The following is a 57,671-nucleotide window of genomic DNA, read 5'->3' as shown; positions in this document are numbered from 1 at the left end:
AGATGCGATTGATTATAATGATGATGACCCAGAAGATGAAGGGTTTACACCAAATACTGATAATCTTGAGTATGACAATGATACTGAAGACGATGAGCAGTCTGAGGTAGAGTCTTACGATTCAGAACTGAATGAAATTATTCCAGATGAAGACGATATTGAGGATGATGTTGAAATCAGTGATGATGAAGACGATGATGAAGATGACTACTCAGAAGATGATTTAAAAGAATAATTTTCATTGACAAATAGTCACAGATAGTTTAGACTATTTATCGGGCACCTCTTTTAGAGAGGTCAGATATAAGGCTCCCAGAGACAAATCTCGGGAGTCATTTTTTATTTTATAAATTGATGTAAGATAGCTCAGCTATTGTTCCCCAAAAAATCATCAATAATGCAAATCAGAAGGAGTGTTTCATGACAAAGTATATTTTCGTCACTGGTGGCGTGGTTTCTTCAATAGGGAAAGGAATTGTGGCAGCAAGTTTAGGGCGTCTGCTAAAGAATCGCGGCCTAAAGGTCACAATTCAAAAATTTGACCCTTATATTAATATTGACCCAGGGACAATGAGCCCTTACCAGCACGGCGAAGTTTATGTCACGGATGATGGAGCTGAAACAGATCTTGACCTTGGGCATTATGAGCGTTTTATTGATATCAATCTCAATAAATATTCAAATGTAACAACGGGTAAAATTTATAATGAAGTGCTCCGTAAGGAACGTAAAGGAGAATACCTCGGCGCAACAGTTCAGGTTATTCCTCATATTACGGATGCTTTGAAAGAGAAAATTAAGCGTGCAGCTACTACGACGGATTCAGATATTATCATTACCGAAGTTGGCGGGACAGTTGGGGATATTGAAAGCCTGCCATTTTTAGAAGCTCTTCGTCAGATGAAAGCTGATGTCGGTGCAGATAATGTGATGTATATCCATACAACTCTCTTACCATACTTGAAAGCTGCTGGAGAGATGAAAACTAAACCAACTCAGCATTCTGTTAAAGAATTGCGAGGTCTTGGTATTCAGCCTAATATGCTGGTTATTCGTACCGAGCAGCCTGCTGGACAAAATATCAAGAACAAATTGGCACAGTTTTGTGACGTTGCTCCAGAAGCGGTAATTGAGTCTTTGGACGTTGATCATATCTATCAGGTGCCTCTTAACATGCAGGCACAAAATATGGATCAAATCGTCTGTGACCACCTTAAAATTGATGCACCGCAAGCAGATATGACAGACTGGTCTGCTATGGTTGACAAGGTGCTTTCTCTTAAGAAAACGACCACAATTGCTCTTGTTGGGAAATATGTTGAATTACCTGACGCCTATCTTTCAGTTGTTGAGGCTCTTAAGCATTCAGGCTATGTCAACGACTCTGCTATTGACCTTCAATGGATTAATGCCAATGATGTTACCAGAGAAAATGCAGCAGAACTCCTTGGAAATGCTGATGGTATTATTGTGCCTGGCGGCTTTGGCCAGCGTGGAACAGAAGGTAAAATTGAAGCTATCCGCTATGCGCGTGAAAATGATGTGCCTATGTTAGGTATCTGTCTTGGCATGCAGCTGACCTGTGTTGAATTTGCCCGTCATGTTTTAAATATGGAGGGTGCTAACTCAACAGAACTTGATTCAAAGACTAACTATCCAATTATTGATATTATGCGGGACCAGATAGACATTGAAGACATGGGAGGAACGCTTCGTCTGGGGCTTTATCCTTGTAAATTAAAGCCTGGGTCTAAGGCTGCTGCTGCCTATAATAATCAAGAAGTTGTTCAGCGCCGCCACCGTCACCGTTATGAGTTTAATACCGCATTCCGTGAACAATTTGAAGCGGCAGGTTTTGTTTTCTCAGGTGTGTCGCCAGACAACCGTTTGATGGAAGTTGTTGAATTGTCAGATAAAAAATTCTTTGTGGCAGCTCAATATCACCCAGAATTGCAAAGTCGTCCTAATCGTGCAGAAGAACTTTACACCGCATTTGTGACAGCTGCGGTAGAAAATGCCCATTAAAACTACTGACAGAGCAGATTTTCTGCTTTGTTTTTTAAATAGCGTCAGCTTATTCTAAAAGAAAATATGCTAAAATGAAGAGAATACCTTACTGAAAAGGAGTGATTATGGCTAAATATGGCTTTTTATCGGTGCTAGAAGAAGAAATGGACAAGCACTTTTCATTTGACTATGCAATCGATTGGAACAAGAAAAATCACACGGTTGAGCTGACCTTTGTGCTGGAAGCACAAAACACAAATAGTATTGAAACGGTAGATGACAGCGGTGAGGTTTCCAGCGAAGATATTGTTTTTGAGGACTATGTGCTTTTCTACAATCCTACCAAGTCCAAGTTTGATGCGGACGACTACCTAGTGACCATCCCCTACGAGCCTAAAAAGGGCCTCTCACGTGAGTTTCTGGCTTACTTTGCTGAATGTTTGAATGATGCAGCCACAGAAGGACTCAGTGATTTGATGGACTTTCTGGAAAACCCAGAAGCTGAAGATTTTGTGATTGTTTGGGATGAAGAAGCCTTTGACAAGGGAAAAGCAGAGTTGGAAGAGACGGAGTTTTACCCGTATCCGAGGTATTAGGGAGAAATAAAATGAGAAATAGATTATTACTAATTGGCAATGGTTTTGATCTTGCTCATGGCCTACCGACTAGATTTGATCCAGATTTCAAAGAAATTGCTGAAAGGAATGAAGCTAATCCGTATTTTTGGGATCTCTATCAATCAGAGGATGACGATATCTGGTCTGATTTTGAAAATTTATTAGCGAAACCTGATTTTAATGCTTTATCGAATATATTCGATGGATATTATCCTGATTATTTGTCTGATAGAGAAAGTGACCGTGATGAAATTATTCTTCAAGCAGATATGAGTGGAAATTTGCAGGAGTCATTAAATGAATTTGCTAGTCAAGCAGAAGACGCTCTTTGTAATATCAATCCTCAGAGAAAATTTAAGAGGATGTTTTATAAAGAAGATTTATTTATTAATTTCAATTATACTCACACTCTTGAACAAATTTATGGTATTAAAGCAGAAAGAGTTTTACATATTCATGGGGAAGTTGGAGAAAATAATTTATTGTTAGGCTATCCAGAAGGTAATTTTTTACCTGATAATATTCAAGATGATGTACGTAAAAAAGGAAGGGGACCGTATAGAGAAGTTGCTTTGAGAGAATATATTAATAGTCTTGAGGACTACTATGTTAGAACTGCTTATGAAAATTTGGCTAATAAAGTTGAATCATTTAAAAAAGAGTTTCAAATTGGACTTGTAGAAAAATTTCTTAGTAACTATGAAATAAACGAAATTATTGTGTATGGTCACTCTTGCGCAATTGATTTTCCTTATTTTGAATACCTCAATCATCAATTTCCATATGCACAATGGACATTTTATGCCTTTGATGATTTGACACAAAGGAACATTGAAGATATGATATTAGACATTGGAATAAGTAGTTATACCATTAATAGCTAATAGGTGAGGTATTTAAGCTACTATCAGGATGATGATACAGATTCTAGAAAGAAAAACAACATGAACGCATGGCAAGAACTAACCATCACAGTCAATCGTGAGGCGGAAGAAGCGGCTTCCAATATTTTAATTGAATGCGGCAGCCAAGGGGTGGCTATTGATGACAGTGCGGATTATCTTGGTCAAGTTGGCAAGTATGGCGAGCTTTTCCCAGAAGTAGAGCAGGTGGAAATGGTCACTATCACAGCCTACTACCCCGAAACAGCGGATATGGCAGCCATTACGAGACAGGTCAATGAACGCTTGGCTGAGCTGTCTGATTTTGGTCTGCAGACTGGTCAGGTAGAACTGTCCACTCAAGAATTGGTCGAGGAAGACTGGGCTGAAAACTGGAAGAAATACTATGAACCTGCTCGTATCACGCATGATTTAACCATCGTGCCGTCTTGGACCGATTATGAAGCACAAGCAGGCGAAAAAATTATCAAACTGGATCCCGGCATGGCTTTTGGCACGGGTACCCATCCGACCACCAAGATGAGCCTTTTCGCCTTGGAGCAAGTTTTGCGCGGCGGTGAGACAGTCATTGATGTGGGAACCGGCTCAGGAGTACTCTCCATAGCCAGCTCTCTTCTAGGGGCCAAGGACATTTACGCTTACGACCTTGATGATGTGGCCGTGCGCGTGGCTCAGGAAAACATTGATTTGAATGCTGGTACAGATAACATTCATGTAGCAACTGGTGATTTGCTCAAGGGTGTTGAGCTTGAAGCGGATATCATTGTGGCTAATATTTTAGCAGACATTTTGGTCAATCTGACTGAGGATGCCTACCGTCTGGTCAAGGACGAGGGCTACCTTATCATGTCTGGCATTATTTCGGAAAAATTAGATAGCGTTCTCGAAGCGGCTTATAGCGCAGGCTTTTTCCTCGAAACCCACATGATTCAGGGCGAGTGGAATGCTCTTGTCTTCAAGAAAACAGACGATATTTCAGGCGTGATTGGAGGATAGATGCAGCAGTATTTTGTAAATGGCAAAGCTGACAAGCTGGTCACCATTACCGATAAGGATACCATTAAGCACATGTTTCAGGTCATGCGCTTGTCTAAAGACGATAAAGTAGTGCTGGTTTTTGATGATGGGGTCAAGCATTTGGCGAAAGTCACAGACAGCGCAGCTCACACTTTTGAACTGACAGAAACCTTGCCAGATGATGTGGAATTGCCCGTCCAAGTCACCATTGCCTCAGGCTTTCCCAAAGGGGATAAATTAGAATTTCTAGCGCAAAAAACAACCGAACTGGGAGCGTCAGCTCTCTGGGCCTTTCCAGCTGACTGGTCAGTGGCTAAATGGGACAGCAAAAAACTAGCTAAGAAAACCGAGAAATTAACGAAAATCGTCCAAGGCGCAGCCGAACAATCCAAACGCAATGTCATTCCGCAGATCAACCTCTTTGAGAAAAAGGCTGATTTTTTGGCCCAGCTGGCGCATTTTGACAAAATCTTGGTCGCCTACGAAGAATCGGCCAAAGAAGGTGAAAGCGCAGCTTTGGCGCGTGAACTGGCGACAGCCGAAAAAGGACAAAAGCTGCTCTTCATCTTCGGTCCGGAGGGCGGCCTTTCACCAGCGGAAATTCAAGCCTTTGAGAAGGCTGGGGCTGTCACCGTTGGCCTTGGTCCCCGCATCATGCGAACAGAAACTGCTCCGCTTTATGCTCTTAGCGCAGTGTCTTGCTTAACAGAACTATTGAAATAGCTATTGTCTCTTCATTTTTTTAAAAATAAAATTGACTTTCTATCTAAAAATGATAGAATAGTCTTTGTGAAGCCGATTTAGCTCAGTTGGTAGAGCAACGCACTCGTAACGCGTAGGTCGCAGGTTCGATCCCTACAATCGGCATGATAAGTTAAAAAGAAACCCTTGTATAGGGTTTCTTTTCATTTTGATTTTATTTGAATAATGTCATGGGACAGGATTTTAAAATGTAGCGGACAGAACAATTTTCTGTGTAAAGCTTTAAATGAATAACTAAGTAACATTGTTACTTTCGCATAACTGTGGGTCGTATCTATCTCGGTAGCGTTCTTTTATTTGAAGAAAAATAGCCTCAGGGTCTACTCCGCTGGTATTGAGTGTAATATTTACCAGAGGGAAGCCCATTTTCATGTTGGTTTTGGTTGCCTGTTTTTGCAGGAAGTTCATTTTAGAGAGGTACTGCTTTTCGTCTTTTACAGCAACAGAGATAAAAGTTTGATTGAAATAATGAGTTAATTGTACATCAGAAATATCTCTCCAAGGAATATGACCGATAGCCAAGGCAGATGATGTATCAGTGATTCCGCTTTCATCAACTTGCAAGATAGGCTTGGGATTGAAGAGCCTCTTGATACAAAAGAATGTACAGCCTCCAAAAAAGAAGATACCAAAGAAAAACACAGGTTTTAAGATGTTTATGAGGAGTTGCTTGCCTCCCGTAAGTTCGATTGGAAAACAGAAAGTGAAGTAGATGCTGAGTGCTGTAAATAGCAAAGAATCAATGAAATAAAACCAAGAAGCAGATGATTTTTTATGTACAATGATACTGTCGTTCATTAGCGGCCTCGCTTTCAAGTCCGTACAGGAATTCTATCTAAAAACGATAGAATTATCTTATTTTTCCTCAAATTTTCTTTTTTCCTCTAAAATTACAGCTGCCAGTCGTTCAATGTCGGCATTTGTTCCTCTGAGTTCAAAGTCTCCTAACATAGGAAAGCCAAAACGTTCACTGTACTGTTTTGCGGTTAAGCAATACTGGTTGTTAAAATTACGATTGCCAGAACCAATAATACCAAAGCAGCGAGTGTAGTTGTCATGGCTAGCGATAAAATCTCCCAGCGGGTTGGTTAAGATCTCTACATCGCCTGAATCAATACCATTTCCGCCTTCTAAGTAGGTGGGCAGAAAGGCTACAAAATTTTCTTCAATACGAAATGTTTCATGATTAAGGTCTTTAACATTGATTTGACGCGTTTTTACGCTATGATTAAAGGATAGATAGTCACTCAGCCGTCTTACAAAACTTTGTGTATTTCCGCTGAGACTGATATAGATAAGAGTTAGTTGAGACATTATTATCCTCTTTTCTTTATTGAAAATAGCGGAGCTAAATTCCAATGATACTAAATCTGCTATTTTGATAAGATTCTAGCACAATATCTAGTGCCTTTCAAGTACTCAAGAAAATCATGAGAAAGATTCTCAAAACCTTTAGAATTTGCCTTAAAAGTGATAAAATAGAGCTTAACTATAAATTCAAAGGAAATATGCTATGGCTAAAAATCCCAATTTGACAGGAGAAGATGTTTTAAAAATCTGTTCGGACTATATGGCTGAATCTGATGTGGCCTTTGTAGATGAAGCTCTGCAATTTGCGACAAAAGCTCATGCTCAGCAAGCACGACAATCTGGAGAGCCTTATATTATTCATCCTATTCAGGTTGCAGGTATTTTAGCTGGCTTGCATTTAGATGCTGTAACGGTATCTTGCGGCTTTTTACATGATGTGGTAGAAGATACTGCTTATAGTTTAGATGACTTGGAAGAAGCCTTTGGAGTAGATGTCCGCAATATTGTGGATGGCGTGACTAAGCTTGGTAAGGTCGAATACAAATCTCATGAGGAGCAGTTGGCTGAAAATCACCGCAAGATGCTTATGGCTATGTCACGGGATATTCGTGTTATTTTAGTTAAGTTAGCGGATCGTCTGCACAATATGCGAACTCTCAAGCATCTACGTCCCGATAAACAGCAGCGCATTTCACGGGAAACCATGGAAATCTATGCGCCTTTGGCTCATCGATTGGGGATTAGCCGCATTAAATGGGAATTGGAAGATTTGGCTTTTCGTTACCTTAACGAGGTCGAATTTTATAAAATTTCCCACATGATGACTGAAAAGCGCCGAGAGCGTGAAGAACTTGTGGATAAGATTGTGGATAAAATTAAGGCTTACAGTGAAGAACAAGGTCTGTCTGGGGAGGTCTATGGCCGCCCTAAGCATATCTATTCCATTTATCGTAAGATGCGTGACAAGAAAAAGCGTTTTGATCAGATTTATGATTTGATTGCTATTCGCTGTATTATGGAGACACAGAGTGATGTTTATGCCATGCTGGGCTATATTCATGAACTCTGGCGTCCGATGCCTGGCCGTTTTAAAGATTATATTGCCAATCCAAAGGCTAATGGCTATCAATCAATTCACACCACAGTTTATGGACCTAAAGGACCTATCGAAATTCAAATCCGTACTCAGGAAATGCATCAAGTTGCTGAATACGGGGTTGCAGCTCACTGGGCTTATAAAAAGGGGATAAAGGGTAAGGTAGACAGTAAGGAGTCTGCCATCGGAATGAATTGGATCAAAGATCTTGTTGAGCTGCAGGATGCTTCCAATGGCAATGCTAAAAACTTTGTGGACTCTGTTAAAGAAGACATTTTTTCGGAGCGGATTTATGTGTTTACACCGACAGGTGCTGTTCAAGAATTGCCAAAAGAATCTGGGCCGATTGATTTTGCCTATGCTATTCATACACAGGTTGGTGAAAAAGCGACAGGTGCCAAGGTTAATGGGCGTATGGTACCTTTGACGGCCAAATTAAAAACAGGCGATGTTGTTGAAATTGTGACCAACCCCAATTCGTTTGGGCCAAGCCGAGACTGGATTAAGATGGTTAAGACCACTAAGGCTCGCAATAAAATTCGCCAATTTTTTAAAAACCAAGACAAAGAAGCCTCTATCAGTAAGGGACGTGAACTCTTAGTTGATTATTTTCAAGAACAGGGCTATGTTGCCAATAAATATCTTGATAAAAAACATATTGAGGATATTTTACCGCGTCTCAGTGTCCGCAGTGAAGAAGCTCTTTATGCTGCAGTTGGTTTTGGTGAACTCAGCGCAGCTTCGGTTTTCAATAGATTAACTGAAAAAGAACGCCGTGAAGAAGAACGTGCTAAAGCTAAAGCAGAAGCTGATGAATTATTAAATGGCGGGGAAGTCAAAACTAGTAAGAAAGATGCACTTAAGGTTAAAAGTGAAAATGGTGTTATTATTCAGGGTGCCTCTGGTCTTTTGATGCGTATTGCCAAATGCTGTAATCCAGTGCCAGGAGATGAGATTGAAGGTTACATTACTAAAGGGCGTGGTGTAGCTATTCACCGCGCAGACTGTCACAATATCAAAAGTCAGGAAGGCTATGAGCAGCGTTTGATAGACGTCGAATGGGATAATGCCAACTCCAATAAAGACTATCTGGCTGAAATTGATATTTACGGGCTTAATCGATCAGGCTTGCTTAATGACGTCTTACAAATTTTGTCTAATACGACTAAAAGTATCGCTTCTGTTAATGCTCAGCCAAGCAAGGATATGAAATTTGCCAATATCCATGTCAGTTTCAATATTGCTAACCTTGTTGAATTAACGAATCTTGTTGACAAAATCAAGGTTATTCCAGATGTTTATAGTGTTAAGCGGACGAATGGCTAAAAGAACAGATTACAAGAAGGGTTTTTATGAAGATTGTTATTCAGCGTGTATCCAGTGCATCTGTTTCTGTTAATGGAGAAATTGCTGGCGCTATTAATCAGGGATTATTGCTGCTTGTCGGTGTTGCCCCCGAAGATACATTAGAAGATTTAGCCTATGCTGTGCGTAAAATTACGAATATGCGTATTTTTTCGGATAAAGATGGGAAAATGAATTTGTCTGTGCAAGATATTCATGGGCAAATTTTGTCTGTTTCTCAATTTACACTTTTTGCTGAAACGAAAAAAGGCAATCGTCCAGCCTTTACAGGAGCTGCTCAGCCAAAGATGGCCAGTCAGTTATTTAATGATTTTAATAGTGAACTAGCTAAAATTACGCCTGTGCAAACGGGTATCTTTGGTGCAGATATGCAAGTGAGCCTTCAAAATGATGGTCCTGTAACAATTATCTTGGACACTAAAAATAAATAAAAAAAGAGTTTGGAACAAAAAACAGTTCCAAACTCTTTTTTTTTTACAAATTCTGATATACAAAGTACAGTGACTGAGAGAAGCTCTGTTAACTTTGGGAACTTAAAGCTTTTTCTGCGCCGTTCATTGGATGCTTTTTGATACTTGCTCAGCAAATCTTTATTGCCAACCTTAAAAGTTTTGAACTATACAAAGGTGGACTGCAAATTGAGCTTTTTAGCAAGTCATGATTCGCTTTTTAATCTTTTAACTCACGAAAAGAACATGCACTGAACACCTTCTTTTATCTCAATTCTCATTTTTATAACGCCATTTTTTGATAGCAAGGAAAATATCCCATAAAATACAAATGATAGTCACTGTGAAGAGAACATAATAGACAGGCCCTGTAGTAAAGGTTTTAGCAATGCTATTTATCAAGAAAAGCACATAGACGATAAGCCGCAAGAGATTGCTGTAAAATTCTTTCATGGTAAATCCTTTCAATAACTCTTTTAAGAGTCTATCAAAGAATATTGAGAAGGTCAAGTAAAGCTCCAAGTGTTCCTATTCTACATGAAGGAGCTGGCAATCTTTTTCGATGATTAATTTAGAAGTAAATGATTGTTTTCTTTTTTGCGGGATTGCTATCGAGACTAAAGTTATCATAAAAGCCAATCAAAACTTTGGCGGCTGTTTTAACTTGATAATCTGCTAGAATTTTTTACCAAACAACTAAGTATTTAAATACTATTTATTAAAATAGTGTTAATGCACAGGTACAAAAAATATGCGATTAAAAAGGTTACAAGACATTAAAAAATATTTCAACACTAAAAAAGTTAAAGCTAATCAAAACCGACCCTAACTCATATGTGACAAAGGATTTGCTTATAAATGAAATTGTAAAAAAACAACTATTTTCACGTTTTTTTCAAAAACATATTGAAACTAGAACAAAATTAGTATATCATTATAAAAGATTAAAAAAGATAATTCTTTATATGGAATTATTGAAAAAGATATGATTGAGAAGGGAACCAAGAAGATGTCTAAAATAACTTCTTTACTGTTAAAAACTTTAGTAGCAGTTTTTGTTTTTCTAGGTGCTGTTTGGACACTGGGAAACAGTGCTTCAGCCGAAGAGTATCAAGAATATTCAACACAACAGCCTACATCGGTTACAAGTGGAGAAACATTTACAAGTACAGAGACAACTTCATTAAGTACAGAGACTTCTGCTGCACCTGCCGCAACTGTATCGGACGCTGCTTCAGAGGTGTCGGGAGGTACTCAATCAGATGCTTTAAGTCCGATAAGTTCGGAGTCTCCGCCGCCTTCTAATGCAGATACTGATGTTGGTTCTGATACGGTTCCTATATCATCAAATGACACAAGCGGCAACCAGAATGCTTTTGCACCTTCTAGCGGAGCTTCCGCAAATTCTACATTTTCAAATAACAACACTGATAGCAATCGAAATATGTCGGATCCCACGACAGATAAAGCCAGTTATAAGGCTGGTGAGAATGTAGCTTATCAGGTTACCATTGCTAATAATAGCCAGCAGGCTCAAAACATGACAGTAGGACTGAATCTCAGGCAAGCCGATAGAGATATTGGCAATCTCTCCACTAGTCATTATTTAGAAGCCGGTGAAAAATATACGTTATCAAATACTGAACTTGTTGTTCCAAGCAGTTGGTTAAGTAATAATACGGGTTACATTGTTACTCTAACTCTAAAAGATGGTTCAGATACTGCCTTAGCCACGAAACGTGTTGGCTTGTCAGTTGAGGATAATTGGACAGTCTTCCCGCGTTACGGAGTTATTGCGGGTTCTCCAACAAGTGAAAACAGTGTTCTGTCATCAAATATGGATGATTATAATGCTGAATTGGCTTTATTAAAGGCCATGAATATTAACTCGTATTTCTTTTATGATGTCTACAATACTCCAACCGATCCTTTCCCAGATGTAGAAAATTTCAAACAGGATTGGAACACGTGGAGTAATACCTATGTTGATACTGCTGCTGTTAAAGAACTCGTTAATTCGGTTCATGATAGCGGTGCTGTTGCCATGCTGTACAATATGATTTCTGCTGATTCAAATGTGAACAACCCACTTCTTTCAGCAGATGCCATGGCTTATAACTACTACGACAATTTTGGTAAGTCAGGTCAAGTTATGACTTACTCTATCAATGATAAACCTCTTCAAATTTATTATGATCCATCAAATAAATCCTGGCAAAATTACATCGCTCAAGCAATGCGTGAAGCGATGAAACGTGGAGGATTTGATGGTTGGCAAGGTGATACAATTGGAGACAATGATGTTACCTCTTATGACAAGATTGGCTCTGGCGAACACAAGAGAATGTCAGATACTTACAGTGACTTCATTAATGCAATGAAGGAACTCTTAGGTAATGACTATTATGTTACCATTAATGATGTTAATGGTGAGAATACTTTTAAGATGACTCAAGCCAAGCAAGATATTGTTTACAATGAGTTATGGACGAACGGAAGTTCGCTATTAGATAATACACGTAAGCAGACGACTTATGGTGACCTTAAGGCACGGGTAGATGAAGCCTACAGGTTAACGGGTAAATCGTTGGTTGTTGCAGCTTATATGGAAGAACCAGGGATTGATTATACCGTTGCTGGCGGAGCCGCTACCAATGCTTCGGGTCAGGATGCCTTAGATGGAAAAAATCTTCAAGCTGAGGCTGCCCTTTTGGTTGATGCTGTTGTGGCGGCATCAGGCGGCTATCATATGTCTATGGCTGCTTTGGCCAATAGCAAGACGAATGCAAACGTTTTGCAAAGTGCTTACTATCCTACACAATATTTGAGTGTATCAGATGATGACATTCAAAGATTTTATAACTATCAGCAGTTTATCACAGGGTATGAAAATCTACTGCGTGGCAGTGATGTGCGTAACAGTAGTAATTCTGTTTCAACTTATGGAGCAAACGGACTCTTGTCTAAAGACAGTCAGGGCGTTTCAGGAGACCAGGTTTGGACTTTTGCAAAATCTGGTCAAAATTTCAGTACAATTCATTTGATTAATCTTATGGGAATCAGCAGTGACTGGAAAAATGAAGCGGGATCTTATGATTCTAAAAAACCATCTGTTCAGAAAGATTTAACCGTACGTTACAGCTTGACTGGCCGCAGTCAGGAAGAAGCAGAAAAAATTGCCAAACAAGTTTACCTGACATCGCCAGATGAATGGTCTAAGTCAGAAATGACAAAACTTAAAGCTTCTGTATCTATGGAGGGTGATACTCCGGTTCTTTCTATTTCAGTACCAACACTTGCGCTCTGGGATATGATTTATATTCGTGAAAATGATTTACCAGATGATAAAGTGGCTGAAACAGTTCAGGTACCAGCGAGTCCAGTGGTTGAGGAACCAGCCCCAACGACTGAAACCCCAACAAGTCCAGTGGTCGAAGATCCGGAACCAACAGCTGAAACTCCAACGACTCCAGCAGTTGAAGATCCGGCTCCAACGGCTGAAACTCCAACGAGTCCAGTAGCTGAAGACCCGACTCCAACGGACGAAGTTCCAACAGCTCCAGTGGACGAAGAACCAGCACCAACGGCTGAAACTCCAACGAGTCCAGTAGCTGAAGACCCGGCTCCAACAGACGAAGCACCAACAACTCCAGTGGTTGAGGATCCAGCCCCAACGGACGAAGCACCAACAAGTCCAGTGGTCGAAGAACCAGCACCAACAGAAGAGGTTCCATCAACCCCATCAGTTGAGGATCCGATACCGTCAGCTGAAGATTCTACTCCGATGGCTCCAATTGGCAGTGATATCCCAACAGGAGAGACTCCAGTAGTTCCTCGAGAATCGCAAAATCAAGATAATATCTTGATTATAGAAAACAATGACAATAATCTTGGTGAAACTACTAATGAGGAAAACCAAGAGTCCCGAGTTCAGCCGCAAAAGGATATTTCTAAAGATACCTCTGTTGAAGAAGAGACACAGAAGTCAGTAACTAAGAACAAAGATAATTCTGAGGAAGAAAAGGATAAAGATGCTGGCGGATTTGCTGCCATCTCTGCCCTCATTCCTGTGATTATTGCAGCTATCATTAATTCCTTGAGAAATATGTTTCAAGCTGTTGTGAATCGTCCCTCATAAAAGAAGAATCTCTCCTTGAACCTTTGATTCAAGGGGATTCTCTTGTTTATTGCTCTGCTATTTTTCAAAAAAATATGATACAATAGAAATAATCTGAAAATTGTGGCAAAGGAGATCCTATGATTACTGCAAATGATGTCATTAAGGCCAATGATGTTTTGAAAAATGTGGTGGAGCGGACGCCGCTTGAATTTGACCGTTACATGTCTGAGAAGTATGGGGCAACTATCTATATTAAAAAAGAAAATATGCAAAAAGTGCGTTCTTTTAAATTGCGTGGAGCTTATTATGCTATTCATCAATTATCTGATGATGAAAAAGCGCGCGGAGTTGTTTGTGCTTCGGCTGGTAACCATGCTCAAGGGGTGGCTTACACCTGTAATGAGATGAAGATCCCTGCAACTATCTTTATGCCAGTAACGACACCTCAGCAAAAAATTGGTCAGGTTCGTTTTTTTGGCGGGCAGTTTGTAACTATAAAGCTGGTTGGAGATACGTTTGATGCTTCGGCACAAGCTGCTCAGGAATTCACCAAAGCAGAAGGAATGACTTTTATTGATCCTTTTGATGATTTTAACGTTCAGGCGGGGCAGGGAACTGTCGCTTATGAAATTTATGAGCAGGCTCAAGAAGAAGGCGTCTCCTTTGACAGCATTTTGGTTCCCGTTGGCGGCGGCGGCTTGATTGCGGGTGTGTCGACTTATATTAAGGATGTTGCACCAGAAATGATGGTTGTTGGAGTTGAGGCTAGCGGTGCACGCAGCATGCGTGCTGCATTTGACCGTGGTTATCCTGTGAAATTAGAGACAATTGACAAATTTGCAGATGGAATTGCTGTTCAAAAGGTTGGGGACAAAACTTATGAGGTGGCTCGCAGAAATGTTGATCGCTTAATTGGTGTTGATGAGGGGTTAATCTCTGAAACAGTCATTGATATGTATTCTAAGGTCGGAACAATCGCAGAACCTGCGGGTGCCGCTTCTGTAGCCGCTCTTGAAGTTCTCAAAGATGAAATAAAGGGTAAGACTATTGTTTGTATCATTTCGGGTGGGAATAATGATATCAACCGCATGCCGGAAATGGAAGAACGTGCCCTTATTTATGATGGTATTAAGCATTATTTTGTCATTAATTTTCCGCAGCGTCCAGGAGCTCTGCGCGAATTCGTTAACGATATTTTGGGGCCAAATGATGATATTACACGTTTTGAGTATATTAAAAGAGCTAATAAAGGAACCGGTCCAGTTTTAATTGGGATAGCCTTGGGCGATAAGGAGGATTATGTTGCCTTGCTTGAACGGTTATCTACTTTCGATCCAGGTTATATCAACCTTCATGGAAATGAAAGCCTTTATAATATGCTGGTTTGATTGTTTTAGGTAAAATGAAAAAGCCTGAGGGCTTTTTTTGTTTTTAAAGTCTATTGAGAATTACTAATATTTTCGTTATACTGAGATAAAGACAGACTCGGAGGATAAGTATGTCGGAATATGGAATGATTGCATTAATTTTGGGGCTGTCGACTTTGATAGGGGCTCTTTTCAAGCGTTTGCAATTACCAGCCGTTGTTGGTCAGCTTCTGGTAGGAATAATTCTTGGACCAGCCCTGTTAAATTGGATTCACGAGAGTGAAACGCTGCATTTTTTAGCGGAGATTGGTGTACTGGTTCTGATGTTTTTAGCAGGACTTGAAAGTGATTTAGATTTGCTAAAACGTTATATCAAACCTTCTGTTTTAGTGGCTGTTATGGGTGTTATTGTCCCAATCACAGTTTTCTATTATACTTCTCAATTCTGGTATAATAGTTTAGAGTCGCTCTTTATTGGTATTGTTTTTTCGGCTACCAGTGTCTCTATTACAGTTGGTGTCTTACAGGAATACGGAAAACTAAAATCAAAAGAGGGTGCAACGATTTTGGGTGCTGCCGTGGTGGATGATATCTTAGCTGTTTTGATTCTTAGTTTTTTCATCTCTGCTTTTACATCATCTGGTTCAGCAACAGGAGCTTTATGGCTTTCCTTGGTACTTCAGCTTCTTTTTATGGCTTTCATACTGGTTTTGACTCGTTATCTTGTCGTTCCTTACATGCACTTTTTTGAACGTCTTCCTATTTATGCGGGACGGACTCTTGGTGCAGTGATTTTATTTTTGGTAATGGCAGAGCTGGCAAAACAGGTTGGTTTGAGTGATGTTATCGGCACCTTTTTTGCAGGTGTAGCTGTCGGACAGACCAATAAAGAAACGCGCGCTATTGTCGAAAATAAATTATCGGGATTGGGTTATGCCTTTTTCATTCCTTTGTTTTTCGCTAGTATTGGGTTGGAATTAACTCTGGCCGTTTTGGGAGAAACTTGGCCTATTATCCTTGTTTTTCTACTTGTGGCTATACTCACTAAACTGGTCGGATGCGGGCTAGCTGCTAAACTTTGCGGTTTTGATTTATCTGCTAGTCTGTCCATTGGCTCTGGAATGGTTTCCCGCGGAGAAATGGCTTTAATTGTTGCGCAGATAGGCTATGCTCAGCATTTGGTGGATAAAACAGTCTACTCCATTTTAGTGGTTGCCATTATTTTATCAACATTGGCTGCTCCTTTTCTTCTTAAAGCTTCTTTTAAAAAATAAAAAAGGTCGATCGTAACCTGCCTTTTGTTCCCAATAGGCGGTGTGCGACTGGCCTTTGCCGTTTATTCGATAATGAGCATTCCTTCTTTGATGGCAAAAGGATTGTCTTTGTTGATGCGGTCATAAAACATAATGCCGTTAATATGGTCAATTTCATGCTGAACGACAATGGCATTGTAGCCGCGCAGTTTAATTTTTTGTTTTTCCCCTTCCTTGTTGAAATATTCGACCGTAACACGGGAATTACGGACAACATAACCCTCTACCACTCGATCAACAGATAAGCAGCCTTCCCCGTCAGCTAATGCCGCTTCTTGAATGGCATGAGATATGATTCGGGGATTATACATGACTTCCTGTAGGCTGTAGGCTTCGTCTGGTGGATTGCCCTCTTCATCCTCAGGATTAGGTATTAAAACAGCAATGACCCGTTTTGAAATATCTAACTGCGGTGCGGCTAAGCCAACACCACCACGCAAATCCATTTTTTCAGCAGTCACAGGATCCTGAGAGTTTTTAAGGAATTGGAGCATTTTTTCACCTAAAATAACATCCTGATTAGATAAAGGCAAAGAGACCTCTTTGGCAACTGCACGAAGCGTTGGATTTCCTTCACGGATAATATCATTCATGTCAATTTGATGACTGGCGCGTATAATCTTAGTTTGTGCGTCCATTAATAACTCCTTTAAACGTAATCAACTACTATAACTATACCACAAATCAATCAACAGAGAAAGAACAAGGGCTAAAAGGTGATATTTTTTCTGTCAGCTGCAAAATACTAAGTTTAGCTCTGCTATTTTTCATTAAAAGTAAAAGATTTGACAAAGGTTGAGGGATAAGCTAAAATAATAGGGTCGTAAAGACAGACCAACTCTTTCTTGGTTTCAGGATTTGCCAAAACCTGAGACTCGGATAGAGCAAGAAAAGGAGAAAAACATGGCAATTTCAAAAGAGAAAAAAAATGAAATTATCGCTCAATACGCACGTCACGAAGGTGACACTGGTTCAGTAGAAGTACAGGTTGCTGTTCTTACTTGGGAAATCAACCACCTCAACGAACACATCAAACAACATAAAAAGGATCACGCAACTTACCGTGGTTTGATGAAGAAAATCGGTCATCGCCGTAACCTTTTGGCTTATCTTCGCCGTACGGACGTAAACCGCTACCGTGATTTGATTCAATCACTTGGCCTTCGCCGTTAATTTACCGGCTTAGTCTTAAAAAGACCTTCTTTAAGAGGGTCTTTTATTTTATCATTGTTTTTTTAAGTTTTTGGATAAGAGGAATTTGAGCAATAGCGGTGCCTAGAAGGATGCCGCCTATATTTAGGACAATATCGCCTAGGTCGAAAATCCCCAAATGAAAGAAATATTGAGCGGATTCTATAAAAAATAGGGCAATCAGCGACAGCAAAATATTTTCGATAGAGCTGCGAAAAAGCAGACCTGTTGGGATGAACATCAAAAAATTCATGACAGGCACAAAGCGGCTTCCCCAGTATATCTCGTTTGCAAAGGATAAGGGATTAAGAGAGAAGCCCTGCACACCAATATTTTTTAAGAAAAGAACATAAAAGAGTCCAGAAAAATAGATGCAATAAATCAAAATTAAGGTTCTGCGATTAATATGTCTTGTCAGCACTGCCTTGAAAATATTATAGATAAAATAGGCCATAAAAATGATGATAACAGTATTTAACATCAGTTCAAATTTGAAACCATATCTGGCGATATACCTGACATATTTTTGCAGATAAGCCATATACACATAATAGGACATCAAAAAGGATACCAGACTTAACCCAAGTTCTGTTACTATTTTACGCATCTGTGCCCTGCCCTTCATCATCTTTTTGGAAATAATATTATATCAAAAAAGAAAGCTGTTTTAATAAATTATTTTTTTAGTGAGACCATTGCCTAATTCTTGACAGCATAAATATGAATGCTATAATGTATTAAAAAGTTCATACATAGGGAGAATAGAAATGGCATATGTTTTGATTTATTTTGTAATTCTGATTATCATTGCGGGTACAGTTTTGCTTTCAACGCTTTATGTGGTTCGTCAGCAGTCAGTAGCTATTATTGAACGTTTTGGCCGTTATCAAAAGACTTCTACCAGTGGTATTCATGTGCGTCTGCCTTTTGGTATTGATAAAATTGCTGCGCGTATTCAGCTTCGTCTTTTGCAAAGTGAAATCGTCGTTGAAACGAAAACTAAGGATAATGTCTTTGTAACCTTAAATGTAGCCACTCAATATCGTGTCAACGAACAAAATGTTATTGATGCTTACTATAAACTGATGAAACCAGAAGCACAAATTAAATCTTATATTGAAGATGCTCTTCGGTCATCTGTGCCCAAGCTGACGCTGGATGAATTATTCGAGAAAAAAGATGAAATTGCCTTGGAAGTACAGCATCAGGTAGCAGAAGAAATGTCAACTTATGGGTATATTATCGTGAAAACGTTGATTACCAGAGTTGAGCCAGACGCTGAAGTTAAACAGTCTATGAATGAAATCAATGCAGCACAGCGTAAACGTGTAGCTGCTCAAGAGTTAGCTGAAGCTGATAAGATTAAAATCGTTACGGCTGCGGAAGCCGAGGCTGAAAAAGATCGCTTGCATGGTGTGGGTATTGCCCAGCAGCGTAAAGCTATTGTAGATGGTTTGGCAGAATCTCTCAGAGAATTGAAAGAGGCCAATAGTGAGCTTCACGAAGACCAAATCATGTCTATTTTATTAACCAACCAATATATGGATTCACTCAATAAATTTGCCGAGAGTGGCAGCTCATCAATCTTTTTGCCGTCCTCACCTGATGGCATTGAAGATATTAGGACTCAAGTTTTATCAGCTTTAAAAGCAAGATAAGAGAAATTCCTGTTAAAATCGATCAGTAAAAGCCAGCAGAAGTTCTTACCTGCTGGCTTTTAGGTTTTAAAAAAGTTATCATCCAAGAAAGCGCTTGAGGAATACCCGCGTCCGTTCTTCTTTTGGATGCTCAAAGAGCTGTGTGGGACTTCCTTGTTCAGCAATGACTCCCTGATCCATGAAAATGACACGATCGGATACCTCTTTGGCAAATTCCATTTCATGAGTCACGATAATCATGGTTAAGCCTGATTTGGCCAGATCTTGTATGGTTTTTAATACTTCGCCTACCATTTCTGGATCAAGGGCTGAGGTTGGTTCGTCAAAAAGAATGGCTTCTGGATTAACAGAAAGTGCGCGGGCGATTGCAACACGCTGTTTCTGTCCACCTGAGAGTTGATTAGGTTTGGCTTTCCAGTATTGTTCGCCCAGCCCTACCTTTTCGAGGTTGCTTTTGGCGATGGCTGCAGCTTCTGTACGGGAACGTTTAAGAACCGTTGTTTGAGGGACAATGGCATTTTCTAGTACATTGAGGTTTTCAAAAAGGTTAAAAGACTGAAACACCATTCCCAGTTTTTCACGATAGGCTGTTAAATTATAACCTTTTTCTAAAACATTCTGCCCGTGAAAGAGGATATCACCGCCAGACGGTTCCTCCAGAAGGTTGATAGAGCGAAGAAAAGTCGATTTTCCAGAACCAGATGATCCGATAATGGAAATCACCTCTCCTTTTTTGACATCAAGTGAAATATCTTTAAGGACCTCATTTTGTCCAAAAGATTTTTTCAAATGTTTGATTTCTAAAATCGTATCAGTCATTAATGGGCTCCTCCTTGAGTATAATTGTCTTGGTCAAAGCGGCGCTCAACATAGCGCAGGATACGCGTCACTGTGAAAGTCAGGATGAAATAGATAGCTGCAATGACAAAGAAAGTTTGGAAGTATTGATAGGTTTGTGTGGCAACGGTATTTCCTGAGAAATAAAGTTCCACTACAGAAATAACGTTAAGAACAGAAGTGTCTTTGATGTTGATGACAAATTCATTGCCTGTGGCAGGCAGGATATTGCGGACAACCTGCGGGATAACAATTTTGCGCATCGTTTGTCCATGGGTAAATCCTAAAGCTGTTGCCGCCTCGAACTGTCCCTTATCAACAGCGAAGATGCCACCGCGGACGATTTCGCTCATATAAGCGCCTGTATTGATTGATACGATAAATAGCGCTGCCAGTGTACGATCCACAGAAATACCAAAAGCTTGTGCCGTTCCATAATAAATAACCATAGCCTGCACGATCATTGGTGTTCCACGGAAAATTTCAATATAAATATTAAGCACCCAGCCTAAAAGTTTTTGCAAAAGAGCAAGCAAAGGATTTGCCGCTTTTGGTGCTGTACGGTAAACACCAATTAGAAGCCCGATAATGGTACCTACAATTGTTCCGACAATGGAAATCAGAAGCGTCATTCCAGTTCCGCGGAGAAACTGCTGCCAGTTTTTAGAAAGAATAATCCACATTTGACCAAAGAAGCCAGTAGTTTGACTATCATTTTCTGTATCCAATGGCTGTGCGGCGACCATTTTGTCCATAAGCGCCAATCGGTCATCTTCGCTGATAGTGGCTAAAATAGCATTGACCTGAGTCAATGTTCCTGTATCGTCTTTACGCAGCCCTACAGCAATCGATGTATCAGATTCTTCTGTTTTAAAACCTTTGCCATCTTCAAAAGCAATCATTTTAAAATCAGAACTGGCTGTCATGGCTGAAGTAGCCTCAGGACGTTCGGAAATATAACCATCAATGATACCTGATGACAGTGCCTGACGCATCTGATTGAAATCGCCCATGGCTGTTTCTTTTGTTGCGCCGTCAATTTGATCGATGAGATCATAATGGTAAACACCCTGCTGGGCAGTTAGCTTGGCTCCAGAGAAATCATCTAGGCTGGTTGCGTCAGCATACTTGCCATCAGCTTGTACAACAATCACGGGATTTGATGTGTAATAACTATCCGAAAAAGCAATTTGCTGTTTGCGCTCTTCGGTTGGGCTCATGCCTGCGACAATCATGTCAATCTTTCCAGAGGTAAGAGCTGGAATCAGCCCTGTCCATGACGTTTTAACGACTAAGAGCTCTTTATTCATGCCTTTGGCAATCTTTTTGGCAATTTGGACATCGTAACCATTGGCGTATTGATTGGTTCCTTCTATCTGAACGGCGCCGTTTGCGTTATTGTCCTGAGTCCAGTTGAAGGGGGCATAAGCCGCCTCCATTCCGACACGTAAATAATCGTCTGCTTGAGCTGTTAGACCCCCAAAAAGAAGCAGGACAGCTGCAAAACAAGCAAGCAATAGCTTTTTCATTGTGAATTTTCTCCATATAAAATCTAGTCATGTTCTTTCATACATGCCTTTATATTCTACAGGAAACTTGCAGGAATGACAATATAGTCAGCTTAAAAATAGTATATCGGGGCAGCTTCTAATCTTTTTAGTTTTTTGTTATAATGAAAGAGCTATGTAAGGAGACACTATGTTTATTATTGAATTACTCAAAGCCATTTTTCTAGGAATTATTGAAGGCATTACCGAATGGCTGCCAATTTCCAGCACCGGTCATTTGATTTTGGTGCAGGAATTTATCAAGCTTAGTCAAAACAAAACCTTCATGGATATGTTTAATATTGTTATCCAGCTAGGAGCTATTTTGGCTGTTATTGTTATTTATTTTGAACGGCTCAATCCCTTTCAGCCCGGAAAAACAGCGCGTGAGGTACAGATTACTTGGCAGCTGTGGTTAAAGGTGGCTATTGCCTGCCTCCCTTCAATCATCATTGCAGTGCCTTTAGATGATTGGTTTGACGCTCATTTTAATTTTCCAATTCCCATTGCTTTTGCCTTGATTTTTTACGGGGTTGCTTTTATTTGGATTGAAAACCGTCATCAAAATATTGAGCCTCAGGTGACAGACTTGGTCCGCATGTCTTATAAAACAGCTTTCCTAATTGGCTGCTTTCAGGTTCTAAGCATTGTGCCTGGAACCAGCCGTTCGGGTGCAACTATTTTAGGTGCGATTATTTTGGGTACCAGTCGGAGCGTCGCTGCTGACTTTACGTTTTTCCTAGCGATTCCAACTATGTTTGGCTATAGCGGACTCAAAGCTGTAAAATATTTTGTTGATGGCAACACGCTGGATTTTGGTCAGGCAGCCCTCTTAATTACAGCCAGTCTAACGGCTTTCTTCGTCAGCCTCTACGCTATTCGTTTCTTGACAGATTATGTCAAAAAACATGATTTTACCGTCTTTGGGAAATACCGCATCGTTTTGGGGACTATTGTGCTTATCTATGGCTTGTTCAAGGCGGTGCTCTAATTCAGTGGGGTTGACCAGAAAATATACAAAAAGCAATCTGCCCTGTTTCTCGTTAGGATGCTGGTGCTGATTGCTTTTTAAGTGCTTTTATGTTTTAATGTCGTCGAGGCGATGACTTCAATTTGACAACATCTGAATTGATGCAGGTATTATTTGCCTTTGACAGACTTACTGTTGAACTGGCTTTATTCGATTCTTTTAATTTATTATGTATCTATTTAGATTTTGTCAATGTTTTTAAATTTTTGATGAAAGCTGTTCAAAATGATTGGCTGTTTTGTCAAAAAGCCTAGAGGCTGGGGGTTCTGCTTTGCTATTTTTCCAATAAATAAAAACTCTTAGAAATTGCTATCTAGGGGCTTTTCTAGTATAATAAAGTGATTACTCGTGCGAGGTTTTAACATATGGAAATGAAACAAATTAGCGATACGACTTTGAAAATTATGATAAGTATGGAAGATTTAGAAGAGCGCGGGATGGAGCTGAAGGACTTTCTTGTCCCGCAGGAGAAGACTGAGGAATTTTTCTATGCTGTCATGGATGAGTTGGATCTGCCGGATAATTTTAAAAATAGCGGTATGTTGAGCTTTCGTGTGACACCGCGAAAGGATCGTGTAGATGTTTTTGTTACCAAATCTGACCTCAATAAGGATTTGGATTTCAGTGATTTGACGGACATGGAAGAATATGCCAATCTCTCACCTGAGGAATTCTTTAAAGCTTTGGAAAAGAATCTTATGGAAAAAGGAGATTCTGCTGCCCATGAAAAGCTAAAAAACATTGAGGATGCTTTAGAAGAGGACTTGCAGGAAGACAGTGAGGCTTATCAGCCGCATCCGCAGCATCAGAATAAGAAAAGTAAGAAATATGTTCACTACGTTCTGGGCTTTGATGACTTTTCTCAGGTACTGACTTTTAGTAAAGGCTTTGATATTGCTTCGGAAAGTTCTGAGCTTTTCAAGATGAACGACCGTTACTATATGACAGTGCTTTTAAATTTGAAAGATAAGCCTAACTATTATACTGACACTGTATTTGCGCGTTTTATGGAACATGCAAAGCTTGCTGATAAGACACGTGCTTACTTGAAAGAGCATGCAGTTGTTTTGTTAGAAGATGATGCTTTATCTCGTCTGCAATCAGTGGAATGGAGCTAAGCATGCCCTTTACCATCGAATATATTTTTGTCTTAATTGGAGCATTGTTTATCTCGGTACTTATGACACCGTTGGTTCGTTTTTTTGCTTTCCGCGTGGGTGCCGTGGATAATCCCAATGCTCGCCGGATTAACAAAGTGCCTATGCCTAGTGCTGGTGGGCTGGCGATCTTAATCTCCTTTATGATTTCCAGTTTGATTTTTATGCCTCTGGTTGTTAAGCAGGAGATTTGGGGAGTTTCTTATTTTCTCTATATCTTACCAGTTGTTTTTGGCGGTGTCCTCGTTGCCTTGACAGGCCTGATTGATGATATTTATGAAATTAAGCCCTTGACCAAGCTGGCTGGTATTATAGCGGGTGCTGTTATTGTCTGGTATTTTACGGATTTTCGATTTGATAGTTTTAAACTGCCTTTTGGCGGGCCGATGCTGCATTTTAGTCCTTTTGTGACTTTTGTTTTGACAGTTCTCTGGATTGTCGCGATTACCAACGCTATCAATCTAATTGATGGTTTAGACGGTCTTGTTGGCGGTGTGTCTATTATTTCTCTGGTAACTATGGGGCTGATTTCTTACTTCTTCCTCTTTGACACTGATATTTTTCTGACCTTGACTATTTTTGTTTTGGTAGCCTCTATTGCTGGTTTTTTCCCTTATAATTACCACCCAGCCATCATTTACCTTGGAGATACGGGAGCTCTTTTTATTGGCTTTATGATCGGAGTTTTATCTCTTCAAGGTTTGAAAAATGCTACCGCTGTTGCCATTTTGTCACCGGTTATTATTCTAGGGGTGCCTATTGTTGACACAGTGGTAGCCATTGTTCGGCGAAAATTGTCTGGGCGCCCTGCTATGGAGGCCGACAAGATGCATCTGCATCATAGGCTTTTGGCTATGGGATTTACTCACCGCGGTGCAGTTTTGGTGGTTTATGCTATTGCAGTTTTGTTCTCGCTGATTGCGCTTTTGCTCAATGTGTCCAGCCGCTTGGGAGCTATTTTACTTTTAATTGGTTTATCCTTGGGTCTGGAAATCTTGATTGAAGGACTGGAGATTTGGGGTGTGGGACGGACACCGCTCTTTAAACTGCTTAAATTTATCGGCAATAGTGATTACCGTCAGGCAAAATTGCTGAACTGGAAGAATCGTAAGAAGAAAAAGTAATCATCAGAAAAGCCTTCATTCGGCTTTTTTGTTATAATGATTCTAAATAAGTGTTTGGTGACCTATTTTGTCTGCCAAATCAGCTCTGAAAAGGCTCTGCTATTTTCAAAAAAAAACTAACAAGTTAACTCATCGGGATTGTAATCCCAGCTATATCAAATAAAAAGGAGTGTACAATGTCTGTACTTGAAATAAAAAATCTTCATGTTTCTATTGAAGATAAGGAAATTTTAAAAGGTCTTAATCTGACGCTTAAAACGGGCGAAATTGCAGCTATTATGGGGCCTAATGGAACTGGGAAGTCAACTCTCTCGGCAGCTATTATGGGGAATCCCAACTATGAAGTGACAGAAGGTGAGATTCTTTTTGATGGTGAAAATCTTCTTGAACTGGAAGTTGATGAGCGTGCTCGTTTGGGTCTCTTTCTGGCAATGCAGTATCCTTCTGAGATCCCTGGCATTACCAATGCAGAATTTATCCGCGCAGCTATGAATGCTGGCAAGGAGGATGACGAAAAAATTTCTGTTCTTGATTTCATTACTAAATTGGATGAAAAGATGGAACTGCTGGGGATGAAAGAAGAGATGGCAGAACGTTACCTCAATGAAGGTTTTTCAGGCGGTGAGAAGAAACGCAATGAAATTTTGCAACTTCTGATGCTTGAGCCTAAATTTGCCCTGCTTGATGAAATTGACTCAGGGCTTGATATTGATGCTCTGCGTGTCGTCTCTAAGGGTGTCAATGCTATGCGCGGCGAAGGTTTCGGTGCTATGATTATCACCCATTACCAACGCCTGCTTAATTACATCACACCGGATGTTGTTCATGTTATGATGGACGGCAAGGTTGTGCTTTCAGGCGGTGCAGAACTTGCTGCCCGTCTTGAGAAGGAAGGATATGCTAAAATCGCAGAAGAGCTCGGTTACGAGTACAGCGAAGAAGTTTAAGAGAGTTACTCAGAACTCGCAGAAAAGGAGTAACTAAATGTCAAAAGAAAATATTATTGCTTTTTCACAAGCAAAAGCAGAACCAGCTTGGCTTTTAGAGCACCGTCAAGCCGCTTTTGGTAAGATAGCAGAGCTTGATTTGCCAAATGTTGAGCGTGTGAAATTTCACCGTTGGAATTTGGGAGACGGCGAAATTTCTGAAAATGAAGCAACAGGCAATGTACCTGATTTTACAGCCTTAGGTGAAGGTCCTAAATTAATTCAGTTGGGGACAAATACGGTTCTGGAGCAGCTGCCAGCGGATTTGCTCAGGCAAGGGCTTGTCTTTACGGATTTGTCTTCTGCTTTGGAAGATATTCCAGAAGTCGTTGAGGCTTTTTGGGGCAAAGCTGTCGCTTATGATGAAGACAAGCTCGCGGCTTATAACTATGCTTATTTCAACAGCGCAGCAGTACTTTATATTCCTGATAATGTTGAAATTGATCAGCCTATTCAAGGTTTTTTCTACCAAGACAGCACTTCAGCTGTGCCATTTAACAAACATATCCTCATCGTAGCTGGTAAAAATAGCAGAGTCAGCTATCTTGAACGGTTTGAAACTATTGGTGATGGTTCGGAAAAAGCCAGCGCTAATATCTCTGTTGAAGTCATTGCTCAAGCAGGAGCTCAGGTGAAATTTGCCGCTATTGATCGTCTGGGTGAGAATGTCACGACTTACATAAGCCGTCGTGGTCGTGTTGGACAGGATGCCTCTATTGACTGGGCGCTTGGAGTTATGAACGAAGGCAATGTCATTGCTGATTTTGACAGTGATCTTATCGGCAATGGCAGTCATGCTGAAATCAAGGTTGTCGGTGCTTCCTCTGGCCGTCAAATTCAAGGAATTGATACCCGTGTTACGAATTATGGAAACAACTCAGTTGGTCATATTTTACAGCATGGTGTTATTCTTGAGCGTGGGACACTTACTTTTAATGGTATTGGCCATATTGTCAAAGGAGCTAAGGGAGCTGATGCTCAGCAGGAAAGCCGTGTTTTGATGCTATCAGATAAGGCGCGTTCGGATGCCAATCCTATCCTTCTTATTGATGAAAATGAGGTAACGGCAGGGCATGCCGCCTCTATCGGACAGGTTGATCCAGAGGATATGTATTATCTTATGAGCCGCGGTCTGGACAAGGAAACAGCAGAACGTCTGGTTATACGAGGCTTCTTAGGCACTGTCATCACGGAAATTCCTGTTAAAGAGGTTCGCAATGAGATGATTGCCGTCCTAGACAGAAAACTGGATAAGCGCTGAAGATAAAGGAAAGGGTCAGGTCTTGGTTTCGAGTAAACATTACCTGAATAACATTTTGGAACAGCTATCGGAGCTGGAAGAACTTAACTATCGTGCTATGATGGGGGAGTATATTCTTTATTACAAGGGCAAAATTATTGGCGGAATTTATGATAATCGTCTGCTGGTTAAGCCGGTGCCGTCTGCCTTATCCTATCTGCCGGAAGCTGTTTACGATGAGCCATATGCTGGTGCTAAAGATATGCTGTTGGTTGATGATACTGACGATGCTGCACGTTTAACCGCACTTTTTAAGGCGATGTATGAAGAATTGCCGGCTCCTAAAAAGAAAAAATAACCCCTTTTCCAACTGCCGTGAAAGGAGAATCATTTGTTAGATATTAAGAAAATCCGTCAGGACTTTGATATTCTTCATCAAACGGTCAATGACGAACCCTTGGTTTATCTGGACAACGCGGCGACAACTCAAAAACCGCAGGCTGTTCTGGATGCACTGATAGCCTATTACCAGACGGATAATGCCAATGTCCACCGCGGGGTGCACACTCTGGCTGAGCGGGCGACGGCCAAGTATGAGGCCAGCCGCGAAAAGGTTCGCAGTTTTATCAATGCCAAGTCCGTTAAAGAAGTTCTCTTTACACGGGGGACAACAACGGGGCTTAACTGGGTTGGAAAATTTGCCGAGCAAATTCTGCAGCCCGGAGATGAAGTTCTCATTTCCATCATGGAGCATCATTCCAATCTTATCCCTTGGCAGGAGGCTTGTCACAAAACTGGAGCCAGGCTGGTTTACGCTTATCTCAAGGACGGCGCTTTGGACATGGAGGATTTGCGCAGCAAGCTGTCAGATAAGACTAAGTTTGTCAGTCTGGCTCATGTATCCAATGTTCTAGGCTGTGTCAATCCTGTCAAAGAAATTGCCGAGCTGGCTCACCAGCACGGTGCTTATATGGTGGTTGACGGTGCCCAGTCAGCTCCTCATATGGCTGTTGATGTACAGGGCTTGGACTGCGATTTCTTTACCTTATCAGGCCATAAAATGCTGGCGCCGACCGGAATCGGTGTCCTTTATGGTAAGGAAGAACTCCTCAGTCTTATGAAACCTGTCGAATTTGGCGGCGAAATGATTGATTTTGTTTATGAGCAGGAGGCGACTTGGAAGGAGCTGCCCTGGAAGTTTGAAGCAGGGACGCCAAATATTGCAGGAGCTATTGCCTTAGGCGCAGCCCTTGATTACCTGACAGAGCTTGGGATGGACGCGATTCATGCTTATGAGCAGGAATTAGTGTCTTATGTCTTGCCTAAACTGCAGGCTATTGATGGCTTGACTGTTTACGGTCCGCAGAAACCCAGCCAGCATACGGGTGTTATTGCCTTTAATATTGACGGGCTGCATCCGCATGATGTGGCGACGGCTCTTGATTATGAAGGCGTAGCTGTGCGTGCTGGCCATCACTGTGCACAGCCCTTAATCAATCATCTGGGCATTCATTCGGCTGCCCGCGCCAGCTTTTACCTTTACAATACCAAAGAAGACTGCGACAAACTTGTCGAAGCCATTATCAAAACAAAGGAGTTTTTCAGTGGCACTTTCTAGATTAGATAGTCTTTACATGGCTGTAGTTGCGGATCATTCCCAAAGTCCCCATCATCAGGGTGTTTTGCCTGATGCAGAACAGTTGCAGCTCAACAATCCGACCTGCGGTGATGTGATAAATCTTTCTGTCAAGTTTGATGGTGATGTTATCTCTGATATTGCTTTTGCAGGAGACGGCTGTGCTATTTCTACAGCATCTTCAAGTATGATGACAGATGCTGTTATCGGAAAAAGCAAAGCTGAGGCTTTGGAATTGGCAGAGATTTTCTCACATATGGTTCAAGGACAGATAGATGAGAAGCAGGCTGAACTAGGCGAAGCAAAACTTTTAGCAGGAGTTTCAAAGTTTCCGCAGCGTATCAAATGTGCAACCCTGGCTTGGAATGCTTTAAAAAAAGCAATCGAACGCAGTGAGAATGCGGATTGAAAGATGAAAAATCTTACGGCAGCTAGTGCTGTTGCGAGATCAGAAATTCTAGCAAGGTTGGCTTGTTGGTAAGCCATCAAGGAATAAGGAAAAATACATTACTATATTAAACTTTCAATAGATAAGAAACAGAAAGGAAAGCGAATAAGGAGCAACGTGACAAGGTAGTTGAATTTCTCAGCAGTTTCGGAGGATTCGCTGTTTTATTTGCTTGTTGCCCCTTATATCTTAAGTATGACTGAAGAAAAAATAGAACCAAAACCAATTGATCTTGGTGAGTATAAATATGGTTTTCATGATGATGTGACACCTGTCTTCACAACTGAAAAAGGAATCAGCGAAGATGTCGTTCGTGCTATGTCAGCTGAAAAGGGCGAACCTGAGTGGATGTTGGAATTTCGTCTAAAATCCCTTAAAACCTTTAACAAAATGCCTATGCAGGAATGGGGTCCGGATTTATCGGGTATTAATTTTGATGATTTGACCTACTATCAGAAAGCTTCTGATAAGGCTGCCCGTACTTGGGAAGATGTTCCTGAGAAAATAAAGGAAACCTTTGAACGTATCGGGATTCCGGAAGCTGAGCGCGCCTATTTGGCCGGAGCTTCTGCTCAATACGAATCCGAAGTGGTCTACCATAACATGAAAGAAGAGTACGACAAGCTTGGCATTATCTTTACCGATACCGACTCGGCTCTCAGGGAGCATCCAGAGCTTTTCAAGCAGTACTTTTCAAAATTGGTGCCGCCGACGGATAATAAGCTGGCTGCGCTCAACTCGGCTTTCTGGTCTGGCGGAACCTTTATCTATGTTCCAAAAGGCGTTAAGGTAGATATACCGCTTCAGACTTACTTCCGGATGAATAACGAAGCAACAGCCCAGTTTGAACGGACGCTTATCATTGTTGATGAAGGTGCTAGCGTTCACTATGTGGAAGGCTGTACGGCGCCGACCTATTCAACAGCCAGCCTGCACGCTGCCATCGTTGAAATCTTCGCCTTAGATGGCGCCTACATGCGTTATTCAACTATCCAAAACTGGTCGGATAATGTATATAATCTAGTAACCAAGCGTGCAACTGCTAAAAAAGATGCCACGGTTGAATGGATTGATGGCAATCTAGGCGCAGAAGTTACCATGAAGTATCCCTCAGTCTTTCTTGATGGAGAAGGCGCACGCGGGACAATGCTGTCTATTGCTTTTGCAAATAGTGGGCAGCATCAAGACACTGGTGCTAAGATGATCCACAACGCACCGCATACTTCATCGTCAATTGTATCCAAATCTATCGCTAGAAATGGTGGTAAAGTAGATTACCGCGGACAGGTAACATTCAATAAAAACTCGAAAAAATCTGTCAGTCACATTGAATGTGATACCATCTTAATGGACGACATTTCAAAATCAGACACCATTCCCTTCAATGAGATTCACAATTCGCAAGTGGCACTTGAACACGAAGCCAAGGTTTCGAAAATCTCAGAAGAACAGCTCTATTACCTCATGAGCCGCGGTCTCACTGAACAAGAGGCCACAGAGATGATCGTTATGGGCTTTGTGGAACCGTTCACTAAGGAACTTCCTATGGAATACGCTGTCGAGCTCAACCGCCTCATCGCCTATGAAATGGAAGGGTCTGTTGGTTAAAAGACAGTCTGTATACAAGACAAGGTTAATTCGCAGTATGGTTGAAGCGATTACTTTAGGCAAAGCCGTTCACGATAAAACCGTATTTGGCATTTTCTTAGCTAACTTAGAAATATTACTACATTCATTATTAAACTATGGATAAACTTATTAAATCAATTTCAGAATCTGGGGCTTTTCGTGCTTATGTATTAGATAGTACAGAGACGGTTAGCCTTGCTCAAAAAAAGCATAACAGTCTATCGTCTTCGACAGTCGCATTAGGCCGTACATTGATTGCCAATCAGATGCTTGTGGCCAATCAAAAAGGTGACAGTAAGGTAACGGTTAAAGTTATCGGCAACTCTTCCTTGGGACATATTATTTCGGTGGCTGACACTGATGGACATGTTAAAGGCTATATTCAAAACTCTGGTGTTGACATTAAAAGGACAGCAACTGGAGAAGTGCTGGTTGGGCCTTTGATGGGGGATGGCCATTTTGTAGTCATTGTTGACTATGGAACGGGGACACCTTATACCTCAACCACTCCGCTCATTACAGGAGAAATCGGCGAGGATTTTGCTTATTATTTGACAGAATCCGAACAGACCCCGTCTGCTGTTGGGCTTAATGTCCTGCTTGATGAGAAGGACAAGGTTAAGGTGGCTGGCGGCTTCATGCTGCAGGTACTGCCAGAAGCAAGCGAAGAAGAAATTGCCCGCTATGAGCAACGCATTCAAAATATGCCTGCTATTTCAACCTTGCTTGAGTCTGATGACCATATCAATGCTCTGCTTTCTGCCATCTATGGTGAAGAACCCTATAAAATTCTCTCAGAAGAAACGCTCAGCTTTGCCTGTGATTGTTCTCAAGAACGCTTTGAAGCGGCTCTGCAGACGCTTGATAAGACAGAGCTGAAAACGATGAAAGATGAAGACCATGGAGCTGAAATCATTTGTCAGTTCTGCGGCACCAAGTATACATTTACCGAAGCAGATTTGGAGGCACTCATCAATGACTAAACTTAACTCTTCTTTTGTGATTGGTGATATTGTGATACCTCATCGGACAGTATTGGCGCCCATGGCAGGAGTGACTAATTCTGCTTTTCGTACGATTGCCAAAGAGTTTGGGGCTGGGCTTGTTGTCATGGAGATGATTTCTGAAAAAGGCCTTCTTTACAATAACGAAAAGACTCTTCATATGCTGCATATTGATGAGGATGAGCATCCTATGTCCATTCAGCTTTTCGGTGGTGATGCTGACGGTCTCAAACGTGCAGCAGATTTTATTCAGAACAATACCAAAGCAGACATTGTTGACATCAATATGGGCTGTCCTGTCAATAAAGTTGTGAAAAATGAAGCTGGTGCCAAATGGCTCAAGAACCCTGATAACATTTATCAGATTATCAAGGAAGTTACCTCTGTTCTTGATATTCCCCTGACGGTTAAAATGCGTACAGGTTGGTCAGATAATTCGCTGGCGGTTGAGAATGCTCTTGCTGCCGAGTCTGCAGGTGTCGCTGCGCTAGCCCTGCACGGACGGACACGTGAACAAATGTATACTGGGACTTGTGACCATGAAACATTGGCGCGTGTATCAAAAGCCCTTACCAAGATACCTTTTATTGGCAATGGCGATATTCGCAGCGTCCAAGACGCTAAATACATGATTGAAGAAGTCGGGGCAGATGCAGTTATGATTGGCCGCGCAGCCATGAATAATCCCTATCTTTTTACCCAAATTAACTATTTCTTTGAGACGGGAGAGGAGTTACCTGAGCTTTCATTTGATAAAAAAATGGCTATCGCAGAAGAACATCTTAAACGTTTGGTAGAGCTCAAGGGTGAAGTGATTGCTGTTCGTGAATTTCGAGGCTTGGCACCGCATTATCTGAGAGGAACAGCTGGTGCTGCAAAAGTTCGCGGTCAGGTTTCTCGTGCCAATACTGTCGAAGAAGTTCAAACTATTTTTGCCACACTCCGTTAAAGCAAAACCAATTTTTCAAACACGATCTTAGTCGTGTTTTTTATTTTGTTTTTAACATTGATAATTGCTTTCTAAATAAAAATAGGATATAATTAACTGGTTAATTAATTGGAGAAATATATGGAAACACTAGAAGATAAACTAAATCATCTCATCAATCAAATTCTTTTAAAAGCAGAAAATCAGCATGAACTTCTAATTGGCCAATGCCGCAGTGACATAAAGATGACCAATACTCAAGAGCACATTCTCATGCTTTTGGCTCAAGGGCAGAAGACCAATTCAGAGTTAGCCAAAATTCTCAATATTAGTCAGGCTGCTGTAACCAAAGCTATCAAAAGTCTGGTCAGATTGGGGATGCTGGAAAGCAGGAAAGATGACATTGATGGACGGGTAACGTATTTTGAATTAACAAAGGAAGCTCAGCCTATTGCTTTAGAGCATAGGGAGCACCATGAAGCAACTATGGAAGTTTACCGTGATCTGCTAAGGGATTTCGATGCCAAAGAACTTCAGACTATTGAGCGTTTTTTACTTAAGTTAGAGTCAAAGATTGAGGAATAATATGCGTTATATCACGGTTGAAGGACTGAACTTTCAATATGATGCAGAGCCAGTTCTGGACAATATACATTATCATTTGGATTCTGGGGAATTTGTGACCCTAACAGGAGAAAATGGAGCTGCTAAATCAACTTTAATTAAGGCTACGCTAGGTATTCTTAAGCCTAAAAAAGGAACTGTCAGTATCTCTTCTAAAAACAAAGACGGTAAGAAACTGCGTATGGCTTACTTGCCTCAGCAAATTGCCAGTTTCAATGCAGGTTTTCCAAGCACAGTCTATGAATTTGTCAAATCGGGACGCTATCCCAGAGCTGGTTGGTTTCATCGTCTGACCAAGCATGACGAGGAACATATCAAGATTGCTTTGGAATCGGTTGGAATGTGGGAAAATCGCAGGAAACAAATAGGCAGTCTTTCAGGTGGACAAAAGCAGCGCATTGTGATCGCACGAATGTTTGCTTCAGATCCAGATATCTTTGTGCTTGATGAGCCTACCACAGGGATGGATGCAGGAACGGCTGTGACATTTTATGAGCTAATGCATCATTCTGCCCATAAACACGGTAAAGCAGTCCTAATGATTACTCATGATCCCGAGGAAGTCAAGGACTATACAGATCGCAATATTCATCTGGTACGAAATCAAAATTCACCTTGGCGTTGTTTTAATGTGCATGAAAAAGACAGAGAGGGGAATGGTCGTGATTAGTGAACTTTTATCTTATGATTTTATGCAGCGGGCTGTTATGGCTGTAGTTGCTATCAGTATTTTTTCACCGATTTTGGGACTCTTTCTGATACTGCGCCGTCAAAGTCTCATGAGTGATACGCTCAGCCATGTTTCTTTAGCAGGCGTCGCCATCGGCGTTTTTCTCGGTACTTCTACAACCTGGATGACTATTTTTGTGGTAACTATCGCTGCTCTGGTTTTGGAATTTCTTCGTGTCAGCTATAAGCACTATATGGAAATTTCAACGGCCATCCTGATGTCAATGGGTTTAGCTGTCGCCCTAATTATTAATAGCAAAACAAGTAGCGGCAGTATGAGTTTGGACGCTTATCTTTTTGGCTCAGTTATTACAATCAGTCAAGAACAAGTTACAGAGCTCTTTATCATAGCAGCCCTTGTTCTAGTGTTGACTCTTCTTTTTATCCGCCCCATGTATCTCTTAACATTTGATGAGGATACCGCCCATGTGGATGGTTTGCCTGTACGTTTGATGTCAATCCTTTTTAACATTTTAACTGGTGTTGCCATTGCTTTGATGATTCCGGCCGCAGGAACACTGTTAGTTTCAACTATTATGATTCTTCCTGCTGCAATTGGCATGAAGTTGGGACAAACTTTTAAATCTGTCATTTTCTGGGCTATTGGAATTGGTCTTCTTGGTATGTTATCTGGTATTTTTATTTCTTATTATTGGGAGACTCCTGCTTCAGCGACAATTACTATCATTTTTATCGTCATCTTCTGTCTGGTTAGTCTTTTTGGCAGCTGGCTGAAAGAGGCATAGCTAATCATTTTTACCCCAACCATCTATTACAGACAAAGCAACTGAAAAGAGGGAGCTTTGATAGACTCTCTTTTTTCTTGTTTTCAAACATGCTATACTGTTAATAATAACAAGGGGAGAATGAGCAATGGCTGTTTTTTTAACCAGTATTTCTGGAATTTTAGTGATGCTAATCATGATTGGAGTCGGCTATGCATTAGGAATGCGCGGCTGGTTTGATGACCGTTCACGTTCCTTACTAGCTCGTTTGGTTACCCAGATTGCTTTGCCTTGCTATATGGTCTATACAATCACGCAGAGATTTACAGCGACTGACTTGATAGCAATGCTGCCTAACATTCGCTACCCAGCTCTTTCTATGGTAATACTACTCGGAATCGCCATAGCATTTGCGCAGCTATTTTCCATAAGGAGAAAACATAGCGGTCTTTTTATCTCTATGTTTTTTAATTCTAATACTATCTTTATTGGCCTTCCTATTAATCAGGCGCTTTTTGGTGAAGCTAGTATCCCTTATGTTCTTATCTACTACATGTGCAACACGACTTTCTTTTGGACTGTCGGGACCTATCTTATTCAGCGTGATGGCTTTGGAGAAACAAGGCTTGATTGGCGAGAAAGTTTGCGTAAAATTTTATCCCCTCCTCTTTTAGGTTTTTTGCTGGGTCTTGTCTTGACTTTGCTTAATATTAGGTTGCCGCAGTTTTTGGCCAGTGATTTACAGTATTTGGGCAACTTAACAACCCCCTTGTCCATGATTTTTATTGGTTTATCAGTACAAAAGGCAGGGCTGTCTCAATTAACATTAGGCAAGGATCAGGTTCTGATTTTATTAGGCCGATTTGTTATTGCTCCGCTTCTTATGTGGGGAATTTTAGTCATGACAGACTTGCCAGCTCTAATGAAAGAAGTCTTCATTATTCAGTCTGCTATGCCAGTAATGACTAATGCTCCTGTTGTAGCCAGACTCTATGGTGCAGACAGTGATTACGCAGCTGTTATGGTAACCGAAACTACTTTGGCAACCATGCTTGTTATCCCTATTTTGATGATGCTTTTGGGCTAAATAAAAAAGACTGTAAGTTATCTTCTGATGATATCTATTTAGAATCTTCCAAATAAAGAACAGCACAGTTTTGAACACAAAACTGTGTAAGACTTGGCCTTTTATAAAAACGCTTCCAAAACTATAATAGGAATGTAAAGAAAAACAATTTATTTAGAAAAGGAGTTGTCTTATGGATATTCTTGTAGGCATTCTGAATTGGTTTTCGCAAAACATTTTGCAAAAACCAGCCTTCTTTGTCGGTCTACTCGTTCTTATCGGGTATGCCTTGTTGAAAAAACCTTGGTATGATGTATTTGCGGGGTTTGTCAAAGCAACCGTAGGTTATATGATCTTGGACGTTGCATCAGCCGGTTTGGTTACGACTTTCCGCCCAATCTTAGCGGCTTTGAATTATAAGTTTAATATTGGTGCGGCTGTTATTGACCCATACTTTGGTTTGACTGCTGCTAATGAAAAAATTGCAGCTGACTTCCCAGATTATATTGGAGTTGCTACAACAGCACTTTTAATCGGTTTCTTTGTCAATATTGCTCTTGTTGCGCTTCGTAAAGTGACTAAGATTCGTACGCTTTTCATTACTGGTCACATCATGGTGCAACAAGCAGCAACAATTACACTTATGGTGGTTGCTCTCATTCCATTCTTTGGTAAAAATGTTCTTGCCGGAACAATTGCTATCGGTGTTATCTGCGGTCTCTACTGGGCAGTCAGCTCAAATATGACTGTTGAACCTACACAGCGTTTAACAGGCGGTGGTGGATTTGCCATCGGCCACCAACAGCAATTTGCTATTTGGTTTGTTGACAAGGTTGCTCCAAAACTTGGTAAAAAAGAAGAAAACCTAGACAATCTGAAATTACCAACATTTCTTAACATTTTCCACGACACAGTTGTTGCTTCTGCAACTTTGATGCTTGTCTTCTTTGGAGCGATCCTAATCATTTTAGGACCCGATATTATGTCTAATGCTGATGTTATCACTACCGGAACATTATATGATCCAACCAAGCAAGACTTCTATATGTATGTGGTGCAAACTGCATTTACATTCTCAGTTTATCTCTTTGTCTTGATGCAAGGTGTGCGGATGTTCGTTGGTGAATTAACTAATGCCTTCCAAGGTATTTCCAATAAACTTCTTCCAGGCTCATTCCCAGCAGTTGACGTTGCAGCAGCCTTTGGATTTGGTTCTCCAAGTGCAGTGCTCTTTGGTTTTGCAACAGGTCTTATTGGTCAATTGATTACTATTGTTCTGTTGATTGTCTTCAAAAATCCAGTGCTTATCATTACCGGTTTCGTTCCTGTATTCTTTGATAATGCGGCGATTGCGGTTTATGCAGACAAGCGCGGCGGTTGGAAAGCAGCTTTGACCCTTTCCTTTATTTCAGGTGTTCTTCAAGTTGCTATCGGTGCAGTAGCGGTATCGCTTCTTGGTCTTGCAGCTTACGGTGGCTATCACGGAAATATTGACTTGGATATTCCATGGGTACCATTTGCCTATATCTTCAAATATGCTGGCGTTATTGGCTATGCACTTGTTGCTCTCTTCTTACTTGCTATTCCGCAAATTCAATTTGCTAAAGCAAAAGATAAGGAAGCTTACTATGCTGGACAAGCTCAGGCAGAAGAGTAATATTAAAGATAGGCAGTTAAGTTTTCTTTAGTGTCAATATTTAAAATGATATATAATTGGATATTATGAAAAAGTAAGTTATTATCAATCAGAATCTATTATTGGAGGAAAATATTATGGTTAAAGTTCTTACAGCATGTGGTAACGGTATGGGTTCATCTATGGTTATCAAAATGAAAGTTGAAAATGCTTTGCGTCAATTAGGTGTTTCAAACATTGAATCTGCATCATGTTCAGTCGGAGAAGCTAAAGGTTTGGCTTCGGGTTATGATATCGTTGTGGCTTCAAACCATTTGATTCATGAACTTGATGGCCGTACAAACGGCAAACTCATTGGTCTTGATAATTTGATGGATGATAACGAAATCAAAACAAAATTGGAAGAAGCTTTGAAATAACTATATAGTGGGTGTTCCAATTTGCTTGGACACCCATTGTATTTGACAGTAATTTAACAAAAAGAGGTAATTAATATGAACTTAAAACAAGCATTTACAGAAAATGATTCCATTCGTCTTGGTTTGACAGCAAAAGACTGGAAGGATGCGGTTTATTTGTCAGTAAAACCTTTGATCGAAAGCGGTGCAGTAACAGAAGAGTACTACCATGCTATTATTGAATCAACTGAACAAAATGGTCCTTACTACATCCTTATGCCAGGCATGGCTATGCCACATGCACGTCCAGAAGCTGGGGTACAGAGAGACGCTTTCTCTTTGGTGACGTTGACTGAACCCGTAAAATTCTCAGACGGCAAAGATGTTCAGGTTCTTCTTGCCTTAGCTGCAACAAGCTCAAAGATCCACACTTCAGTGGCTATCCCACAAATCATTGCTCTCTTTGAATTGGATAATTCTATTGAACGTTTGGTAAATGCTAAAACACCAGAAGAAGTTTTAGCGATGGTTGAAGAATCTAAAAACAGCCCATATCTTGAAGGACTTGACTTGGATTCGTAAAATAAACTGAGACATTTTTACAAAATACTAGAAAGAAGGAGATAGAAATGACAAAACAAATCCCAAATTTGCAGGTTGCACTTGACCACTCAGACTTACAAGGAGCTATCACAGCTGCCGTTTCAGTTGGTGCAGAAGTTGACATCATTGAAGCAGGTACAGTCTGCTTGCTTCAAGTCGGCAGTGAGTTGGTTGAAGTACTTCGCAATCTTTTCCCAGATAAATGGATTGTAGCCGACACAAAATGTGCAGATGCTGGCGGTACTGTTGCAGCCAACAATGCTAAACGCGGTGCTGACTGGATGACTTGTATCTGCTGCGCCACCATTCCTACCATGAAAGCAGCTCTTAAAGCCATCAAAGAAGAACGCGGCGATCGCGGTGAAATTCAGATTGAGCTTTACGGAGACTGGACTTTTGAACAAGCTCAGCAATGGCTTGATGCTGGTATTTCACAAGCTATTTACCACCAATCACGAGACGCTCTTCTTGCTGGTGAAACATGGGGTGAAAAAGACCTTAACAAAGTTAAAAAATTGGTTGACATGGGCTTCCGTGTTTCTGTAACGGGCGGTCTTAGCGTTGACACCTTGAAACTCTTTGAGGGTGTGGATGTCTTCACTTTTATTGCAGGTCGTGGTATCACTGAAGCTGAAAATCCAGCAGCAGCAGCGCGTGAATTCAAAGACGAAATCCGTCGTATCTGGGGGTAAGTTCTATGGCACGTCCAATTGGTATTTATGAAAAGGCAACGCCTAAACATTTCACTTGGTTGGAACGTTTAAACTTTGCCAAAGAACTTGGTTTTGACTTTGTAGAACTGTCCATTGATGAGAGCGATGAACGCTTGGCACGTTTGGACTGGTCCAAAGAAGAACGCTTGGAAGTGGTTAAGGCTATCTTTGAAACGGGCGTTCGCATCCCGACCATCACTTTTAGCGGTCACCGTCGTTTCCCGCTGGGCTCCAATGATCCAGCCAAAGAAGCCAGAGCGCTTGAAATGATGGAAAAATGTATCGAGTTTGCACAAGATATTGGGGTGCGCAATATCCAGCTGGCTGGTTACGATGTTTATTACGAAGAAAAATCGCCAGAAACTCGTGCACGCTTTATCAAAAATCTTCGTAAGGCCTGCACATGGGCTGAAGAAGCTCAGGTCATTCTTTCCATTGAAATCATGGATGATCCTTTCATCAATTCTATTGAAAAGTATCTAGCTGTCGAAAAAGAGATTGATTCTCCTTACCTCTTTGTCTATCCTGATACAGGAAACTTATCAGCTTGGCACAATGACATTTACAGCGAATTCGTTGTTGGTCACCGCTCAATCGCAGCTCTTCACCTCAAAGACACCTATCCTGTCACGCCTGAATCCAAAGGTCAGTTCCGTGATGTGCCATTTGGTCAGGGCTGTGTGGATTGGGAAGCCATGTTTGATGTTTTGAAGAAAACCAATTATAATGGCCCATTCTTGATTGAAATGTGGTCTGAAAATTGTGAAACTGTAGAAGAAACCCGTGCTGCTATCAAAGAAGCGCAAGATTTCCTCTATCCTTTAATTGAGAAAGCGGGGTTAAAATAAAAATGGCAAAATCATTAGCAGAAATGCGTCAACGTGTCTGTGATGCCAACAAATCACTGCCAGCACATGGACTCGTCAAATTTACTTGGGGAAATGTTTCAGAGGTTGACCGTGAAGCAGGACTCATTGTTATCAAACCTTCTGGTGTTGACTATGACAAACTCACTCCTGAAAATATGGTAGTGACAGACTTAGATGGTAATGTTGTTGAAGGCGATCTCAATCCATCATCTGACCTGCCAACCCATGTTGAGCTCTATAAAGCTTGGCCAGAAGTTGGTGGTATCGTTCACACCCACTCAACAGAAGCTGTTGGCTGGGCACAAGCTGGTCGTGATATTCCTTTCTATGGAACAACGCACGCAGACTATTTCTATGGACCAGTACCTTGCGCACGTTCATTGACAGCGGATGAAGTGAATTCAGCTTACGAAAAAGAAACTGGTACAGTTATCATCGAAGAATTTACCAACCGCGGTCTTGATCCAGTAGCTGTTCCTGGTATTGTTGTCCGCAATCACGGCCCGTTTACTTGGGGTAAAGATCCAGCACAGGCTGTTTACCATGCGGTTGTGCTTGAAGAAGTAGCGAAAATGAATCGCTTTACAGAACAAATCAACCCACGTGTGGAACCAGCACCACAATACATTTTGGACAAACATTACTTGCGTAAACACGGTCCAAATGCTTACTATGGACAAAAAGGCGATGCGCATTAAGCAAAGTTTCCTTTATAGAAAAAGCTCAGTCTAGGCTGAGCTTTTTGATTTTACTTAAGAGATAATTTTAAATAGTCGTTAAAAGTTTGGATAGGTACTAAACACACACTTTTTCCTTAAAGATAGTAGAACAAAAAAGCTAAATCGTATGTTTGGATATCTCTTGCTGCAAGTTTGTCTGACAAGAAGTTATCCCTTTGTATAATCTCCATCAGTTTTGACATCATAAATGTTTCCAACACTGTCAATAGCATAATAATATTTAACAGAATTATGCTCAAATGAAACTTCATAAAGAGGCTCCCCAAAGTTATCATATCGGACATTTGTTGTAACTTTTAGACTCGTTACGTCTTGTTCTGCCACAGCTGCCTCTTTAAGGGCGATAGCTCGTGCTTCCTGAGTTGATATATCTTCCAGCTAATATCCTTTTCGCTGCTGCTGTTCGTAATCATCAGGAACAGGATAATTTGACTCATTAACATAGTATTAAAATATTGCAAGAAAACTGTTTTTTATAAAAAGTATGGCTTTATGAAATTAGCTCTATTGATACAGCTATAATAGATCCTGTAATACAAGCAGGCCAATTCAATGCTAATCGCATTGAAATTATGCTATAATGATACTACATTCGTAGTATTAGTGAGGAACAATGATATTATTAGACAAAAAAAGCTCCAATTTGTTAGCTTACTTGATTCAGCTTGAGAAGCCTGAAACCATTATGGCAATTTCTAAAAATCTGGATCAATCTCGTCGTAAAATTTATTATCATCTTGATAAAATTAATGAAGCTTTGCCTGCTGATGTTGAACAGATTGTATCTTATCCGCGGATTGGAATTGTTTTGAATGCGGAACAAAAAGCAGCCTGTCAATCTCTATTGGATGATTTAGATGATTATTCCTATATTATGAGTATTGAAGAACGGATGCAGCTCATGTTAATTTATATTGGTGTTGCAACGGACCGTGTGACTATCGAAAAAATTATGCAGCTGACAGATGTCTCGCGCAATACGGTGTTAAATGACTTACAAGAAATTCGTCATAAACTGTCTTTGGAACAATTTGGTATCCGTTTACAAGTAGATAAAGCGACCGGCTATTTTTTGGAATGCCCAGCACTAACTAAGATTCAGTTTTTCTATCAGCTGCTGCAGACTATTATTTATGAAGGCAGTGATGGTTTCAATGAGATTGTCAAGATTAAAATCAAGGAATTCTCGCCCGATAATTTATATTTCTCAGATCAAGCCCGTAACTATTTTGTGAATCATGCTAAGAGACTGAGCAGTAAGTTAGGAAAAAAGGTTAATAGCCGGGATTTGCAATTTATGGCTAAATCTCTGCCATACGTATTAAGTGCTTATCGCAATATGCACCTATCGGAGGAAGAAAAAGAATTTGCTACAAGGGAATTTTCTTTGGCGCGTGAACGGCATGAGTATAAACTAGCTAAAGAATTAGCAGAAGGGGTATATGACACTTTTGGCATCAATCTAGATGAACTTGAAAAATCTATTGTAGCTATGTTGGTTTTGTCTTTCCGAAAAGACAGTGATGATCATGTAGAAAGTCATGATTATGACGAAATGCGCCAGCAAATTGATGAGTTTTTAGCGAAGTTTGAAACACTTTATGATAAACAGTTTCGCAATCGTGATACTTTGCTTAACCAGTTGATTGCCCACTGTAAATCTATGCTTTATCGAAAAACCTATGGTATTTCTTCTATAAACCCTTTAACTGAACATATCAAGGAGAACTACTGGGAGCTTTTTACGCAAACAAAGAATTGTGTTGATATTTTAGAAAAAGCTTGGCTGATTACAATGACAGATGACGATGTTGCTTATCTAGCAGTTCATATTGGCGGGGAATTAACGGATGAAATTCAAGAGACAAAACCGTTTCGTATTACGCTAGTGTGTGATGAAGGGCTTGGTGTTCAAAAGTTTTTATTAAAACAATGCCAAACTTATCTGCCAAATTATGACATTGAAGCTGTTTTTACATCCGAACAATTCTACAGTGTTATAGATATTTTGCAGACAGATGTTGTTATTTCTACTGGTGATAATATTGATTGCTGTTTTCCTACTATTGTTGTCAGTCCGATTTTAACCAATGATGATATTGTTAGGCTAATCAGATTTTCAAAAACAAATGGCCGAGTTATAGAGACACCGTTTCGTCAGGAGTTGGATACTATTTTGAAATCTTATATCCGTGATGAAAATGATCGCTATATGCTGCAGAGAAAGATTGAGCAGCTGGTTAATCAAGAAATTTTATTTGAGAATAATCTTAGAGATACTCACAAGTAAATTCAGATAGGCTGGAAGGGATGCTATAGATGTCTGTTCTAGTCTTTTTGCGGTTCGGTCAAATAAGATATTAATGCTATAATGAAGGTAATGAATGCTATATAGGAGAAGTATGGGATGTTTAAAAATGTAACCATTAGTGATATTGCTAAATTAGTTGGTGTTTCTAAGGCAACAGTCTCTTATTATCTTAATGGAAATTATAAAAAAATGTCTTTGGAGACTAAAGAGAAAATTCGTGAGGCTATTCAGATCACAGGTTATCAACCTAGCCGTATTGCCAAAAGTCTGGTAACTAGAGACACTCAAACGATAGGAGTTGTGATTGCTGATATTACCAATCCTTTTATTTCTTCTGTGATGAAAGGAATTCACGACACTTGTAAAGAGTTTGGTTATGCGGTGAATTTCACCAATTCGGACAATGATATTGAAACGGAGCTAGAGAACCTAAATCGTCTCAGTCAGCAAAATGTTTCAGGAATTATTTTGGATTCGGTTGATGCAGATAATCCTATGATTAAAGCATTGGATAACAGACAGGTTGTGATGGTAGACAGGCAATCTAAGGAACTATTGCTAGATACGGTTGTCTCAGACAATAAGGCTTCAACAGAAAAATTTCTTCTTAAGATGAAGTCCGCAGGCTATGAAGATATTTATTTTGTTACCTTTCCGATTGAAGGAATCTCAACACGTGAATTACGGTATGATGCTTTCAAAGAGACGATTAGTTCCGATTCCAGCAAAATGATTATTTTAGGTGCTGAAAAAACAGAGGACGACATTTTTGAAATTCTAGAGACCTATCAAAATTCCCCTAAAAAGCCTGCTTTTTTTACGATGAACGGGCCTGCTTTACTGTCTTTTATGAAACTTATCAATCCCTCAAACTATCGTTACCCTAACGATTTTGGCTTAGGTTCTTACGAAGATTTGGATTGGATGGAAGTTTTAAATCCTAATGTTTCTTGCATTCGTCAAGACTCTTATAAGATTGGCTGTGTGGCAACGAAACATTTGATTGATAAACTGAAGAAAGAAAACTCAGCTTCAGCACCTCACTTAATAGAGGTAGCAAATAATATTGTTTTACGAAATTCATTTTAGACATAAAAATGTGAAAACGCTTGCTTTTTTGTGAGATAATTGTTATAATAATGATAAGGTTAACCGATTCACTAATGAGGGTTAAATCTTTTTGTAGATTGAGGACTTATTTTAATGGTCTAAATCTATATTTTTTGCCCTGTTAGTTAACCGTTTCACTAAAAAGAAAGGAGAGAATGGTGGATATTAGAAAAATTTTGGCAGATGAGCTACCATCAGCCTATGCTGTTTCTCGATTAACTAAAGATGACAAAGATTATCTTCTAGTTGCATCCGAGGTCGAAGAGGCTTGTTTTGCTTATGATGTGAATAACCAATTTGAAAAGTCTGTAGTTTGGCAGGACGTTGGCGGAACCATGAGCATCATTCAGGTTCCGGGAACTTTAGATTTTCTAGCCACGCAGAAATTTTATCCAGGATTCAACTCAAAAGACTGTCAGATTGTTTATGGGAAATTTGAAAAAGGTCAGTGGTCTATCAGTAAATTAACTGATTTTCCTTATTTACATCGTTTTGATTTGATTCCGCAAGAAGATGGGAAGATTCTTTTTGTGGGCTGTACGATTGCTAACTCTAAGGCCTACACTGAAGATTGGTCGGATAAGGGAAAGGTTTTTGTCGCAGAGTTTGCTCCGGAACTTTTGCGGTTAGTCAATCTTCGTGAACTGCCGCTTCGACTTTTGAAAAATCATGGTTATTATGATGTCAAAGAAGAAGGCTATTCTCTAATAACAGCAGTCGAAGGTGTGGTCAAGTTAACTTACCCAGATTTTTCAGATACTGGAGATTGGCGTTTGGATCTTCTTTTCGGTGAAGAAACTAGTGATATTGTCCAAGTCGATGTTAACCATGATGGTCAAAAAGAAAATGTGATTATCCAAGGTTTTCATGGAGATGCTTTCAGAGTTTTGAATCAGGATTTTAGCAAGGAGCTTTATCATTACCTAGAGCCTACTCAGTTTGGCCATGCTATTTGGAGCGGGGAATTGTTGGGGCAGCCTTACTTCATCTTTGGCTGGCGCTCCGGTAAGGCTGATTTGATGATTTTCCAAGAGGAAGATGGCGCGATAGTTCCGCAGATGATTGATTCCAATTCTGCTTCCAGTAATGTCCTTGCTTTTGAAAAAAATGGGAAAGCCTATATTTTCTCGGCGAACAACGGACGGCACGAAGCAGCTCTTTATGAACTTAGCAAATAAAAGGAGGTCGTTATGACTAAAAAGAAAATTCTCGTAACTGGTATTGTGCCCAAGGAAGGGCTGACCAAGCTTTTTGAAACCTTTGATGTGACTTATTCAGACAGTGAGCCTTTCTCACGGGAGTATGTCCTTGAAAACCTGCATAAGTACGACGGCTGGCTTTTGATGGGGCAAAAAGGCGACCGAGATATGATTGATGCGGGCAAGAACCTGGAAATCATCTCTCTTAATGCCGTCGGGTTTGACCATGTGGATATCGCTTACGCTAAGGAAAAAGGTATCGCTGTTTCCAACTCACCTCAGGCAGTGCGCGTGCCGACTGCTGAAATGACTTTTGCTCTGCTTTTGGCAACAGTTAAGCGTCTGGCTTTCTACGATAAAATCGTCCGTAACGGTGACTGGATTGACCCAAGTGAGCGCCGTTATCAAGGGCTGTCTTTAGAAGGTGCAACCCTTGGTATCTATGGTTTTGGCCGGATTGGTTCAACCGTGGCCGGTTTTGCTCAGGCTTTTGGCATGAAGGTCATCTACAATGATGCCTACAGACTGCCTGAAGACAAGGAAAAAGAGCTGGGCGTGACCTATGTCGAATTTGATGAGTTGGCAGCAGCAGCTGATGTTGTGACCATCCATGCGCCAGCTTTGCCATCTACCAAGCATAAGTTCAACAAAGAAGTCTTTAAGAAAATGAAGAACCGCAGCTATCTCATCAATGCAGCGCGCGGCCCGATTGTATCTGAGGCTGATTTGACTGAAGCGCTGAAAACTGGCGAAATCGCAGGCGCTGGTCTTGATGTCTTTGAATTTGAACCGGAGGTTTCTGCTGAGCTTCGTGCTCTTGACAATGTCATTATGGCGCCGCACGCTGGGACAGGTACGATTGAAGGCCGCCGTATTCTGGCGGAAGAAGCAGCAGATAACCTGATTCAGTTCTTCAATGGCAATCCGGTTAATGTGGTTAACAAATAATTAATACTCTTAAGGTTAAGGGCTAGGTGCTGTCTTCTTTGATAGCATTCAGCTCTCTTATTTTGCAGAGTATTGTAAGCGCTTAATATTACTATAAATTAGAAAAAGGTAAGTCTATATGTTGGAAGCTTTAAAAAACTTTTTTGATGTTTTCGGAGCGGCAACCGTTGTTCCCATCATGATTTTTATTGTCAGTTTGTGTTTGAAAGTCAATCCTAAGAAAGCACTTTTTTGTGCCCTGCGTGCCGGAGTTGGTTTGACTGGTTTTAGCTGGATTATTACAGCATTTTCTCCTATGGTGACTAAGTACATTCAGCAGATGGTTGCTTCAACCGGACTTAATCTGCCAATTGTTGATATTGGCTGGCAGACGGGTTCTTTGACGGCATTTTCTTCGACTATCGGTCTTTCTTTCTTTGTCATCGGTCTGGTGATAGAAGTTGTGTTGTTTTTTGTCGGCATCACTCGTGTCTTTACACCGGCCAATCTATGGAATAACTTTGGTTACATGATTTGGGGGACATTGGCTTACCAAGTAACTCATAATTTTATTCTGTCATTTGCCTTTATGATCTTTGTTTTGCTGTATTCCTTAATTCTATCCGAAACAGTAGCGGATCGCTGGTCAGATTATTTTGGTGTTAAAAATGCAACCGTAAACTCTATTCATAATATTGAATCAGTTGTTCCGGCTCTCCTTTTGGATCCTCTTTGGAATTTACTTGGACTTAATAAGGTCAAATTAAATCCGGACTCTCTCAAGAATAAATTAGGGATATTTGGCGAGCCAATGACTCTTGGTTTTATTCTTGGTTTGATTATTGGTATTCTTGGAAGTATCAAGAATTTAGGTAGTATTGAAGCTTGGGGAGGTATTCTAAACTTTGCCATTGCTCTTGCTGCTGTTATGACTATTTTTCCATTAATTACTGGTGTCTTTGCACAGGCCTTTGCTCCATTGGCTGAGGCTGTTGAAAAGAACAAGAAAAAAGAAAGTGAAGAGGAAGGAACTTCACTGGTTGATAAAAAACGCTGGTTTATGGCGGTGGACGATGGTGTTGGCTACGGTGAGCCTGCAACTATCATTTCTGGTTTGATTTTGGTACCGATTATGGTTGTGGTAGCTCTCTTTTTACCGGGCAACCGTGCCCTTCCGGTTGTTGATTTGATTGCCATTCCTTTTATGGTCGAAACAATGGTAGCTGTTACAAAAGGTAATATTTTAAAGACCATTTTAAATGGCATCATCTGGTTTTCGATTGGACTGTATGCTGCTAGCTATTTAGCTGATATTTATACCGCAGCAGTTCAGGCCAATAATGTACCTATTGAATTACCATCAACAGCAGCTATGATTATCAGTTTCAATCTCCTTGCTCATCCGCTGACAACTCTTATTTTTATTGCTTGGGTATCGGGAAATCCTATTTGGATTGGTTTGACTATTATTATCTATCTGGTATCACTTTTTGTTCTTCGCACACGCCGCGAAAATATTTACAGTTACCTTAGAAAAATGGCTGATAAAAACAGTGGCTTTGAAGGCAGTGCAGAGAAAATTATTTTGAATGAAGATTAAAAACATAAGGAGGCATTCTCATGAAAAAAATTGACGGACATTCACATATCGTTGCGGCGACAGCAGGTTATAATGGCAATGGACGTATGACACCGCTAGGCTCGGGTTATACCATTTGGGATAATGGTGAGCTCATTAAACTTTATCCAGACGGCTATGGTGATACGGATTTCACAGCTGAATCTTTCCTGCGTCTTTTGGATGAAAATGGTATTGATAAGGCTGTTCTCTTGCAGGGAAGCCTGCATGGTTATCAAAACTACTATACTTATCTTGCTGTGAAGCGCTATCCAGATCGTTTCATCGGTGCTTTCTCGGTTGATCCCTTTGCAGATAGCGCACTGAGCATCGTTAGACGTCATGTTGAAGAACTAGGTTTTCGTGCCATTAAGTTTGAAATCAGTCAAGGTGGCGGTATTCATGGTTATCATGGCAATACGCCTTTCCGTTTGGATACGGATCCAAAAATTGCTCAGATTCTCAACTATCTGTCAGACTATCCTGGTTTTGTTGTGACAGTTGATTACGGTAATTTTGACCAAATCAGCCATCAGCCGCAGGCCTTTCCAAATTTGGCAACCTATTATCCAGAACTTGACTTTGTGGTTTGCCACTTGTCATTTCCGCATGCAGCTACACCAAATCGTCTGCGCAATGATTTGAGAATGTGGAAGGATTATGATAATATCTACACAGATATTTCAGCCATTCAGGATATTGATGCGCCGGAAACTTTCCCATTTCCAAATTCTCAGGCGAATATTAAGATTGCTAAGGAGGTTTTGGGAGCTAAGAAACTCATCTGGGGAACGGATTCCCCTTGGTCAGCTACTTTCAACACTTACGAAGAACTGGCGACTTGGCTGGAAGCTGTTGATATTTTCACTCAGGAAGAGTTGGAAGATATTTTCTATAATAATGCTGAGCGTGTTTACTTTAAACCTCAGAATGTGCAAGCTATGCGTGATGCCGAGGATCCTGTGACAAAGGATTTGAATTTATATTAAAGGTTAGAAGCACGGGTTAGGGCGCACTTAACCCGCTTCTTTTATTGAAATTAGAAAGGTAAGCTTATGCAGTATTTTTTGAGTATTGACTACGGCGGAACCAATACCAAGGCTATCATTTTTGATGAAAACGGCAATCAGTTAGGGGTATCATCATTTGCGACTTTAAAAATTGAAGATAAGCCGGGTTTCCGTGAGGTAGATTTATTGGAAACATGGTCTGCCATCAGTGCTTCTATTGGCGATGTTATTGAAAAAACAGGTGTAAAAGCATCTGCTATTAATGCTGTTGCCTGTATCGGACATGGTAAGGGTCTTTATGTGCTGGATAAAAATGGTCAAGAATTTACGCGGGGAATTCTTTCGGTTGACAGCCGTGCAGCACAATTAGCAGAATCCTTTGAGGAGCGTTTAGATGATATTTGGCCATTGACACAGCAGCACGTCGTCGGAGTGCAAAATCCAGTTCTTTTAAGGTGGCTAAAGGATAATAATAGGGCTGTTTATGATCAGATTGGTTCTGTCTTATCGGCCAAGGACTATGTTCGCTATAAATTGACGGGGCAGATCAATCAGGAATATGGCGATGCCTCTGGTAATCATTGGATTAATTTCCAAACAGGGACTTACGACAACCGTATTTTAGATTTTTTTGGAATTGCTGAGATAAAAGCTGCGCTGCCTCCTTTGGTTGATTGTGCTGAGATTGTTGGCAGGGTTAGTGAACAGGCTGCTCAGCAAACGGGTCTAGCTGCTGGTACCCCTGTTGTCGGCGGTTTGTTTGATATTGATGCTTGCGCTATTGGATCGGGAGTCGTAGATGCTTCAACCTTTAGTGTGATTGCTGGAACTTGGAATATTAACACCTATCCTAGCAAGCAAGCTGCAAGCCGTGCCAGCGGTCAGATGAATTCTTATTATCCTAACCGAGATTTCTTGGTAGAAGGAAGCAGCCCAACATCAGCAGGGAATTTAGATGCTGTTTTGAAAATGCTGATGTCTGAGGAAATTCAAAATGTTAAAAAGCAAGGAAAAGATTCGATCTATGATGAGTTGGAAGTTTTTCTGAATAATACAGATGCTAATTTCAGTCATATTATTTTTTTCCCATTCTTATACGGCAGCAATGTTTCTGCAGACGCTAGTGCTTCCTTCCTGGGATTAACAACAACGTCAACTAAGTCGGAAATGATTCGTGCGGTTTACGAAGGAATTGTTTTTGCCCACAAGCAGCATATAGACCAATTAATCGTAAGTAATGGTAAGAAACCTGAAGTGATTAGGCTCTCAGGCGGAGCTACTAATTCATCGGCTTGGATGCAAATTTTTGCAGATATTCTTGAATTGCCAATCGAAACCTTAGAGGCTTCAGAACTTGGAGGTCTGGGCGGAGCCATTGTCGGTCTTCAGGCAGTCAACCAGATTGATCTGGGTGCAGCTATTGAGCAAATGGTTCATGTGAAAACACGCATCTCTCCAGATGCTAAAGAGGCGGCTAGTTACCGCAGGAAGTATACCGTTTATCAGGAATCACTGAAAGCTCTGGCACCAGCCTGGTCAGCACTGAAATCTTTGAGGGAGGATTTATGAAAAGAGAAGATTTGATTTTAAACACGATTGTTTTTAAAGAGCAGTTAGATACAGGTGTTTCACAAGCTGATTTGATTGAACTTGCTGCTTCTTTTGGAATCAAACGTTTAGAAATCCGTCGGGAATTTTTGCAAGATATTTCTCAGGAGCTGTCTGTTATTAGGCAAAAGGCGGACACTTACGCGTTTGATTTGTTTTACAGTGTCAACGAGGATTTAATTGTTGATAAAGGGCTCAATCCAGAACTATCAACTATTTTGGCAGAAGCGCAGCAATTGCAGGTTCCCTTTGTTAAACTAAATATTGGGGACGTCAGTGCTGTGACCAGCAGTGTTTTGCTGCCGCTAGCAGACTTGATGGCATCTTATCAAGTCGGGATTCGTTTAGAAAATAATCAGACTCCTGTTCATGCTGGTATTGCTAATTGTGTACGAGCTATGGATTTGGTCAAAGAAGCTGAGCTTGCTATTAGTTTTGTCTTTGATACGGCCAACTGGGTCTTTGTGGATCAGCCCATTGCAGCAGCAGTAGAAAAATTATCTTCTGTAACGACCTATCTGCATTGTAAAAATTATCAATTTGTTGATGGCAAGCCGGAAATCAGCGGTAGTTTATTCACTGGTGAGCTTGTTATTTCAGAATTGGCAGAGCAATTTCCTCATTTGGAATATCTGGCTTTAGAATACCCTTGTGACTTAGCTGTTTTAAAAAATGATATCGAAGAGTTTAGCGTGTAAGATAGTTACTTTGAATGCTTGTGTTCAAAAACAGAGTAATTTTTAAAAGGATTCATTGAAAAAATCAGAATAAGCACAAAAGTGAACACAAAAGTGTGCGAGTCTTGGTCTTTTTTGAAAACGTTTTTAGAGCTATACTGATACTGTAGAAATAATATTTAAATAATTCTTTTGGAGGAAATTTTACTATGGCTAATGTTAAAGACATTACACGCGAATCTTGGATTCTCAGCACATTCCCAGAATGGGGAACTTGGCTCAACGAAGAAATCGAAGAAGAAGTCGTGCCAGCTGGCAACTTCTCTATGTGGTGGCTGGGAAACTGCGGTGTTTGGATTAAAACACCTGGCGGAGCTAATGTGGTGATGGACCTGTGGTCAAACCGCGGTAAATCTACTAAAAAAGTAAAAGACATGGTTTGGGGCCACCAAATGGCTAACATGGCTGGTGTGCGTAAATTGCAGCCAAACCTTCGTGTACAACCAATGGTGATTGACCCATTTGCTATTAACGAATTGGATTACTATCTGGTATCTCACTTCCATAGCGACCATATTGACATCAATACAGCAGCAGCTATTGTTAATAATCCAAAATTAGACCATGTCAAATTCGTAGGCCCTTACGAATGTGGCGAAATCTGGAAAAAATGGGGTGTTCCGGAAGATCGTATCATTGTCATCAAACCAGGTGAAAGCTTTGAATTTAAAGACATCAAAGTGACAGCTGTTGAATCCTTTGACCGTACTTGTCTGGTGACATTGCCAGTTGAAGGTGCTAAAGAAAATAATGATGAACTCAAAGGACTTGCCGTAACAGATGAAGAAATGGCTCGTAAAGCTGTTAACTATGTCTTTGAAACACCTGGCGGAACTATCTATCATGGTGCTGACTCTCACTTCTCAAACTACTTTGCAAAACATGGTAAAGACTTTGACATTGATGTTGCCATCAATAACTATGGTGATAATCCAGTAGGTATCCAAGACAAGATGACCTCTATTGACCTTCTTCGTATGGCAGAAAATCTTCGTGCTAAAGTTATCATCCCAGTGCACTACGATATCTGGTCTAACTTCATGGCTTCAACAGATGAAATCATTGAGCTTTGGAAAATGCGTAAAGAACGTCTTCAATACCAATTCCACCCATTCATCTGGGAAGTTGGCGGTAAATACACTTACCCACAGGATAAAGACAGAATTGAATACCATCACCCACGTGGATTTGATGATGCCTTTGAACATGATTCAAACATTCAATTTAAGGCATTGCTGTAATTGATTTTAACCGCTTATTCACCTAGAGTTTTGATTCCATCTATCGTCTCTAGGGTAAGCAGTAAAATCAGAGAGTAGGGCAAAAATCAGTAATTTGAAGCATTCGATTTTTCAGCAAGCCCTAGTTTCTAGTTGCTGACCTGAAACAGTCCAGTGGATTGTTTTGGGCACTTGCAAAGCAAGTATCAAAAAGTACCTAATGAACTGTGCAGGGGAAACTCTGAGTTGACTAAAGTCAACAGAGTATCTCTCAACCACTGCGGCTTGCAAGTAAAATAACAAAAATATAAGGAACTGGGTACTTTTGTCCCAAACTCTTTTATAACAATTCCATATCCGCATATCGCACGATGTGCGGGTATTTTAAAGAATAATCAAGTACTCTAATAGGAGGTTAAAAATTATGTCAAATCTTTCTGTTAATGCTATTCGTTTCCTTGGTGTTGATGCCATTGAAAAATCAAAATCAGGCCACCCTGGCGTTGTTATGGGTGCAGCCCCAATGGCTTACAGTCTCTATACTAATCACGTTCGTGTGACACCAAAAGTACCAAACTGGATTAATCGCGACCGCTTTATCCTGTCAGCTGGGCATGGCTCAATGTTGCTCTATGCTTTGCTTCACTTGATTGGTTATGAAGATGTTCCTATTGAGGAAATTAAAAACTTCCGTCAATGGGGATCTAAGACACCAGGCCACCCAGAATTTGGACACACTCAAGGAGTAGATGCAACTTCAGGCCCTCTTGGTCAAGGAATCTCAACGGCTGTTGGCTTTGCGCAAGCAGAGCGCTTCTTGGCTGCCAAATACAACCGCGACGGTTATCCAATCTTTGATCACTACACTTATGTTATTGCCGGTGACGGAGATTTCATGGAAGGCGTCTCAGGCGAAGCCTCATCCTATGCTGCTAAGCAAAACTTGGATAAATTGATCGTACTTTACGATTCAAATGATATCTGCTTGGATGGGGAAACCAACGATGCCTTTACTGAAAATATCCGTGCACGCTATGATGCTTACGGATGGCATACTAGCTTGGTTGAAGATGGCACAGATGTCAACGCCATTAGTTTAGCTATTGAGGAAGCTAAAGCTGCTGGCAAGCCAAGTTTGATTGAAATTAAAACAATTATCGGTCATGGTGCACCAACAAAAGGCGGAACAAATGCAGTTCACGGCGCACCTCTTGGAGCGGAAGAAACAGCAGCAACACGTCAAAATCTGGATTGGAACTATGCACCATTTGAAGTGCCAGAAGAAGTTTATGCAGATTTCAAAGCAAATGTTGCTGATCGCGGACAAGCAGCCTACGATGCTTGGTCAGATCTGGTTGGTCAATACCGCCAAGCTTATCCAGAGGAAGCCCGTGAAGTTGATGCTATTATTGATGGGGAAGATCCTGTAACCATCACAGAAGCTGATTTCCCAGTTTATGAAAATGGCTTCTCACAAGCTACACGTAACTCATCACAAGATGCTATCAATGCAGCTGCAGCTGTTCTGCCAACCTTCCTTGGCGGATCAGCAGACCTTGCTCATTCAAACATGACTTACATCAAAGAAGATGGCCTTCAAGATGCTGAACATCCACTTAACCGCAATATCCAATTTGGTGTGCGTGAATTTGCTATGGGTACTGTCTTGAATGGTATGGCTCTGCACGGCGGACTTCGTGTTTACGGCGGAACCTTCTTTGTCTTCTCAGATTATGTGAAAGCTGCTATTCGTCTGTCAGCACTTCAAGGGCTTCCTGTAACCTATGTCTTCACTCACGATTCAATCGCTGTCGGCGAAGATGGTCCAACACATGAGCCTATTGAACATTTGTCAGGACTTCGTGCCATTCCAAATCTGACTGTACTTCGCCCAGCAGATGCGCGTGAAACGCAGGCATCATGGCACTATGCCTTGACCAATAAAACGACTCCAACAGCACTTGTTTTGACACGTCAAAACTTGGAAGTTGAAGAAGGTTCAAGCTTTACCTCTGTCGCTAAAGGTGCTTATGTGACCTATGAATCAGGACCTGACTTTGATACAATCTTATTGGCATCAGGTTCAGAAGTAAACTTGGCCGTCAAAGCAGCTAAGGAACTTGCCGCTCAAGGTGAAAAAGTACGTGTTGTCTCTGTTCCTTCCACAGATCTCTTTGATGCTCAATCAGATGACTACAAAGAAGCTATCTTGCCAAATGCAGTCCGCAAACGTGTAGCGATTGAAATGGCAGCAACCCAGCCATGGTATAAATACGTTGGTCTCGATGGTGCTGTTATTGGTATTGATAAGTTCGGTGCTTCTGCACCAGCCGCTCAAGTCATTGAAAATTATGGCTTTACTGTTGATAATGTTATTGAAACTGTCAAAGGTTTAAAATAAAACTTTCCTGACTAAGCAAGTTTGCTATTGGATGCAATCCTTACTTGGCTTGTTTGGTCAGGTTTTCTATTGAATAAATGATAAGTCTCTTGAGATTTCAGATCAAGAAAAACTCTAAAATATCAATCGTTTAAAAAAGGAAATAACCAGTCAAACAAAGGAGAAAATAATGACAAATTATGATAGCAAAGACTACCTTGATAAGGTGGATGCTTGGTGGCGAGCAGCCAACTATATTTCTGTGGCTCAGATGTATTTGAAGGATAATCCCCTTCTTCGCCGTGAGGTAACTAAGGATGATGTTAAAGTTCATCCGATTGGACACTGGGGAACGATTTCCGGACAAAACTTTATCTATGCTCACCTCAACCGTGCTATTAATAAATATGATTTAGATATGTTTTATATCGAAGGACCTGGGCACGGCGGACAGGTTATGGTATCCAACTCTTATATTGACGGCTCTTATACAGAACGTTATCCTGAGATTACTCAGGACGAAGCTGGACTCAAACAGCTCTGCAAGATCTTTTCATTCCCAGGCGGTATTGCCTCTCACGCAGCTCCTGAAACACCTGGTTCTATCCATGAGGGCGGTGAGCTTGGTTATGCTTTGTCACATGCCACGGGTGCTATTCTTGACAATCCAGACGTGATTGCAGCGACTGTCATTGGTGATGGTGAAGCTGAGACAGGACCTCTCAATGCAGGCTGGTTCTCGAACACCTTTATCAATCCGGTCAATGATGGTGCTGTTTTACCGATTCTTTATCTCAACGGCGGCAAAATTCACAATCCAACAATTCTAGCTCGCAAGACCGATGAAGAACTGACCCAGCTCTTTAATGGCTTTGGTTGGAAACCTTATTTTGTGGAAGGTTCAGATCCAGATGTTATTCATGGACAAATGGCTGAGACCTTGGATAAAGTGATTGAAGAAATCAAGGCTATTCAAGAAGAAGCCCGCAAGCAGCCAGCTTCTGAAGCTAGTCAGGCTGTTTGGCCAGTACTGATTGTTCGCATTCCAAAAGGCTGGACCGGTCCTAAAGAATGGAATGGCGAACCAATCGAAGGGGGCTTCCGTGCGCACCAAGTTCCAATTCCTGTAGAGGCAGGTCATATGGAGTACATTGATTCTCTGACTGGCTGGCTCAATTCCTATAAACCTGAAGAGCTCTTTGATGAGAAGGGCTATGTCAAAGAAGACATCCGTGCCATCTCACCAAAAGGTGATCGCCGTATGTCTATGAATCCAGTGACTAATGCCGGTATTGTGAAGAAGCTTGACCTTGCAGACTGGCGTAAGCATGCCATTGATACCTCAACGCCTGGGGCTGTTCAAAAGCAGGATATGATTGAGTTCGGGAACTACGCAGCTGACCTTGTTAAAGCTAATCCAGATAATTTCCGTATCTTTGGACCAGATGAAACCAAATCTAACCGCCTCAATAATGTCTTTACAGCAACTAACCGTCAATGGCTGGCACCGCGTGATGAAGCCTATGATGAATGGCTGTCACCAGCAGGTCGTGTTATTGATTCACAACTGTCAGAACATCAGGCAGAAGGCTTCTTGGAAGGTTATGTCTTGACGGGGCGCCATGGTTTCTTTGCGTCTTATGAATCTTTCCTGCGTGTCGTTGATTCTATGATTACTCAGCATTTCAAATGGCTGCGCAAATCTAAGACGCACACAGATTGGCGTAAGAACTACCCATCTCTAAACTTGATTGCGACCTCAACTGTCTTTCAACAGGATCACAACGGTTATACCCACCAAGATCCAGGGCTTTTGACACATTTAGCTGAAAAAACACCTGAGTATATTCGTGAATATTTACCAGCCGACTCCAATTCACTCTTTGCTGTCATGGAACATGCTTTGGCAGACGAAGACAAGGTTAATGTCATCGTCACCTCTAAACACCCACGTCCGCAGTTCTACTCTGTAGCAGAAGCAGAAGAACTTGTGCGCGAAGGTTACAAAGTTATTGATTGGGCATCAAATGATAAGGGCGGGGAACCCGATGTTGTCTTTGCAGCAGCTGGTACTGAGCCAAACTTGGAGATTCTTGCCGGTATTTCAATCTTGCACAAAGCTTTCCCTGATATCAAAATTCGTTTTATCAATGTCGTTGATATTTTGAAACTGCGTTCACCTAAGGTTGATCCACGTGGTTTGACAGATGAAGTCTTCAACCAACTCTTCACAACAGATAAACCAATCGTCTTTGCTTATCACGGTTATGAAGGCCAAATTCGTGATCTTTTCTTCAATCGTACCAATCATAATGTTTATATTCATGGTTATCGTGAAAATGGCGACATCACAACACCATTTGACATGCGTGTTCTCTCAGAGATGGATCGATTCCATATTGCTAAAGATGCTGCACAGGCAGTGCTTGGTGAGGAAGCGCAAGCCTTTGCTCAAGAAATGGATGATAAAGTGGCTTACCATACAGCTTATATCCGTGAAAATGGTGATGATATCCCAGAAGTTCAAAATTGGCAATGGGAAAATATTAATTAGAACAGAACAAAAAGCAGGATTTAAACGGCTCTTTGTCAACTGTAGTGGGTGACTTATAACTAAGCACGAGAGAGAATCAGATTGGTTCTCTCTCTTTGCATGTTCAAAGCGATAAGAATTTTAGTTTTAAAGTTTTTGAAGTTTCGAAAGCCA

The 57,671-nt window shown here is 40.8% G+C and carries 53 protein-coding genes and 1 tRNA gene (1 of these 54 running past the window's edge); 46 read left to right on the top strand and 8 right to left on the bottom strand.

Annotation, left to right across the window (positions count from 1 at the left end; all coding sequences use genetic code 11):
- From rpoE to ACVRZ8_RS03780, 7 genes are all read left to right on the top strand, one after another.
- Positions 1 to 235, top strand: the final stretch of a protein-coding gene (gene rpoE / locus ACVRZ8_RS03810; protein ID WP_447447993.1) for a DNA-directed RNA polymerase subunit delta. The gene continues 356 nt to the left of window position 1, outside the view; the window shows 235 of its 591 coding nt (coding positions 357–591); its start codon lies beyond the left edge, outside the window; its stop codon occupies positions 233 to 235.
- Positions 236 to 420: 185 nt separating this feature from the next.
- Positions 421 to 2,025: a CTP synthase gene (gene pyrG / locus ACVRZ8_RS03805; protein WP_447447992.1), complete on the top strand. Its 1,605-nt coding sequence runs from the start codon at positions 421 to 423 to the stop codon at positions 2,023 to 2,025.
- A 107-nt stretch (positions 2,026 to 2,132) separates the two neighbouring features.
- Positions 2,133 to 2,603, top strand: coding sequence for a DUF3013 family protein (locus ACVRZ8_RS03800; protein WP_447447991.1), 471 nt, complete (start codon positions 2,133 to 2,135; stop codon positions 2,601 to 2,603).
- An 11-nt stretch (positions 2,604 to 2,614) separates the two neighbouring features.
- Positions 2,615 to 3,508 (top strand): AbiH family protein, encoded by an 894-nt coding sequence (locus tag ACVRZ8_RS03795; RefSeq protein ID WP_447447990.1) that lies wholly within the window; start codon positions 2,615 to 2,617, stop codon positions 3,506 to 3,508.
- 60 nt (positions 3,509 to 3,568) lie between these two features.
- A complete protein-coding gene (gene prmA, locus ACVRZ8_RS03790; RefSeq protein WP_447448046.1) occupies positions 3,569 to 4,522 on the top strand; it encodes a 50S ribosomal protein L11 methyltransferase in 954 nt (317 codons plus the stop codon).
- Positions 4,523 to 5,266: a 16S rRNA (uracil(1498)-N(3))-methyltransferase gene (locus ACVRZ8_RS03785; protein ID WP_447447989.1), complete on the top strand. Its 744-nt coding sequence runs from the start codon at positions 4,523 to 4,525 to the stop codon at positions 5,264 to 5,266. It abuts the gene before it with no gap.
- A 71-nt stretch (positions 5,267 to 5,337) separates the two neighbouring features.
- Positions 5,338 to 5,410, top strand: a tRNA-Thr gene (locus tag ACVRZ8_RS03780).
- Between the two features lie 129 nt (positions 5,411 to 5,539).
- Here ACVRZ8_RS03780 and ACVRZ8_RS03775 read toward each other — a convergent pair.
- A complete protein-coding gene (locus tag ACVRZ8_RS03775; RefSeq protein WP_447447988.1) occupies positions 5,540 to 6,103 on the bottom strand; it encodes an STM3941 family protein in 564 nt (187 codons plus the stop codon).
- A 57-nt stretch (positions 6,104 to 6,160) separates the two neighbouring features.
- Positions 6,161 to 6,619, bottom strand: a complete 459-nt coding sequence (gene nrdI, locus ACVRZ8_RS03770) for a class Ib ribonucleoside-diphosphate reductase assembly flavoprotein NrdI (RefSeq protein WP_447447987.1) — start codon at positions 6,617 to 6,619, stop codon at positions 6,161 to 6,163.
- Between the two features lie 199 nt (positions 6,620 to 6,818).
- Between nrdI and ACVRZ8_RS03765 the strand changes: the two genes are divergently transcribed.
- Together ACVRZ8_RS03765 and dtd are read left to right on the top strand one after the other, a co-directional pair.
- Complete coding sequence (locus ACVRZ8_RS03765) at positions 6,819 to 9,038, top strand: RelA/SpoT family protein (protein WP_447447986.1); 2,220 nt, start codon at positions 6,819 to 6,821, stop codon at positions 9,036 to 9,038.
- Positions 9,039 to 9,064: 26 nt separating this feature from the next.
- Entirely contained in the window at positions 9,065 to 9,508 is a 444-nt protein-coding gene (gene dtd / locus ACVRZ8_RS03760) for a D-aminoacyl-tRNA deacylase (protein WP_447447985.1), read from the top strand.
- Positions 9,509 to 9,796: 288 nt separating this feature from the next.
- Here the strand turns inward: dtd and ACVRZ8_RS03755 are convergent, their stop codons facing one another.
- A complete protein-coding gene (locus tag ACVRZ8_RS03755; RefSeq protein ID WP_447447984.1) occupies positions 9,797 to 9,979 on the bottom strand; it encodes a hypothetical protein in 183 nt (60 codons plus the stop codon).
- Between the two features lie 532 nt (positions 9,980 to 10,511).
- On the opposite strand from ACVRZ8_RS03755, the gene ACVRZ8_RS03750 reads away from it, so the two are divergent.
- The 3 genes from ACVRZ8_RS03750 (at position 10,512) to ACVRZ8_RS03740 (ending at position 16,287) form a co-directional block, all read left to right on the top strand.
- The gene (locus ACVRZ8_RS03750) at positions 10,512 to 13,664 is read left to right on the top strand and encodes a glycoside hydrolase family 66 protein (RefSeq protein ID WP_447447983.1); all 3,153 of its coding nucleotides are present in this window, start codon (positions 10,512 to 10,514) and stop codon (positions 13,662 to 13,664) included.
- 119 nt (positions 13,665 to 13,783) lie between these two features.
- Positions 13,784 to 15,034 carry a threonine ammonia-lyase IlvA gene (ilvA, locus tag ACVRZ8_RS03745; protein ID WP_447447982.1) on the top strand — a complete coding sequence of 417 codons (1,251 nt, stop codon included), beginning with the start codon at positions 13,784 to 13,786 and terminating at the stop codon, positions 15,032 to 15,034.
- Positions 15,035 to 15,144: 110 nt separating this feature from the next.
- Positions 15,145 to 16,287, top strand: coding sequence for a cation:proton antiporter (locus ACVRZ8_RS03740; protein WP_447447981.1), 1,143 nt, complete (start codon positions 15,145 to 15,147; stop codon positions 16,285 to 16,287).
- Positions 16,288 to 16,349: 62 nt separating this feature from the next.
- Here the strand turns inward: ACVRZ8_RS03740 and def are convergent, their stop codons facing one another.
- A complete protein-coding gene (def, locus tag ACVRZ8_RS03735) occupies positions 16,350 to 16,964 on the bottom strand; it encodes a peptide deformylase (protein WP_447447980.1) in 615 nt (204 codons plus the stop codon).
- A gap of 265 nt (positions 16,965 to 17,229) precedes the next feature.
- Here def and rpsO point away from each other — a divergent pair, with 265 nt between their 5' ends.
- Positions 17,230 to 17,499 (top strand): 30S ribosomal protein S15, encoded by a 270-nt coding sequence (rpsO, locus tag ACVRZ8_RS03730; RefSeq protein ID WP_447447979.1) that lies wholly within the window; start codon positions 17,230 to 17,232, stop codon positions 17,497 to 17,499.
- 43 nt (positions 17,500 to 17,542) lie between these two features.
- On the opposite strand, the gene ACVRZ8_RS03725 is transcribed toward rpsO, so the two are convergent.
- The gene (locus tag ACVRZ8_RS03725) at positions 17,543 to 18,124 is read right to left on the bottom strand and encodes a VanZ family protein (RefSeq protein ID WP_447447978.1); all 582 of its coding nucleotides are present in this window, start codon (positions 18,122 to 18,124) and stop codon (positions 17,543 to 17,545) included.
- 160 nt (positions 18,125 to 18,284) lie between these two features.
- Here ACVRZ8_RS03725 and ACVRZ8_RS03720 point away from each other — a divergent pair, with 160 nt between their 5' ends.
- Positions 18,285 to 19,175: an SPFH domain-containing protein gene (locus ACVRZ8_RS03720; protein ID WP_447447977.1), complete on the top strand. Its 891-nt coding sequence runs from the start codon at positions 18,285 to 18,287 to the stop codon at positions 19,173 to 19,175.
- A gap of 78 nt (positions 19,176 to 19,253) precedes the next feature.
- On the opposite strand, the gene ACVRZ8_RS03715 is transcribed toward ACVRZ8_RS03720, so the two are convergent.
- Complete coding sequence (locus ACVRZ8_RS03715) at positions 19,254 to 19,994, bottom strand: amino acid ABC transporter ATP-binding protein (protein WP_447447976.1); 741 nt, start codon at positions 19,992 to 19,994, stop codon at positions 19,254 to 19,256.
- Positions 19,994 to 21,541 carry an ABC transporter permease subunit gene (locus tag ACVRZ8_RS03710; protein ID WP_447447975.1) on the bottom strand — a complete coding sequence of 516 codons (1,548 nt, stop codon included), beginning with the start codon at positions 21,539 to 21,541 and terminating at the stop codon, positions 19,994 to 19,996. The genes ACVRZ8_RS03715 and ACVRZ8_RS03710 overlap by 1 nt, the downstream gene beginning before the upstream one ends.
- Positions 21,542 to 21,710: 169 nt before the next feature.
- Here ACVRZ8_RS03710 and ACVRZ8_RS03705 point away from each other — a divergent pair, with 169 nt between their 5' ends.
- The 21 genes from ACVRZ8_RS03705 (at position 21,711) to ACVRZ8_RS03605 (ending at position 40,802) form a co-directional block, all read left to right on the top strand.
- On the top strand, positions 21,711 to 22,550 hold the full coding sequence (locus ACVRZ8_RS03705; RefSeq protein WP_447447974.1) for an undecaprenyl-diphosphate phosphatase: 840 nt from the start codon (positions 21,711 to 21,713) through the stop codon (positions 22,548 to 22,550).
- A gap of 404 nt (positions 22,551 to 22,954) precedes the next feature.
- The gene (gene mecA / locus ACVRZ8_RS03700; protein WP_447447973.1) at positions 22,955 to 23,707 is read left to right on the top strand and encodes an adaptor protein MecA; all 753 of its coding nucleotides are present in this window, start codon (positions 22,955 to 22,957) and stop codon (positions 23,705 to 23,707) included.
- A 2-nt stretch (positions 23,708 to 23,709) separates the two neighbouring features.
- Positions 23,710 to 24,870, top strand: a complete 1,161-nt coding sequence (locus ACVRZ8_RS03695) for a glycosyltransferase family 4 protein (protein ID WP_447447972.1) — start codon at positions 23,710 to 23,712, stop codon at positions 24,868 to 24,870.
- A gap of 176 nt (positions 24,871 to 25,046) precedes the next feature.
- The gene (sufC, locus tag ACVRZ8_RS03690; RefSeq protein WP_447447971.1) at positions 25,047 to 25,817 is read left to right on the top strand and encodes a Fe-S cluster assembly ATPase SufC; all 771 of its coding nucleotides are present in this window, start codon (positions 25,047 to 25,049) and stop codon (positions 25,815 to 25,817) included.
- Positions 25,818 to 25,854: 37 nt separating this feature from the next.
- Positions 25,855 to 27,117 carry a Fe-S cluster assembly protein SufD gene (sufD, locus tag ACVRZ8_RS03685; RefSeq protein ID WP_447447970.1) on the top strand — a complete coding sequence of 421 codons (1,263 nt, stop codon included), beginning with the start codon at positions 25,855 to 25,857 and terminating at the stop codon, positions 27,115 to 27,117.
- Between the two features lie 22 nt (positions 27,118 to 27,139).
- Positions 27,140 to 27,454, top strand: coding sequence for a TfoX/Sxy family protein (locus ACVRZ8_RS03680; protein ID WP_447447969.1), 315 nt, complete (start codon positions 27,140 to 27,142; stop codon positions 27,452 to 27,454).
- Between the two features lie 33 nt (positions 27,455 to 27,487).
- Positions 27,488 to 28,714 carry a cysteine desulfurase gene (locus ACVRZ8_RS03675; RefSeq protein ID WP_447447968.1) on the top strand — a complete coding sequence of 409 codons (1,227 nt, stop codon included), beginning with the start codon at positions 27,488 to 27,490 and terminating at the stop codon, positions 28,712 to 28,714.
- Entirely contained in the window at positions 28,701 to 29,141 is a 441-nt protein-coding gene (gene sufU, locus ACVRZ8_RS03670; RefSeq protein ID WP_447447967.1) for a Fe-S cluster assembly sulfur transfer protein SufU, read from the top strand. Before ACVRZ8_RS03675 ends, sufU begins: the two co-directional genes overlap by 14 nt.
- Positions 29,142 to 29,375: 234 nt before the next feature.
- Entirely contained in the window at positions 29,376 to 30,788 is a 1,413-nt protein-coding gene (sufB, locus tag ACVRZ8_RS03665; RefSeq protein WP_447447966.1) for a Fe-S cluster assembly protein SufB, read from the top strand.
- A gap of 137 nt (positions 30,789 to 30,925) precedes the next feature.
- A complete protein-coding gene (gene hslO, locus ACVRZ8_RS03660) occupies positions 30,926 to 31,792 on the top strand; it encodes an Hsp33 family molecular chaperone HslO (protein ID WP_447447965.1) in 867 nt (288 codons plus the stop codon).
- A complete protein-coding gene (dusB, locus tag ACVRZ8_RS03655; RefSeq protein WP_447447964.1) occupies positions 31,785 to 32,762 on the top strand; it encodes a tRNA dihydrouridine synthase DusB in 978 nt (325 codons plus the stop codon). Before hslO ends, dusB begins: the two co-directional genes overlap by 8 nt.
- A 120-nt stretch (positions 32,763 to 32,882) precedes the next feature.
- On the top strand, positions 32,883 to 33,326 hold the full coding sequence (locus ACVRZ8_RS03650) for a zinc-dependent MarR family transcriptional regulator (protein WP_447447963.1): 444 nt from the start codon (positions 32,883 to 32,885) through the stop codon (positions 33,324 to 33,326).
- 1 nt (position 33,327) lies between these two features.
- Complete coding sequence (locus ACVRZ8_RS03645; protein WP_447447962.1) at positions 33,328 to 34,035, top strand: metal ABC transporter ATP-binding protein; 708 nt, start codon at positions 33,328 to 33,330, stop codon at positions 34,033 to 34,035.
- On the top strand, positions 34,028 to 34,840 hold the full coding sequence (locus ACVRZ8_RS03640; RefSeq protein ID WP_447447961.1) for an iron chelate uptake ABC transporter family permease subunit: 813 nt from the start codon (positions 34,028 to 34,030) through the stop codon (positions 34,838 to 34,840). Before ACVRZ8_RS03645 ends, ACVRZ8_RS03640 begins: the two co-directional genes overlap by 8 nt.
- A gap of 127 nt (positions 34,841 to 34,967) precedes the next feature.
- Positions 34,968 to 35,906 (top strand): AEC family transporter, encoded by a 939-nt coding sequence (locus tag ACVRZ8_RS03635; protein WP_447447960.1) that lies wholly within the window; start codon positions 34,968 to 34,970, stop codon positions 35,904 to 35,906.
- 172 nt (positions 35,907 to 36,078) lie between these two features.
- Complete coding sequence (ulaA, locus tag ACVRZ8_RS03630) at positions 36,079 to 37,542, top strand: PTS ascorbate transporter subunit IIC (protein WP_447447959.1); 1,464 nt, start codon at positions 36,079 to 36,081, stop codon at positions 37,540 to 37,542.
- 116 nt (positions 37,543 to 37,658) lie between these two features.
- Complete coding sequence (locus tag ACVRZ8_RS03625; RefSeq protein WP_447447958.1) at positions 37,659 to 37,940, top strand: PTS sugar transporter subunit IIB; 282 nt, start codon at positions 37,659 to 37,661, stop codon at positions 37,938 to 37,940.
- Positions 37,941 to 38,015: 75 nt separating this feature from the next.
- A complete protein-coding gene (locus tag ACVRZ8_RS03620; RefSeq protein WP_447447957.1) occupies positions 38,016 to 38,501 on the top strand; it encodes a PTS sugar transporter subunit IIA in 486 nt (161 codons plus the stop codon).
- Positions 38,502 to 38,548: 47 nt separating this feature from the next.
- On the top strand, positions 38,549 to 39,214 hold the full coding sequence (locus ACVRZ8_RS03615; protein ID WP_447447956.1) for a 3-keto-L-gulonate-6-phosphate decarboxylase UlaD: 666 nt from the start codon (positions 38,549 to 38,551) through the stop codon (positions 39,212 to 39,214).
- Between the two features lie 5 nt (positions 39,215 to 39,219).
- On the top strand, positions 39,220 to 40,083 hold the full coding sequence (locus tag ACVRZ8_RS03610; protein ID WP_447447955.1) for an L-ribulose-5-phosphate 3-epimerase: 864 nt from the start codon (positions 39,220 to 39,222) through the stop codon (positions 40,081 to 40,083).
- A 2-nt stretch (positions 40,084 to 40,085) separates the two neighbouring features.
- A complete protein-coding gene (locus ACVRZ8_RS03605) occupies positions 40,086 to 40,802 on the top strand; it encodes an L-ribulose-5-phosphate 4-epimerase (protein WP_447447954.1) in 717 nt (238 codons plus the stop codon).
- 189 nt (positions 40,803 to 40,991) lie between these two features.
- On the opposite strand, the gene ACVRZ8_RS03600 is transcribed toward ACVRZ8_RS03605, so the two are convergent.
- Positions 40,992 to 41,168, bottom strand: a complete 177-nt coding sequence (locus ACVRZ8_RS03600) for a hypothetical protein (protein WP_447447953.1) — start codon at positions 41,166 to 41,168, stop codon at positions 40,992 to 40,994.
- 289 nt (positions 41,169 to 41,457) lie between these two features.
- On the opposite strand from ACVRZ8_RS03600, the gene ACVRZ8_RS03595 reads away from it, so the two are divergent.
- The 11 genes from ACVRZ8_RS03595 to ACVRZ8_RS03545 all read left to right on the top strand — a co-directional run bounded on the left by ACVRZ8_RS03595 (position 41,458) and on the right by ACVRZ8_RS03545 (position 57,518).
- Positions 41,458 to 43,134 (top strand): BglG family transcription antiterminator, encoded by a 1,677-nt coding sequence (locus ACVRZ8_RS03595; RefSeq protein ID WP_447447952.1) that lies wholly within the window; start codon positions 41,458 to 41,460, stop codon positions 43,132 to 43,134.
- Positions 43,135 to 43,251: 117 nt separating this feature from the next.
- Positions 43,252 to 44,244 (top strand): LacI family DNA-binding transcriptional regulator, encoded by a 993-nt coding sequence (locus ACVRZ8_RS03590; protein WP_447447951.1) that lies wholly within the window; start codon positions 43,252 to 43,254, stop codon positions 44,242 to 44,244.
- A gap of 179 nt (positions 44,245 to 44,423) precedes the next feature.
- Positions 44,424 to 45,443: a hypothetical protein gene (locus tag ACVRZ8_RS03585; RefSeq protein ID WP_447447950.1), complete on the top strand. Its 1,020-nt coding sequence runs from the start codon at positions 44,424 to 44,426 to the stop codon at positions 45,441 to 45,443.
- Positions 45,444 to 45,455: 12 nt separating this feature from the next.
- Positions 45,456 to 46,412 carry an NAD(P)-dependent oxidoreductase gene (locus tag ACVRZ8_RS03580; RefSeq protein ID WP_447447949.1) on the top strand — a complete coding sequence of 319 codons (957 nt, stop codon included), beginning with the start codon at positions 45,456 to 45,458 and terminating at the stop codon, positions 46,410 to 46,412.
- 118 nt (positions 46,413 to 46,530) lie between these two features.
- Positions 46,531 to 47,991 (top strand): PTS transporter subunit IIC, encoded by a 1,461-nt coding sequence (locus ACVRZ8_RS03575; protein WP_447447948.1) that lies wholly within the window; start codon positions 46,531 to 46,533, stop codon positions 47,989 to 47,991.
- A 20-nt stretch (positions 47,992 to 48,011) separates the two neighbouring features.
- Positions 48,012 to 48,998 (top strand): amidohydrolase family protein, encoded by a 987-nt coding sequence (locus ACVRZ8_RS03570; RefSeq protein ID WP_447447947.1) that lies wholly within the window; start codon positions 48,012 to 48,014, stop codon positions 48,996 to 48,998.
- A 66-nt stretch (positions 48,999 to 49,064) separates the two neighbouring features.
- Positions 49,065 to 50,588, top strand: coding sequence for an FGGY-family carbohydrate kinase (locus tag ACVRZ8_RS03565; protein WP_447447946.1), 1,524 nt, complete (start codon positions 49,065 to 49,067; stop codon positions 50,586 to 50,588).
- Positions 50,585 to 51,325, top strand: coding sequence for an IolE/MocC family protein (locus ACVRZ8_RS03560; protein WP_447447945.1), 741 nt, complete (start codon positions 50,585 to 50,587; stop codon positions 51,323 to 51,325). The genes ACVRZ8_RS03565 and ACVRZ8_RS03560 overlap by 4 nt, the downstream gene beginning before the upstream one ends.
- A 188-nt stretch (positions 51,326 to 51,513) precedes the next feature.
- Positions 51,514 to 52,605 (top strand): L-ascorbate 6-phosphate lactonase, encoded by a 1,092-nt coding sequence (ulaG, locus tag ACVRZ8_RS03555; protein WP_447447944.1) that lies wholly within the window; start codon positions 51,514 to 51,516, stop codon positions 52,603 to 52,605.
- Between the two features lie 403 nt (positions 52,606 to 53,008).
- Entirely contained in the window at positions 53,009 to 54,985 is a 1,977-nt protein-coding gene (tkt, locus tag ACVRZ8_RS03550; RefSeq protein ID WP_447447943.1) for a transketolase, read from the top strand.
- A gap of 166 nt (positions 54,986 to 55,151) precedes the next feature.
- Positions 55,152 to 57,518 (top strand): phosphoketolase family protein, encoded by a 2,367-nt coding sequence (locus ACVRZ8_RS03545; RefSeq protein WP_447448045.1) that lies wholly within the window; start codon positions 55,152 to 55,154, stop codon positions 57,516 to 57,518.
- The last annotated feature ends 153 nt before the right edge of the window (positions 57,519 to 57,671 follow it).

This window comes from Streptococcus dentiloxodontae (genome assembly GCF_053206925.1).
The sequence above is the reverse complement of the archived record's forward strand: the minus strand, read 5'-3'. Positions and strand labels throughout refer to the sequence as shown.

What these genes read in the sequence shown, in the direction of transcription:
- pyrG (WP_447447992.1), top strand. Translation starts at nt 421, where the DNA reads ATGACAAAGTATATTTTCGTCACTGGTGGCGTGGTTTCTTCAATAGGG.
- ACVRZ8_RS03800 (WP_447447991.1), top strand. Translation starts at nt 2,133, where the DNA reads ATGGCTAAATATGGCTTTTTATCGGTGCTAGAAGAAGAAATGGACAAG.
- ACVRZ8_RS03795 (WP_447447990.1), top strand. Translation starts at nt 2,615, where the DNA reads ATGAGAAATAGATTATTACTAATTGGCAATGGTTTTGATCTTGCTCAT.
- prmA (WP_447448046.1), top strand. Translation starts at nt 3,569, where the DNA reads ATGAACGCATGGCAAGAACTAACCATCACAGTCAATCGTGAGGCGGAA.
- ACVRZ8_RS03785 (WP_447447989.1), top strand. Translation starts at nt 4,523, where the DNA reads ATGCAGCAGTATTTTGTAAATGGCAAAGCTGACAAGCTGGTCACCATT.
- ACVRZ8_RS03775 (WP_447447988.1), bottom strand. Translation starts at nt 6,103, where the DNA reads ATGAACGACAGTATCATTGTACATAAAAAATCATCTGCTTCTTGGTTT.
- nrdI (WP_447447987.1), bottom strand. Translation starts at nt 6,619, where the DNA reads ATGTCTCAACTAACTCTTATCTATATCAGTCTCAGCGGAAATACACAA.
- ACVRZ8_RS03765 (WP_447447986.1), top strand. Translation starts at nt 6,819, where the DNA reads ATGGCTAAAAATCCCAATTTGACAGGAGAAGATGTTTTAAAAATCTGT.
- dtd (WP_447447985.1), top strand. Translation starts at nt 9,065, where the DNA reads ATGAAGATTGTTATTCAGCGTGTATCCAGTGCATCTGTTTCTGTTAAT.
- ACVRZ8_RS03755 (WP_447447984.1), bottom strand. Translation starts at nt 9,979, where the DNA reads ATGAAAGAATTTTACAGCAATCTCTTGCGGCTTATCGTCTATGTGCTT.
- ACVRZ8_RS03750 (WP_447447983.1), top strand. Translation starts at nt 10,512, where the DNA reads ATGATTGAGAAGGGAACCAAGAAGATGTCTAAAATAACTTCTTTACTG.
- ilvA (WP_447447982.1), top strand. Translation starts at nt 13,784, where the DNA reads ATGATTACTGCAAATGATGTCATTAAGGCCAATGATGTTTTGAAAAAT.
- ACVRZ8_RS03740 (WP_447447981.1), top strand. Translation starts at nt 15,145, where the DNA reads ATGTCGGAATATGGAATGATTGCATTAATTTTGGGGCTGTCGACTTTG.
- def (WP_447447980.1), bottom strand. Translation starts at nt 16,964, where the DNA reads ATGGACGCACAAACTAAGATTATACGCGCCAGTCATCAAATTGACATG.
- rpsO (WP_447447979.1), top strand. Translation starts at nt 17,230, where the DNA reads ATGGCAATTTCAAAAGAGAAAAAAAATGAAATTATCGCTCAATACGCA.
- ACVRZ8_RS03725 (WP_447447978.1), bottom strand. Translation starts at nt 18,124, where the DNA reads ATGCGTAAAATAGTAACAGAACTTGGGTTAAGTCTGGTATCCTTTTTG.
- ACVRZ8_RS03720 (WP_447447977.1), top strand. Translation starts at nt 18,285, where the DNA reads ATGGCATATGTTTTGATTTATTTTGTAATTCTGATTATCATTGCGGGT.
- ACVRZ8_RS03715 (WP_447447976.1), bottom strand. Translation starts at nt 19,994, where the DNA reads ATGACTGATACGATTTTAGAAATCAAACATTTGAAAAAATCTTTTGGA.
- ACVRZ8_RS03710 (WP_447447975.1), bottom strand. Translation starts at nt 21,541, where the DNA reads ATGAAAAAGCTATTGCTTGCTTGTTTTGCAGCTGTCCTGCTTCTTTTT.
- ACVRZ8_RS03705 (WP_447447974.1), top strand. Translation starts at nt 21,711, where the DNA reads ATGTTTATTATTGAATTACTCAAAGCCATTTTTCTAGGAATTATTGAA.
- mecA (WP_447447973.1), top strand. Translation starts at nt 22,955, where the DNA reads ATGGAAATGAAACAAATTAGCGATACGACTTTGAAAATTATGATAAGT.
- ACVRZ8_RS03695 (WP_447447972.1), top strand. Translation starts at nt 23,710, where the DNA reads ATGCCCTTTACCATCGAATATATTTTTGTCTTAATTGGAGCATTGTTT.
- sufC (WP_447447971.1), top strand. Translation starts at nt 25,047, where the DNA reads ATGTCTGTACTTGAAATAAAAAATCTTCATGTTTCTATTGAAGATAAG.
- sufD (WP_447447970.1), top strand. Translation starts at nt 25,855, where the DNA reads ATGTCAAAAGAAAATATTATTGCTTTTTCACAAGCAAAAGCAGAACCA.
- sufB (WP_447447966.1), top strand. Translation starts at nt 29,376, where the DNA reads ATGACTGAAGAAAAAATAGAACCAAAACCAATTGATCTTGGTGAGTAT.
- hslO (WP_447447965.1), top strand. Translation starts at nt 30,926, where the DNA reads ATGGATAAACTTATTAAATCAATTTCAGAATCTGGGGCTTTTCGTGCT.
- dusB (WP_447447964.1), top strand. Translation starts at nt 31,785, where the DNA reads ATGACTAAACTTAACTCTTCTTTTGTGATTGGTGATATTGTGATACCT.
- ACVRZ8_RS03650 (WP_447447963.1), top strand. Translation starts at nt 32,883, where the DNA reads ATGGAAACACTAGAAGATAAACTAAATCATCTCATCAATCAAATTCTT.
- ACVRZ8_RS03645 (WP_447447962.1), top strand. Translation starts at nt 33,328, where the DNA reads ATGCGTTATATCACGGTTGAAGGACTGAACTTTCAATATGATGCAGAG.
- ACVRZ8_RS03635 (WP_447447960.1), top strand. Translation starts at nt 34,968, where the DNA reads ATGGCTGTTTTTTTAACCAGTATTTCTGGAATTTTAGTGATGCTAATC.
- ulaA (WP_447447959.1), top strand. Translation starts at nt 36,079, where the DNA reads ATGGATATTCTTGTAGGCATTCTGAATTGGTTTTCGCAAAACATTTTG.
- ACVRZ8_RS03625 (WP_447447958.1), top strand. Translation starts at nt 37,659, where the DNA reads ATGGTTAAAGTTCTTACAGCATGTGGTAACGGTATGGGTTCATCTATG.
- ACVRZ8_RS03620 (WP_447447957.1), top strand. Translation starts at nt 38,016, where the DNA reads ATGAACTTAAAACAAGCATTTACAGAAAATGATTCCATTCGTCTTGGT.
- ACVRZ8_RS03615 (WP_447447956.1), top strand. Translation starts at nt 38,549, where the DNA reads ATGACAAAACAAATCCCAAATTTGCAGGTTGCACTTGACCACTCAGAC.
- ACVRZ8_RS03610 (WP_447447955.1), top strand. Translation starts at nt 39,220, where the DNA reads ATGGCACGTCCAATTGGTATTTATGAAAAGGCAACGCCTAAACATTTC.
- ACVRZ8_RS03605 (WP_447447954.1), top strand. Translation starts at nt 40,086, where the DNA reads ATGGCAAAATCATTAGCAGAAATGCGTCAACGTGTCTGTGATGCCAAC.
- ACVRZ8_RS03595 (WP_447447952.1), top strand. Translation starts at nt 41,458, where the DNA reads ATGATATTATTAGACAAAAAAAGCTCCAATTTGTTAGCTTACTTGATT.
- ACVRZ8_RS03590 (WP_447447951.1), top strand. Translation starts at nt 43,252, where the DNA reads ATGTTTAAAAATGTAACCATTAGTGATATTGCTAAATTAGTTGGTGTT.
- ACVRZ8_RS03580 (WP_447447949.1), top strand. Translation starts at nt 45,456, where the DNA reads ATGACTAAAAAGAAAATTCTCGTAACTGGTATTGTGCCCAAGGAAGGG.
- ACVRZ8_RS03575 (WP_447447948.1), top strand. Translation starts at nt 46,531, where the DNA reads ATGTTGGAAGCTTTAAAAAACTTTTTTGATGTTTTCGGAGCGGCAACC.
- ACVRZ8_RS03570 (WP_447447947.1), top strand. Translation starts at nt 48,012, where the DNA reads ATGAAAAAAATTGACGGACATTCACATATCGTTGCGGCGACAGCAGGT.
- ACVRZ8_RS03565 (WP_447447946.1), top strand. Translation starts at nt 49,065, where the DNA reads ATGCAGTATTTTTTGAGTATTGACTACGGCGGAACCAATACCAAGGCT.
- ACVRZ8_RS03560 (WP_447447945.1), top strand. Translation starts at nt 50,585, where the DNA reads ATGAAAAGAGAAGATTTGATTTTAAACACGATTGTTTTTAAAGAGCAG.
- ulaG (WP_447447944.1), top strand. Translation starts at nt 51,514, where the DNA reads ATGGCTAATGTTAAAGACATTACACGCGAATCTTGGATTCTCAGCACA.
- tkt (WP_447447943.1), top strand. Translation starts at nt 53,009, where the DNA reads ATGTCAAATCTTTCTGTTAATGCTATTCGTTTCCTTGGTGTTGATGCC.